Origin of the sequence: Nonomuraea sp. NPDC049269 (genome assembly GCF_043197155.1) — a bacterium.
GTDB lineage: Bacteria > Actinomycetota > Actinomycetes > Streptosporangiales > Streptosporangiaceae > Nonomuraea.
In genome coordinates this window covers 339,248-393,561 of record NZ_JBICSO010000009.1, presented here as the reverse complement: position 1 = coordinate 393,561, position 54,314 = coordinate 339,248, and the positions used below count along the sequence as shown (strand labels likewise).

General features: G+C 71.2%; 59 protein-coding genes (2 of these 59 running past the window's edge). 23 read left to right on the top strand and 36 right to left on the bottom strand.

Annotated features, from left to right (window positions below):
• The 7 genes in view from ACGFNP_RS45040 to ACGFNP_RS45010 are tightly spaced (at most 54 nt apart) and all read right to left on the bottom strand, a layout consistent with a single transcriptional unit that may run on beyond the window.
• A protein-coding gene (locus tag ACGFNP_RS45040; protein ID WP_358324291.1) for an MFS transporter crosses the window boundary here: on the bottom strand, window positions 1-640 show its beginning. 803 nt of this gene lie to the left of the window's left edge; only the first 640 of its 1,443 coding nucleotides appear in the window; its start codon is at window positions 638-640; its stop codon lies off the left edge, out of view.
• Between the two features lie 14 nt (window positions 641-654).
• Window positions 655-1,455: a glycerophosphodiester phosphodiesterase family protein gene (locus ACGFNP_RS45035; protein ID WP_358324288.1), complete on the bottom strand. Its 801-nt coding sequence runs from the start codon at window positions 1,453-1,455 to the stop codon at window positions 655-657.
• Between the two features lie 36 nt (window positions 1,456-1,491).
• Window positions 1,492-2,031 (bottom strand): TrmH family RNA methyltransferase, encoded by a 540-nt coding sequence (locus tag ACGFNP_RS45030; protein ID WP_358024687.1) that lies wholly within the window; start codon window positions 2,029-2,031, stop codon window positions 1,492-1,494.
• Complete coding sequence (locus tag ACGFNP_RS45025; protein WP_358324285.1) at window positions 2,028-2,618, bottom strand: methyltransferase; 591 nt, start codon at window positions 2,616-2,618, stop codon at window positions 2,028-2,030. The genes ACGFNP_RS45030 and ACGFNP_RS45025 overlap by 4 nt, the downstream gene beginning before the upstream one ends.
• Window positions 2,619-2,629: 11 nt before the next feature.
• Window positions 2,630-3,577, bottom strand: a complete 948-nt coding sequence (locus ACGFNP_RS45020; RefSeq protein WP_358324872.1) for a VWA domain-containing protein — start codon at window positions 3,575-3,577, stop codon at window positions 2,630-2,632.
• 54 nt (window positions 3,578-3,631) lie between these two features.
• On the bottom strand, window positions 3,632-4,567 hold the full coding sequence (locus ACGFNP_RS45015) for a DUF58 domain-containing protein (protein WP_358324282.1): 936 nt from the start codon (window positions 4,565-4,567) through the stop codon (window positions 3,632-3,634).
• 7 nt (window positions 4,568-4,574) lie between these two features.
• On the bottom strand, window positions 4,575-5,576 hold the full coding sequence (locus ACGFNP_RS45010) for an AAA family ATPase (protein WP_358324279.1): 1,002 nt from the start codon (window positions 5,574-5,576) through the stop codon (window positions 4,575-4,577).
• A gap of 54 nt (window positions 5,577-5,630) precedes the next feature.
• On the opposite strand from ACGFNP_RS45010, the gene ACGFNP_RS45005 reads away from it, so the two are divergent.
• Window positions 5,631-6,392 (top strand): hypothetical protein, encoded by a 762-nt coding sequence (locus tag ACGFNP_RS45005; RefSeq protein WP_393329143.1) that lies wholly within the window; start codon window positions 5,631-5,633, stop codon window positions 6,390-6,392.
• A 56-nt stretch (window positions 6,393-6,448) separates the two neighbouring features.
• On the top strand, window positions 6,449-7,303 hold the full coding sequence (locus ACGFNP_RS45000) for a DUF2268 domain-containing protein (protein ID WP_393329141.1): 855 nt from the start codon (window positions 6,449-6,451) through the stop codon (window positions 7,301-7,303).
• Here ACGFNP_RS45000 and ACGFNP_RS44995 read toward each other — a convergent pair.
• Window positions 7,292-7,942 (bottom strand): response regulator, encoded by a 651-nt coding sequence (locus ACGFNP_RS44995; RefSeq protein WP_393329139.1) that lies wholly within the window; start codon window positions 7,940-7,942, stop codon window positions 7,292-7,294. The genes ACGFNP_RS45000 and ACGFNP_RS44995 overlap by 12 nt on opposite strands.
• 131 nt (window positions 7,943-8,073) lie before the next feature.
• Complete coding sequence (locus ACGFNP_RS44990; protein WP_393329137.1) at window positions 8,074-9,369, bottom strand: sensor histidine kinase; 1,296 nt, start codon at window positions 9,367-9,369, stop codon at window positions 8,074-8,076.
• 137 nt (window positions 9,370-9,506) lie between these two features.
• Here ACGFNP_RS44990 and ACGFNP_RS44985 point away from each other — a divergent pair, with 137 nt between their 5' ends.
• The 3 genes from ACGFNP_RS44985 (at window position 9,507) to ACGFNP_RS44975 (ending at window position 11,672) form a co-directional block, all read left to right on the top strand.
• Window positions 9,507-10,070, top strand: a complete 564-nt coding sequence (locus ACGFNP_RS44985) for an ATP-dependent Clp protease proteolytic subunit (RefSeq protein ID WP_358324264.1) — start codon at window positions 9,507-9,509, stop codon at window positions 10,068-10,070.
• Window position 10,071: 1 nt separating this feature from the next.
• The gene (locus ACGFNP_RS44980) at window positions 10,072-10,689 is read left to right on the top strand and encodes an ATP-dependent Clp protease proteolytic subunit (RefSeq protein ID WP_358324261.1); all 618 of its coding nucleotides are present in this window, start codon (window positions 10,072-10,074) and stop codon (window positions 10,687-10,689) included.
• Window positions 10,690-10,910: 221 nt separating this feature from the next.
• Window positions 10,911-11,672 (top strand): TSUP family transporter, encoded by a 762-nt coding sequence (locus ACGFNP_RS44975; protein WP_358324258.1) that lies wholly within the window; start codon window positions 10,911-10,913, stop codon window positions 11,670-11,672.
• Window positions 11,673-11,705: 33 nt separating this feature from the next.
• Here ACGFNP_RS44975 and ACGFNP_RS44970 read toward each other — a convergent pair whose 3' ends face one another.
• Both ACGFNP_RS44970 and ACGFNP_RS44965 read right to left on the bottom strand, forming a co-directional pair.
• Window positions 11,706-12,854 (bottom strand): MFS transporter, encoded by a 1,149-nt coding sequence (locus tag ACGFNP_RS44970; protein ID WP_393329134.1) that lies wholly within the window; start codon window positions 12,852-12,854, stop codon window positions 11,706-11,708.
• Complete coding sequence (locus tag ACGFNP_RS44965; RefSeq protein WP_393329132.1) at window positions 12,851-13,612, bottom strand: DeoR/GlpR family DNA-binding transcription regulator; 762 nt, start codon at window positions 13,610-13,612, stop codon at window positions 12,851-12,853. The genes ACGFNP_RS44970 and ACGFNP_RS44965 overlap by 4 nt, the downstream gene beginning before the upstream one ends.
• Window positions 13,613-13,656: 44 nt before the next feature.
• On the opposite strand from ACGFNP_RS44965, the gene ACGFNP_RS44960 reads away from it, so the two are divergent.
• From ACGFNP_RS44960 to ACGFNP_RS44950, 3 genes are read left to right on the top strand one after another with little or no spacing between them, the layout of a single operon-like run.
• Entirely contained in the window at window positions 13,657-14,628 is a 972-nt protein-coding gene (locus ACGFNP_RS44960; protein ID WP_358324249.1) for a YafY family protein, read from the top strand.
• A 29-nt stretch (window positions 14,629-14,657) separates the two neighbouring features.
• Window positions 14,658-15,269 carry a LysE family translocator gene (locus ACGFNP_RS44955; protein WP_393329130.1) on the top strand — a complete coding sequence of 204 codons (612 nt, stop codon included), beginning with the start codon at window positions 14,658-14,660 and terminating at the stop codon, window positions 15,267-15,269.
• A gap of 25 nt (window positions 15,270-15,294) precedes the next feature.
• A complete protein-coding gene (locus tag ACGFNP_RS44950; RefSeq protein WP_219528414.1) occupies window positions 15,295-15,507 on the top strand; it encodes a hypothetical protein in 213 nt (70 codons plus the stop codon).
• 16 nt (window positions 15,508-15,523) lie between these two features.
• Here the strand turns inward: ACGFNP_RS44950 and ACGFNP_RS44945 are convergent, their stop codons facing one another.
• The 3 genes from ACGFNP_RS44945 to ACGFNP_RS44935 are packed head-to-tail and all read right to left on the bottom strand — an operon-like array spanning window position 15,524 to window position 16,807.
• Window positions 15,524-15,982, bottom strand: a complete 459-nt coding sequence (locus tag ACGFNP_RS44945) for a MarR family transcriptional regulator (RefSeq protein WP_358024641.1) — start codon at window positions 15,980-15,982, stop codon at window positions 15,524-15,526.
• 19 nt (window positions 15,983-16,001) lie between these two features.
• The gene (locus ACGFNP_RS44940; RefSeq protein ID WP_358324243.1) at window positions 16,002-16,427 is read right to left on the bottom strand and encodes an SRPBCC domain-containing protein; all 426 of its coding nucleotides are present in this window, start codon (window positions 16,425-16,427) and stop codon (window positions 16,002-16,004) included.
• Entirely contained in the window at window positions 16,424-16,807 is a 384-nt protein-coding gene (locus tag ACGFNP_RS44935) for an ArsR/SmtB family transcription factor (RefSeq protein WP_393329127.1), read from the bottom strand. The genes ACGFNP_RS44940 and ACGFNP_RS44935 overlap by 4 nt, the downstream gene beginning before the upstream one ends.
• Window positions 16,808-16,826: 19 nt before the next feature.
• Here ACGFNP_RS44935 and ACGFNP_RS44930 point away from each other — a divergent pair, with 19 nt between their 5' ends.
• Complete coding sequence (locus ACGFNP_RS44930) at window positions 16,827-17,165, top strand: VOC family protein (protein ID WP_358324237.1); 339 nt, start codon at window positions 16,827-16,829, stop codon at window positions 17,163-17,165.
• Window positions 17,166-17,207: 42 nt separating this feature from the next.
• On the opposite strand, the gene ACGFNP_RS44925 is transcribed toward ACGFNP_RS44930, so the two are convergent.
• A complete protein-coding gene (locus tag ACGFNP_RS44925; protein ID WP_393329125.1) occupies window positions 17,208-18,080 on the bottom strand; it encodes a hypothetical protein in 873 nt (290 codons plus the stop codon).
• Between the two features lie 96 nt (window positions 18,081-18,176).
• Here ACGFNP_RS44925 and ACGFNP_RS44920 point away from each other — a divergent pair, with 96 nt between their 5' ends.
• A complete protein-coding gene (locus ACGFNP_RS44920; RefSeq protein WP_393329124.1) occupies window positions 18,177-18,701 on the top strand; it encodes a CGNR zinc finger domain-containing protein in 525 nt (174 codons plus the stop codon).
• A gap of 56 nt (window positions 18,702-18,757) precedes the next feature.
• Here the strand turns inward: ACGFNP_RS44920 and ACGFNP_RS44915 are convergent, their stop codons facing one another.
• Both ACGFNP_RS44915 and ACGFNP_RS44910 read right to left on the bottom strand, forming a co-directional pair.
• Complete coding sequence (locus ACGFNP_RS44915) at window positions 18,758-19,336, bottom strand: TetR/AcrR family transcriptional regulator (protein ID WP_358324228.1); 579 nt, start codon at window positions 19,334-19,336, stop codon at window positions 18,758-18,760.
• 17 nt (window positions 19,337-19,353) lie between these two features.
• Entirely contained in the window at window positions 19,354-20,844 is a 1,491-nt protein-coding gene (locus ACGFNP_RS44910) for a serine/threonine-protein kinase (RefSeq protein ID WP_393329122.1), read from the bottom strand.
• Window positions 20,845-20,960: 116 nt separating this feature from the next.
• Between ACGFNP_RS44910 and ACGFNP_RS44905 the strand changes: the two genes are divergently transcribed.
• Together ACGFNP_RS44905 and ACGFNP_RS44900 are read left to right on the top strand one after the other, a co-directional pair.
• On the top strand, window positions 20,961-21,542 hold the full coding sequence (locus ACGFNP_RS44905) for an ArsR/SmtB family transcription factor (protein WP_393329120.1): 582 nt from the start codon (window positions 20,961-20,963) through the stop codon (window positions 21,540-21,542).
• Window positions 21,539-23,110 (top strand): MFS transporter, encoded by a 1,572-nt coding sequence (locus ACGFNP_RS44900; RefSeq protein ID WP_393329118.1) that lies wholly within the window; start codon window positions 21,539-21,541, stop codon window positions 23,108-23,110. The genes ACGFNP_RS44905 and ACGFNP_RS44900 overlap by 4 nt, the downstream gene beginning before the upstream one ends.
• On the opposite strand, the gene ACGFNP_RS44895 is transcribed toward ACGFNP_RS44900, so the two are convergent.
• A complete protein-coding gene (locus ACGFNP_RS44895; protein ID WP_358324216.1) occupies window positions 23,021-23,317 on the bottom strand; it encodes a hypothetical protein in 297 nt (98 codons plus the stop codon). The genes ACGFNP_RS44900 and ACGFNP_RS44895 overlap by 90 nt on opposite strands.
• An 80-nt stretch (window positions 23,318-23,397) precedes the next feature.
• On the opposite strand from ACGFNP_RS44895, the gene ACGFNP_RS44890 reads away from it, so the two are divergent.
• Window positions 23,398-24,012 (top strand): YigZ family protein, encoded by a 615-nt coding sequence (locus ACGFNP_RS44890; RefSeq protein WP_358324214.1) that lies wholly within the window; start codon window positions 23,398-23,400, stop codon window positions 24,010-24,012.
• A 175-nt stretch (window positions 24,013-24,187) separates the two neighbouring features.
• Here ACGFNP_RS44890 and ACGFNP_RS44885 read toward each other — a convergent pair whose 3' ends face one another.
• Window positions 24,188-25,432 carry an isochorismate synthase gene (locus tag ACGFNP_RS44885; RefSeq protein ID WP_358324211.1) on the bottom strand — a complete coding sequence of 415 codons (1,245 nt, stop codon included), beginning with the start codon at window positions 25,430-25,432 and terminating at the stop codon, window positions 24,188-24,190.
• Window positions 25,433-25,651: 219 nt separating this feature from the next.
• On the opposite strand from ACGFNP_RS44885, the gene ACGFNP_RS44880 reads away from it, so the two are divergent.
• On the top strand, window positions 25,652-26,485 hold the full coding sequence (locus ACGFNP_RS44880; protein ID WP_358324208.1) for an SGNH/GDSL hydrolase family protein: 834 nt from the start codon (window positions 25,652-25,654) through the stop codon (window positions 26,483-26,485).
• A gap of 10 nt (window positions 26,486-26,495) precedes the next feature.
• Here ACGFNP_RS44880 and ACGFNP_RS44875 read toward each other — a convergent pair whose 3' ends face one another.
• Window positions 26,496-27,209 carry an HNH endonuclease family protein gene (locus tag ACGFNP_RS44875; protein ID WP_393329115.1) on the bottom strand — a complete coding sequence of 238 codons (714 nt, stop codon included), beginning with the start codon at window positions 27,207-27,209 and terminating at the stop codon, window positions 26,496-26,498.
• Between the two features lie 101 nt (window positions 27,210-27,310).
• On the opposite strand from ACGFNP_RS44875, the gene crcB reads away from it, so the two are divergent.
• From crcB to ACGFNP_RS44860, 3 genes are all read left to right on the top strand, one after another.
• On the top strand, window positions 27,311-27,766 hold the full coding sequence (gene crcB, locus ACGFNP_RS44870; protein ID WP_358324202.1) for a fluoride efflux transporter CrcB: 456 nt from the start codon (window positions 27,311-27,313) through the stop codon (window positions 27,764-27,766).
• On the top strand, window positions 27,763-28,122 hold the full coding sequence (locus ACGFNP_RS44865; RefSeq protein ID WP_358324199.1) for a CrcB family protein: 360 nt from the start codon (window positions 27,763-27,765) through the stop codon (window positions 28,120-28,122). The genes crcB and ACGFNP_RS44865 overlap by 4 nt, the downstream gene beginning before the upstream one ends.
• Before the next feature lie 62 nt (window positions 28,123-28,184).
• Window positions 28,185-29,090: a trypsin-like peptidase domain-containing protein gene (locus tag ACGFNP_RS44860; protein ID WP_358324196.1), complete on the top strand. Its 906-nt coding sequence runs from the start codon at window positions 28,185-28,187 to the stop codon at window positions 29,088-29,090.
• A 57-nt stretch (window positions 29,091-29,147) separates the two neighbouring features.
• Here the strand turns inward: ACGFNP_RS44860 and ACGFNP_RS44855 are convergent, their stop codons facing one another.
• The 5 genes from ACGFNP_RS44855 to ACGFNP_RS44835 all read right to left on the bottom strand — a co-directional run bounded on the left by ACGFNP_RS44855 (window position 29,148) and on the right by ACGFNP_RS44835 (window position 37,276).
• The gene (locus ACGFNP_RS44855; RefSeq protein WP_358324193.1) at window positions 29,148-30,482 is read right to left on the bottom strand and encodes a glycosyltransferase family 4 protein; all 1,335 of its coding nucleotides are present in this window, start codon (window positions 30,480-30,482) and stop codon (window positions 29,148-29,150) included.
• 156 nt (window positions 30,483-30,638) lie between these two features.
• Window positions 30,639-33,746, bottom strand: a complete 3,108-nt coding sequence (locus tag ACGFNP_RS44850) for a S41 family peptidase (protein WP_393329112.1) — start codon at window positions 33,744-33,746, stop codon at window positions 30,639-30,641.
• Window positions 33,747-33,808: 62 nt separating this feature from the next.
• On the bottom strand, window positions 33,809-33,931 hold the full coding sequence (locus tag ACGFNP_RS44845; protein WP_358324187.1) for a hypothetical protein: 123 nt from the start codon (window positions 33,929-33,931) through the stop codon (window positions 33,809-33,811).
• Between the two features lie 100 nt (window positions 33,932-34,031).
• Entirely contained in the window at window positions 34,032-35,903 is a 1,872-nt protein-coding gene (locus tag ACGFNP_RS44840) for a GTP-binding protein (RefSeq protein ID WP_393329110.1), read from the bottom strand.
• Between the two features lie 284 nt (window positions 35,904-36,187).
• On the bottom strand, window positions 36,188-37,276 hold the full coding sequence (locus ACGFNP_RS44835; protein ID WP_393329109.1) for an Rv2578c family radical SAM protein: 1,089 nt from the start codon (window positions 37,274-37,276) through the stop codon (window positions 36,188-36,190).
• 133 nt (window positions 37,277-37,409) lie between these two features.
• Here ACGFNP_RS44835 and ACGFNP_RS44830 point away from each other — a divergent pair, with 133 nt between their 5' ends.
• Complete coding sequence (locus ACGFNP_RS44830) at window positions 37,410-37,691, top strand: DUF3040 domain-containing protein (RefSeq protein WP_219528394.1); 282 nt, start codon at window positions 37,410-37,412, stop codon at window positions 37,689-37,691.
• A 197-nt stretch (window positions 37,692-37,888) separates the two neighbouring features.
• Window positions 37,889-38,764 carry an alpha/beta fold hydrolase gene (locus tag ACGFNP_RS44825; RefSeq protein WP_393329107.1) on the top strand — a complete coding sequence of 292 codons (876 nt, stop codon included), beginning with the start codon at window positions 37,889-37,891 and terminating at the stop codon, window positions 38,762-38,764.
• Window positions 38,765-38,859: 95 nt separating this feature from the next.
• On the opposite strand, the gene ACGFNP_RS44820 is transcribed toward ACGFNP_RS44825, so the two are convergent.
• Complete coding sequence (locus tag ACGFNP_RS44820) at window positions 38,860-39,771, bottom strand: MerR family transcriptional regulator (protein WP_393329105.1); 912 nt, start codon at window positions 39,769-39,771, stop codon at window positions 38,860-38,862.
• Between the two features lie 125 nt (window positions 39,772-39,896).
• On the opposite strand from ACGFNP_RS44820, the gene ACGFNP_RS44815 reads away from it, so the two are divergent.
• A complete protein-coding gene (locus ACGFNP_RS44815; RefSeq protein WP_393329103.1) occupies window positions 39,897-40,652 on the top strand; it encodes a PadR family transcriptional regulator in 756 nt (251 codons plus the stop codon).
• A 96-nt stretch (window positions 40,653-40,748) separates the two neighbouring features.
• Here ACGFNP_RS44815 and ACGFNP_RS44810 read toward each other — a convergent pair whose 3' ends face one another.
• Entirely contained in the window at window positions 40,749-42,239 is a 1,491-nt protein-coding gene (locus ACGFNP_RS44810; protein ID WP_393329102.1) for an FAD-dependent monooxygenase, read from the bottom strand.
• 63 nt (window positions 42,240-42,302) lie between these two features.
• Here ACGFNP_RS44810 and ACGFNP_RS44805 point away from each other — a divergent pair, with 63 nt between their 5' ends.
• Window positions 42,303-42,827, top strand: a complete 525-nt coding sequence (locus tag ACGFNP_RS44805; protein WP_358324168.1) for a PadR family transcriptional regulator — start codon at window positions 42,303-42,305, stop codon at window positions 42,825-42,827.
• A gap of 2 nt (window positions 42,828-42,829) precedes the next feature.
• Here ACGFNP_RS44805 and ACGFNP_RS44800 read toward each other — a convergent pair whose 3' ends face one another.
• The 7 genes from ACGFNP_RS44800 to ACGFNP_RS44770 all read right to left on the bottom strand — a co-directional run bounded on the left by ACGFNP_RS44800 (window position 42,830) and on the right by ACGFNP_RS44770 (window position 49,878).
• Complete coding sequence (locus ACGFNP_RS44800; RefSeq protein ID WP_393329100.1) at window positions 42,830-44,407, bottom strand: penicillin-binding transpeptidase domain-containing protein; 1,578 nt, start codon at window positions 44,405-44,407, stop codon at window positions 42,830-42,832.
• Between the two features lie 73 nt (window positions 44,408-44,480).
• Window positions 44,481-45,140, bottom strand: a complete 660-nt coding sequence (locus ACGFNP_RS44795; RefSeq protein WP_358324163.1) for a lysophospholipid acyltransferase family protein — start codon at window positions 45,138-45,140, stop codon at window positions 44,481-44,483.
• A gap of 250 nt (window positions 45,141-45,390) precedes the next feature.
• Window positions 45,391-45,975 (bottom strand): CoA pyrophosphatase, encoded by a 585-nt coding sequence (locus ACGFNP_RS44790; protein ID WP_358324161.1) that lies wholly within the window; start codon window positions 45,973-45,975, stop codon window positions 45,391-45,393.
• 48 nt (window positions 45,976-46,023) lie between these two features.
• Window positions 46,024-46,767, bottom strand: coding sequence for a siderophore-interacting protein (locus ACGFNP_RS44785; RefSeq protein WP_393329097.1), 744 nt, complete (start codon window positions 46,765-46,767; stop codon window positions 46,024-46,026).
• A gap of 29 nt (window positions 46,768-46,796) precedes the next feature.
• Window positions 46,797-47,321 carry a PadR family transcriptional regulator gene (locus ACGFNP_RS44780; protein WP_358324156.1) on the bottom strand — a complete coding sequence of 175 codons (525 nt, stop codon included), beginning with the start codon at window positions 47,319-47,321 and terminating at the stop codon, window positions 46,797-46,799.
• A 39-nt stretch (window positions 47,322-47,360) separates the two neighbouring features.
• Window positions 47,361-49,235 (bottom strand): polysaccharide lyase family 8 super-sandwich domain-containing protein, encoded by a 1,875-nt coding sequence (locus ACGFNP_RS44775; protein ID WP_393329095.1) that lies wholly within the window; start codon window positions 49,233-49,235, stop codon window positions 47,361-47,363.
• A gap of 31 nt (window positions 49,236-49,266) precedes the next feature.
• Window positions 49,267-49,878 carry a TetR/AcrR family transcriptional regulator gene (locus ACGFNP_RS44770; RefSeq protein WP_393329093.1) on the bottom strand — a complete coding sequence of 204 codons (612 nt, stop codon included), beginning with the start codon at window positions 49,876-49,878 and terminating at the stop codon, window positions 49,267-49,269.
• Window positions 49,879-49,939: 61 nt separating this feature from the next.
• Between ACGFNP_RS44770 and ACGFNP_RS44765 the strand changes: the two genes are divergently transcribed.
• On the top strand, window positions 49,940-51,931 hold the full coding sequence (locus ACGFNP_RS44765; protein WP_358324147.1) for an AAA family ATPase: 1,992 nt from the start codon (window positions 49,940-49,942) through the stop codon (window positions 51,929-51,931).
• On the opposite strand, the gene ACGFNP_RS44760 is transcribed toward ACGFNP_RS44765, so the two are convergent.
• Both ACGFNP_RS44760 and ACGFNP_RS44755 read right to left on the bottom strand, forming a co-directional pair.
• Window positions 51,905-52,876 carry a tyrosine-type recombinase/integrase gene (locus ACGFNP_RS44760; RefSeq protein ID WP_358324144.1) on the bottom strand — a complete coding sequence of 324 codons (972 nt, stop codon included), beginning with the start codon at window positions 52,874-52,876 and terminating at the stop codon, window positions 51,905-51,907. The two genes, ACGFNP_RS44765 and ACGFNP_RS44760, sit on opposite strands and share 27 nt — an antisense overlap.
• A gap of 22 nt (window positions 52,877-52,898) precedes the next feature.
• Complete coding sequence (locus ACGFNP_RS44755; protein WP_393329091.1) at window positions 52,899-54,113, bottom strand: cysteine desulfurase-like protein; 1,215 nt, start codon at window positions 54,111-54,113, stop codon at window positions 52,899-52,901.
• Between the two features lie 9 nt (window positions 54,114-54,122).
• Between ACGFNP_RS44755 and ACGFNP_RS44750 the strand changes: the two genes are divergently transcribed.
• A protein-coding gene (locus ACGFNP_RS44750) for a winged helix DNA-binding domain-containing protein (protein ID WP_358324139.1) crosses the window boundary here: on the top strand, window positions 54,123-54,314 show its 5' portion. It continues 861 nt past the right edge of the window; the window shows 192 of its 1,053 coding nt (coding positions 1-192); its start codon is at window positions 54,123-54,125; the stop codon falls past the right edge of the window.

The window sequence follows — 54,314 nt, the reverse complement described above, 5'->3', positions numbered from 1 at the left end:
GCACCAGGTTGAGCGCCAGCAGCAGGCCGCCGCCCAGGTAGCCGATCGCCCAGCCGCGGGAGGAGACGCGGTCGCGTTCCTCGGCGGTGGAGATCTGCGGCAGGAAGGAGTCGTAGACCACGACGGACGAGCCGTAGGCCAGGTTGGCCAGGATGAACAGCACCCCGCCCAGCACGTAGCGGTCGCCTTCGAGGAAGTACAGGCCCGCGGTGGCCAGCGCGCCCAGGTAGGCGAAGGTGGCGAGCATCTCCTTCTTGCGGCCGGTGTGGTCGGCCAGCGCGCCCACGATCGGCAGGCAGACGATCTGCAGCAGCACCGACACGGTCAGCATCAGCCCGAAGAACGCGGCCGGCCTGATGTCGGCGCCGAGCACGTCGACGTAGCCGAGGCCGGGGTGGGCCTCGGCCAGCTTGTCGAAGTCGGTCGAGCAGGTGGCGGGCGCGACCGAGGGGAAGTCCTTGGCGCAGGCCGCGGTCTTGGCGACGGAGATGAGGTACGGGCTGAGGAAGACCGAGATGATCGTGGTGTAGAAGGCGGAGTTGGCCCAGTCGTAGATGTACCAGCCGCGCTGTTCGCGCCTGCGTGCGGCGGGAGAGTCGGCGGTGTCGTCGGGAGCCGCGGGGGGTGCGGGTACGGGCATGTGTCGTGTCGCTCCTATGCGGCCATGCGGCCGGGATGCCACAGGCCGCGACGCTCCAGCACGTCGCGAAGGCCGGTGACGTTGTCGGTCATGATGCCGTCGACGCCGAGGTCGAGCAGGTGTTCCATGCGGACGGGGTCGTTGATCGTCCACACGTGCACCTGCATGCCGATGGCGTGCGCCGTACGGATGAGGCGGTGGGTGGTGACCTTCAGGCCGCGGAAGCCCACCGGCACCTGCGCGCAGGGCACGCCCGAGCGCTTCAGCCGGGCCAGCAGCCGGCCGTAGCCGGAGGTGGCCGCGGCGGCGCGCAGCGCGGCGACGCCACGCGGGCCGAGCGCCGAGCAGACCTCCCCGCCGAGCGCGGCCCTGGCCAGCACCAGGCGCTCGTCGGAGAAGGAGGTCAGGCAGATCCGGTCGTAGGCCGCCGTGCGCCGGACCGCCTCGGCCAGCGGCGCGATCGCGGCGGCCTCCTTCACGTCGATGTTGAAGCGGATCTCCGGATAGCCGCCGAGCAGGTCCTCCAGCAGCGGGATCTCGTGCACACCGTCGATGCGCGCCTGCCTGACCGCGCTGTAGGGCAGCTCCGAGATGCGGCCGCGCCGGTCGGTGACCCGGTCGAGCGTGTGGTCGTGGAAGGCGAGCAGCACTCCGTCGGCGGTGGCGTGCGCGTCGGTCTCCAGGTAGCGATAGCCCAGCCTCACGGCCTGCTCGAAGGCGGCGGCGGAGTTCTCGGAGCCCTCGGCGGCGCCTCCGCGGTGCGCGAAGGCCAGTGGGCCCGGATGATCGAGAAACGCGAAGCGGCGGCTGAGCACGTCCTGAAGTATGCCTTCCGTGGATGAACAATAAGGTTACGAATCAGCGAGATTCTGCCATTCCTGGCGCCGGGCCTCGGCCAGCGCGATGGCGGCGGCCACCGAGACGTTGAACGAGCCGACCCGCCCGACCTGCGGGATGTAGCAGACCCCGTCGACGGAGTCGAGCAGGGCGGGCGAGCAGCCGTGGTCCTCGCTGCCGACCACCAGGCACACGTCGCGGGCCAGGTCGGCCCGGTGCAGGGGCTTGGCCTCGCCGGTCAGCTCGATGGCCAGCACGGTGTAGCCGTCCTCGCGGGCGGCCTTCACGGCGTCGACGGCGGGCACCGGCTCGTGCCAGGTGACCAGCCGCTCGGTGCCGAGCGCCGTCTTGCCCGCCTTGGGGTTGGTCGGCGGGGTGGCGTTGCCCGCCAGCCAGATCTGGTCGACGCCGAACGCGGCGGCGCTGCGGAAGATCGAGCCGACGTTGAACGGGCCGGTGACCGACTCGAGGATCAGCGACAGCCGGTTGGAGGTGTTCCTGCGCCAGGTGCGGTTGAGCCGCTTGACGTCGGTGGGGCGCAGCTGCCTTCTCATCGGGTTACCTTCAGGATTCGGTAGGCGGCGCGGGAGGCCGCGCGGGTGGCCTGCCAGCCCTGCTCGCCGAGCCAGCGCTGCAGCGAGTCGGAGCCGAGATGCTTCTGTACGACCAGGTAGGCGACGCCGTCGGGCGTCAGCCGGGACAGCCAGCTGGTGAGCATCTCGTGCAGGGCGGGCTTGCCAATACGGATAGCGGGATTAGACCAGATAGCCCGAAATTTCACGTCTTCGGGTACCTCGTCGACATGCAGTGACCTTACTTTGTCAAGGTGGGCGGCCTGCGCGTTGCGCGCGGTGAGTTCCACGCTGCGCCGGTTCACGTCGACGGCCCAGACGGTCGCCCCGGGCGCGCGCGAGGCCATGGTCAGCGCGATCGGTCCGTAGCCGCAGCCCAGGTCGAGCAGGTCGCCCTCCTGCGGCGGCGGCGGAACGCTCTCCAGCAACACGCGGGTGCCGAGATCGACCCGCTCGGGGGAGAACACCCCCCGGTCGGTCTCCAGCCGCAGGTGCAGGTCGGGCAGCACCAGGTCGACGGAGCCCGGCCGGCTCGCGGTCCGCGGCTGCTCGGAGAAGTAGTGGGCCACGTGGCAAAACGTTACGGGATCCGGGCACCGAACAGGACCGCGGCACCCGCCACCAGCAGCCCGGCCACGATGGCGGCCACGATGAACCACTGGGTGACCTCCTGGTCCACCAGCTTGAAGCCGAGCGAGGTGCCGATCTGCTCGTAGACGTCACGCAGCTCGCTGCCCGACTCCGCCGTGTAGGCCCGGCCGCTGGTGCCGTCGGACAGCGACTGCAGGGTCTGCTTGTTGACCGGCACGTTCACCGGCCTGCCGTCGATGGAGACGGTGCCCTCCTGCGTGCCGTACGCGATCGTGGAGACCGGCACGCGCGCCTGCTGGGCGGCGTCGATGGCCTCGTTGACGCCTCTGCCCGAGGTGTTGTCGCCGTCGGACAGCAGCACGATCGCGGCCGGTGGCGGGTCGGTGGCGGCCTGCTGGTCGAAGGAGCGTACGGAGTCGAGCGAGTTGAACACCGCCTCGCCGATCGCGGTGCCCGGCCGGGTGGTCAGGTTGCCGATCGCGGTCACAACGGCCTGGTGGTCGGTGGTGGGGGCGATGACCACGTTGGCCGAGCGGGCGAAGGAGACCACGCCGACGTTGAACCTGTCGGGCAGCTCCCTGGCGAACGACTGGGCGGCGGCTTTTGCGGCGCTGATCCTGTTGGGCTGGACGTCGTCGGCGTCCATCGACAGCGACACGTCCAGCGCGATCATGATGGTGGCGCGGTCGCGCGGCACCTTCACCTGGTCGGCCGGTTTGGCCGCGCCGATGACCAGGAGCGACATCATGGCGAGGAACAGCAGCGGCGCCACGTGCCGCCGCCAGCCGGGGCCCGCGGGCGCGACCAGGTCGAGCAGCGCGAGGTTGGTGAAGCGCACGGTGTAGCGGCGCCTGGCGAACTGTGCCGCCACGTAGCCGACCACGACCAGCGCCACCACCGCGAACAACCACAACCACGCCGGCGACAGAAAGGTCACCATGCCTCCTTCATCGGCATAGGACCATTGTCGCCCGGTTCGATTACTCCCTGACTACGCACGTGGCCTCCGATGGGCGAGGTGGGCCATGCGCCGCTGACGCAGGACGAACTGCGCCACGTCGAACACCCAGTCCCTGTCGGTCCGCAGCACCAGGTGGGCCACTCCGGCTCGGCGCAGCGCGGCCTTGGTGCCTTCGCGTTGCAGTGCGGCCGCCTCTGCGTAGTCTCGGCGTACTTTGGGGGAAAGGTGCACTTCGCGTACGTGCCCGCTCTCGGGGTCGGCGAACGCGACCCGGCCCACGTCGGGCAGTTCGAGCTCGCGCGGGTCGATGACCTCCACCGCCAGCACCTGGTGGCGGGCCGACAGCCGCCTGATCGGTCGTTCCCACGTCCGTTCGGCCTCGGGGTCGAGCTCGGGCCGGGCGTCGAGGAAGTCCGACACGATCAGCCGCATGCCGCGCCGCCTGCGGGTGGCGGACAGCACGTCGATGCCCTCCGCCAGGTCGGGCGCGTCAGGTACGGCCTGCCCGCGCGGCGCGTCCATGAGCGAGTGCAGCAGCCCGTACAGCGCGGGCCGCCCGGTGCGCGCCGGCATCCGGTGCACGAACTCGTCGTGCAGCACCAGCGCCCCGAACCGGTCGCCCATCCGGCTGGACAGGAACCCGATCGCGCCCACCGCGGCCACCACCAGATCGCGCTTGTCGGTGTCGGCGGTGCCGAAGTCCATGCTGGGCGACAGGTCCGCCAGCGCCCACGTCTCCAGCTCCCGGTCCGCGATCAGGTCACGGACGTGCGGCACGGTGGTGCGGGCGGTGACCGCCCAGTCCATCCGCCGCACGTCGTCCTCGCCGGGCACGTAGACGCGGCTGTCGCCGGCCTCGCTGCCCGTCCCCGGCAGCAGCCCCAGATGGGCGCCGTGCAGCAGCCCGTCGAGCCGCCGGGTCACCGTCAGCTCCAGGCGCCGCAGCGCCTGCTCGGCTGTGTTCACCGGCCGCTCATCGATTCTGGTTCCAGACGACGAGGGGCGGTGGTACGGCGTGCAGGATCTGCCTGACGACCTGTTCGGGATCGACGCCGTCGGCCAGCGCGTCGAAGGTGAGCATCAGCCGGTGCGCCATCACGTCGACGGCCACGTCGCGTACGTCGTCGGGCAGCAGGTAGTCGCGGCCGCGCAGCAGGGCCAGGGCGCGCCCGGCGGCGACCAGGCCGAGCGTGGCGCGCGGGCTGACGCCGACCTCGATGGTGTCGGCCAGCTCGCCCAGCCCGTACTCGGCGGGCGAGCGGGTGGACATGACCAGGCGTACGACATAGTCGGCGACGAGCTGGTGGACCGAGACCTGCTCGGCCGCCTCCTGCAGCGCCATCAGCCGGTCGGGGTCCAGCACGCGGTCGGGCGCCGGCGGGGTGACGCTCATGCGGTGCAGGATCTCCAGCTCCTCGTGCGCGCTGGGATGCGGGACCCGCACGCGGAACAGGAACCGGTCGCGTTGCACCTCGGGCAGCGGATAGACGCCTTCGGACTCGATCGGGTTCTGGGTGGCCAGCACGATGAACGGCCTGGGCAGCGGGTGCGTGATCCCGGCCAGGGTGACCTGGCGTTCGGCCATCACCTCCAGCAGCGCCGACTGGACCTTGGCGGGGGCGCGGTTGATCTCGTCGGCGAGCAGGAAGTTGACGAACACCGGACCCAGCTCGACGTCGAACTTCTCATTGGACGGATGGAAGACCCGGGTGCCGACGATGTCGCTCGGCACCAGGTCGGGCGTGAACTGGATCCGGGCGAACGTGCCGCCCACCACGGTGGCCAAGGTAGAGGCGGCGAGGGTCTTGGCGACGCCTGGCACTCCTTCCAGCAGGCAGTGACCGCGGGCCAGCAGGGCGACGATCAACCTCTCGACCATGTGATCCTGGCCGACGATGACCCGCCGGACCTCGTCAAGGGTCTGACGCAGCACGGCCGCATCGGTTTCGTCTGGCACATCTTCGGCGACGCTCATGACGCCATTCCACCAAACGTCCCGCAAACGTGCACGGTGCCGGTCTGTGCTTTCATGGCAAACGTGGCCAGTCCGCTGCAGTACGGAGATCCGCCCAACCTGGGGCCGTTCGTGGTGCAGGCCCGCCTGCACTCCGCGCCGGCCGGTTTCGTCTACCTCGGGCAGGGGCCGGACGGGCGTGCCGTCTCGCTGGCCCTCCTGACCCGCGGCGCCGCCTTCGACGCCGCCGCCCGCGAACGGTTCGTGACCGCGGTGCGCGAGGCCGCGCCCGCGCGCGGCTGGCTCGGCCGGGCCTCCAGGACGCGCGCCGCGGTGCTGGACGGCGTGCCGGAGGTGCTGTCGATGGAGACCGGCACGGCGCCCTGGGTGGCCGTGCCGTTCGTGCCGGGCCGTCCGGGGGCCGAGTGGTTCCTGGAGCCGGTGATGGTCGGGGGCACGTTCATCGGACAGGCGCACGGCCCGGACTTCGTGCCGTACTGGCTGACCGACCGCGCGCCCGCCCTGCCGGGCGCGCCGAGCGGGCGCCGGCCGCTCACCGAGACGCGCCGGCGGGTGCTGCTCGCCGCCATGGCGCTGGCCGTGCTGTTGCTGCTCGGTACGGTGATCGCGCTGCTGCTGATCATGGGCAGGGCGGACGACGAGCCGCTGCCCAGGCCGCTGCCGCCGACGAACTTCCAGCCGACCGCGCCTCCGACGCCGGCCACGCCGGAGCCGCAGCAGCCCTCGCCCACCCAGACGCCGTCGCCGAGCAGGAGCGGGCAGCTCACGCCGGGGCCGACGCCCGGTGAGGACTCGGGAGACGGCTCGCCGCTCTGATCTCCCGGTTTTTCGGCTTGAGTCTCACGTCGCGTGAGGTTCTAGCGTCCGTGGACATGAAGTTCATCGTTCACGACACGCTCACGGCCATGGCCGAGCTGCTGGAGCAGCCGCTGGAGCGGCGTCCCGATCTGCTGCGCGAGCTGCTCGCGCCCATCCGCCCGGCCATCCCGATGCCGGGCGACATCGTCGACATCCACCACCAGGGGCCCGGCTTCCGGGTGGACGCCGAGGACCCGCGTTACCTGCCCGCGATCCGCGCCATGATCGAGGCGGACGTGCTGGGGCAGGTCGAGCGGGAGCTGTACCGGGCCGCCGACCGGCTGGCCGGCCTCAAACTGCCCGGCTCACTGCAGGTGGTGTTCGTGCTGGGAAATCCCGACGACGAGCACCTGATGAAGGTCACGGGCGGCTACTACGGGATGGGCGGTTCGCCCGGCCTGCTGTACCTGCTGGGCTGGCCGACGGAGGAGACGATCGGCAGGATCGCGCACTGCGCCGTCCACGAGTTCCACCACCAGGCGCGCTACACCAACGTGCCGTGGCGTCCGACGGTGGGGGAGCACGTGGTCTCCGAGGGGCTGGCGGAGGCGTTCGTACGGGAGCTGTCGGGGGTCGAGGCCATGGGGCCGTGGTCGTCGATGGTCACCGGCGCGGAACTGGACCGGGCCTACGCGAAGATCATGGCCGACTTCGAGCTGGAGGGCATGCACCTCACGTCCGCGTACGTGCTGGGGGACACCACCGTGGCGCGGTACGGGCAAGAGCCTCGCGGCATTCCCGACATGGCGGGATATGCGGTGGGGTTGCGGCTGGTGGACGAGCACCTGGCCGCCACCGGCATGACGGTCACCGAGAGCACGACGTTGCCGGTGTCGCAGATCGTCCAGCGGGGTGTGTCAGCGAGGTGAGACGAAGCCCGACTCGTAGGCGGCGATCACGGCCTGGGTGCGGTCCCGCGCACCCAGCTTGGTCAGCACGTTGCCGACGTGCGTCTTGACGGTCTCCTGGCTGACGACCAGTTCGGCGGCGATCTCGCCGTTGGACAGCCCCCTGGTCATCAGCCGCAGCACGTCGCCCTCGCGGCCCGTCAGCCGGCCGATGCCGGGCACCTCTGAGGGCGGGGTTTCGGGCGGCCTGCGCCCGGCCAGCGTCCGGATCGCCGCCGGGAACAGCAGCGACTCCCCGGCCGCCACCAGCTTGATCGCGTGGACCAGCTCGTCGGGCCTGGTCCGCTTGAGCAGGAACCCGCTGGCGCCCGCCCGCAGCGCCTCGTAGACGTGGTCGTCGTTCTCGAACGTGGTGACCACAAGCACCTTGGGCGGCTCGTCCATGGCCACCAGCCGCCGGGTGGCCTGGATGCCGTCCACCGCGGGCATGCGTACGTCCATCAGCACCACATCGGGGCGCTCCCTGCGCACCACGGGCACCACCTCGGCGCCGTCGGCGGCCTCACCGACCACGCTCAGCCCCGGCTCGGCGTCGATGATGACGCGCAGACCGGCCCGGATGAGGCCCTCGTCGTCGGCGATCACGACCTTGAGCGTCATGCGCGCGACCGCGGGAGTGTCATGAGAGCGACCGTAGGGGATGTCATGGGACCGACCGTAGCGGGGTCAGGGACCGACCTGAGCGATGATCCAGGCCCGCCCCTGCGCCGGGCACCCTCGACCACCGCCTGTCACGGGACCGACCGGAGTGGCAGCCGGACGGAGACGCGCCAGCCGTCCGCCACCGGGCCCGCCTCCAGATCGCCGCGGAGCAGGCGAACACGCTCCCGCATACCGGTCACTCCCCTCCCGCCCACTCGGTCGCCCGGCCCCGCGCCCACTCGGTCGCCAGGCCCCGCGTTCGGCCGGTTGTTCCGTGCGCCCGATCGGTCGGTCGGTGCGTCCGACCGCGCGCCCCGCTGTGTGCCGTTCGCGCCGGTCTCGTTGGTGATCTCCAGTCTCAGGTCGTCGTCCTGCACGGCGACGGCCAGCCGTACCGGCCCCTGACCGTGTCTGAGCGCGTTGGTCAGCGCCTCCTGAACGATCCGGTAGGCCTCCCTGGAGACCACGGCGGGCACGCCGGTCAGGTCGCCCACCTCGCGCCGCACCTCGGCGCCGGAGGCGTCGGCCAGGTCGCCCAGATCGGCCAGCGTCGCCTGCGGCGGGCCGGCCTCAGGGGGCGGGTCGCCGTCGCGCAGGACGCCGAGGACGTGGTCGAGGTCGTCGAGGGCGGCGCGGGCCGACTGCTCGATGGCCGCCAGAGCGGTCCTGGCCGTCTCCGGGTCGCGGTCGAGCACCCGCCCGGCCGAGGCGGCCTGCAGGGTGACGACGCTCAGCGCGTGGCCGACGGAGTCGTGCAGCTCGCGGGCCAGCCGGTTGCGCTCGGCCAGCGTACGGGCCCGACGCTCGGCCGCGGCCAGCCGTTCGCCGGGGGTGGGGCCGAGCAGCACGGGGGCGAGCCGGGCCAGCAGCGCGCCCGCGCCGGCCGCGAACAGCACCACCGCCCCCAGCACGGCCAGCCCGATCAGCGGCCAGCGCAGCGCCGCCCAGCCCGGCTCGACGGCGATCCCCAGCATCCGCTCGGGCCCGCCGACGAACGGCACCGCGAACGTGAAGACCGTGAACGGAACCCCGGCCAGCGTGCACCCGCTCACCAGGCCGCCGACGCCCAGGTGGAGGGTGTACCAGGCGGCCGTGCGCCACCGTTCCTGCCATGACCGGCCCGCCTGCCTGGGCGGCGTCTCCACACGCGCGCCGAGCAACCCCTGGGCGGCGCTCACCTCCAGCGCCCGCACCGGCAGGAACAGCCCGGTCACCGCCACCACCGGCAGGACCGCCACGAACACCCCGAGCTGGAGGGGCAGCAGGAAATTGGCCGACTGGCCCTGGAGCAGGCCCGATGTCAGAACCCCGGTCATCATGTACGGCATCAGCAGCGCGCCGCCGAGGATCAGGCACGCCCATCGCCGGGGCAGGTTCCATCTCACATTCGTGATTGTATGTCGACGGTTATTCGCTCTCGGTGGAATGCGCCTTTAGAGAAATGCGCCCCCAGCGAAAAGGAGCTGGAATTGGCGCGGCCCGGGTCTAGCGTCGGTGAATAGCTCGAGAGAAAGGCGATTCCATGACGGAGACCCTGCGTACTGCCTGGCCTGACCAGCTCAGCCAGCGCCTGCTGAAGGAGCGCATACTTGTTCTCGGCCAGGAGGTCGACGACGAGATATGCAATCGGCTGTGCGGTGAGCTGCTTTTGCTGGCGGCCGAGGACCCGCACCGCGACATAACGCTTTACATCAATTCGCCGGGCGGGTCGGTGACCGCGGGGATGGCTCTGTACGACATGATGCAGTTCGTCCCGTGCGACGTGGCGACGGTGGCGATGGGCTTCGCCGCCTCCATGGGGCAGCTGCTGCTGTGCGCGGGCACCCCCGGCAAGCGCTACGCGCTGCCCAACGCGCGGATCGTCATGCACCAGCCGCTCGGCGGCATCGGCGGCTCGGCCAGCGACATCCAGATCCAGGCGGAGAATCTGCTCTACACCAAGCGCAGGCTGGCCGAGATCACCGCCCAGCACACCGGCCGGCCGCTGGAGCAGATCCAGGCCGACTCCGACCGCGACCGCTGGTTCACCGCGCAGGAGGCGCTCGACTACGGATTCGTCGACCACATGGCCGAGGGGATGAACTGATATGAGCGGACGTTACGTGCTGCCCTCGTTCACCGAGCGCACCTCTTACGGCATGAAGGAGATGAACCCGTACAACAAGCTGTTCGAGGACCGGGTCATCTTCCTGGGCACGCCGATCGACGACACGAGCGCCAACGACGTGATGGCGCAGCTGCTGACGCTGGAGTCGCTCGACCCCGACCAGGACATCAACATGTACATCAACTCGCCGGGCGGCTCGTTCACCTCGATGACGGCGATCTACGACACGATGCAGTTCGTCCGGCCGGAGATCCACACCGTCTGCATCGGCGAGGCGTCCTCGGCCGCCGCGGTCCTGCTGGCGGCGGGCACGCCGGGCAAGCGCGCCGCCCTGCCGCACGCCCGCGTCCTGCTGCACCAGCCCTCCACCGAGGGCGGACGGGGCCAGTCGAGCGACATGGAGATCCACGCCAGGGAGATCCTGCGGATGCGCGACCAGCAGGAGTTCATGCTGGCCAGGCACACGGGCAAGACGGAGCTGGAGATCAGGAAGGACATCGAGCGGGACCGGATCTTCACGGCCGAGCAGGCGCGCTCCTACAACCTGATCGACGACATCTACGCCTCCCGAAAGCGCACGCTGACCACCGCCCGCTAGAACCGGGCGGCGACGAAGACCTGCGGGGCGGCCGCGCCATGAGGTCGGCCGCTCCCGCAGGCCAGCGAAACGCGGTCAGTGGGCTGGGGCTTGCAGTCTGTCGGTGCAGGGCAGTGCGGCCGGGGCTGGGGTGTTGGTGGTAAGGGGCATCCCTCCTGTTTGGTTGTGATAGCGGGACATATACGCTCTTTGCGGTTCTCGGGGGAAATCGGGGGAGTGGCGTGCCGCTGGAGCATGTGGTGCTGGTGTTGGCGGCTGCCCTCTGTGCGGGCTGGGTCGACGCCGTCGTGGGTGGTGGCGGGCTGGTGCAGTTGCCCGCGGTGATGGTGACGGGCATCCCGCCCGTGCAGGCGATGGCCACCAACAAGCTCTCCTCCGTCTTCGGCACCGCCTCGGCCGCCGTGACCTACACGCGTACCACCAAGGTGGACCGGGCGGTCGCGCTGCCCGGCGTGGGGCTGGCCGTGGTCAGCGCCGGGCTGGGGGCCTTGGCCGCGGCGGCGATCTCGGCCGAGGTGCTGCGCCCGGCCGTGATGGCGGTGCTGGTGGGTGTGGCCGCGTTCGTGACGCTGCGCCCGGCGATGGGCTCGGTGCCGCAGCCCCATCTGCGGACGAACGGCCGCGTCGTCGCGGCCGTGACGATCGCGGGCGTGGGCGTCGCCTTCTACGACGGCATCATGGGCCCGGGGACGGGCACGTTCCTGATCATCGCGTTCACCACGATCCTCGGGCTCGACTTCGTGTCCGCCTCCGCCTCGGCGAAGATCATCAATACCGGGACCAACCTGGGCGCGCTGTTCGTGTTCGCCTGGCAGGGACACGTGCTGTGGGGGCTGGGCCTCGGGATGGCCGTCTGCAACGTGGCGGGCGCGCAGGTGGGCGCCCGCATGGCGCTCAAGCGCGGCACGGGCTTCGTCCGCGTCGTGCTGCTGTGCGTGGTGGTGGCCATGGTGATCAGGCTGGGCTGGCAGCAGTTCGGCTAGGACCCGATGCGGCGCCGTGCGCTCGCGCGAGCGCTAGGACCCGACCGGCTCGGCCGTACGGGGGCGCAGCGCGGTGGCGGCCAGCGCCACGAAGGCGGCCAGCAGCGCCGGTACGCCCAGCGCCCGCGGCAGCCCGGACAGCTCGGCGAGACCCCCGATGAGCACGGGCCCGGACAGGAACCCCAGATAGCCGATGCTCGCCACCCGCGCGAGGGCCCGCCCCGCGAACGCCGGATCACGATGCCCGGCGGCGGAGAACACCTGCGGCACGATGCACGACAACCCCGCCCCGAAGCACCCGAACCCGGCCACCCCCGCCACCGGATGCCCGACCGTCAGCGCCAGCCCGAGCCCGGCGGCGGCCAGCAGCCCGCACCCGCGCACCAGCGCCACCGGCCCGAAGCGGACCGCCAGCCGGTCCCCGGCCAGACGCCCGGCCGTCATCATGATGGAGAACGCCGCATAGCCCGCCGCCGCGAACCCCGCGGACGCGGCCAGGTCCTCCCGCAGGTAGACCGAGCTCCAGTCGGCCGCCGCCCCCTCGCCCACCAGGCAGCAGAACGCCAGCACACCGAGGAAGAGGATCCCCTTGGGCAGCCTCGGCCGTACCCCGGCTTCCGAGGACGCCGGCGCGGGCCGGGAGCGCAGCGCCCAGGCCGCCGCCCACGCGGCCAGCAGCGCGATCACCACCGCCACCGACAGGAACGTGGCGGCGGGCGAGAGCGCCAGGTGCGCGAACAGCCCTCCGGCGGCGGCGCCCGCGAACCCGCCGATGCTGAACACCGCGTGGAACGACGACATGATCGGCCGCCCCCACGCCCGCTCCACCTCCACCGCGTTGGCGTTCATCGAGACGTCCAGCACACCGTGGACCACGCCGAACCCGAACAGCGCGGCGGCCAGCGTGCCCAGGTTCACGGCGTAGGCGGGCAGGACGAGCACCACCCCCTGCAGCAGCGCGGCGGGGATCATGACGCGGCTGCTGCCGTAGCGGTCGACCAGGCGGCCGACCGCCTGCATGCCCGCCATCGCCCCGGCAGCGATGGCCAGCAGCGCCAGGCTCAGCCGCCCGTCGCTCAGTCCGAGGTCCTGTTTGATGGCCGGTATCCGGGCCGTCCAGGTGCCGATGGCCGCCCCGGCGAGCAAGAACAGCAGGTAGACGGCGACCCGGGCGCGGTTCACCGGGCTTCCTGGACGAGCCGGACGGTGACCCCGGCGGCGAGCAGGGCGTCGTGCTGCTCGCGCGGGATGCCGGCGTCGGTCACCACCACGTCGAGCCGCGAGATCGGGCAGACCGCGCCGAACGCCGTCCTGGCGAACTTGCCCGAGTCGCACGCCACGATCACCCGCCTGGCCGCGGCGATGGCGGACTGCTTGACGGCCACCTCCGGCAGGTCGTGGGCGGTCATCCCCTGCTCGGACGACAGGCCGCAGCAGCCGATCACCGCCGTGTCGAAGCGCAGGGCCCTGATCGAGCTCTCGGTCAGGGGGCCCTTGAAGTTCAGCTCGCCCGGCCGTACCTCTCCGCCGGGGAGCACCAGCCGTACGCGTGGCGCCGCGGCCAGCAGCGACGCGGACTGGAGCGCCAGCGGCAGGACGGTCACCCGGCGGTCCAGCAGCGCGCGCGCCACCTCGTACACGGTCGTGCCGCCGTCGAGCAGCACCGCCTCGCCGTCGGCGATCAGCCCGGCCACCTCGGCGCCGATCCGCTGCTTGGCGTCGACCGCCTCGTGCTCCCGTACTCCGAACGGCGGCTCCTCGCCGCGCAGCAGCAGCGACAGCGCGCCGCCCCTGACCCTGCGCACCACCCCCTGCTGGGCCAGTTCGTCCAGGTCGCGGCGGATGGTCATCTCCGACACGCCATGCTCGGCGGCCAGCTCGGCGACCGAGACGCTGTCGTGGGTGCGAAGGGTGTTCATGATGGACAGCACACGTTCCATGTGTTCATACAAACATGACTTATGTGCGCAATACAATGGGGGGCATGCGCGCCAGCCGTCTGCTCTCCCTGTTGCTGCTCCTGCAGGCGCGCGGCCGGATGACCGCCACCGACCTGGCCGCGGAGCTGGAGGTGTCGGTCAGGACCGTCTATCGCGACGTCGAGGCGCTGTCGGCCGCCGGCGTGCCGGTCTACGCCGACCGCGGCCCGGCGGGCGGCTACCAGCTGCTCGACGGCTACCGGACCCGGCTGACCGGGCTGACGGCCGAGGAGGCGTCGTCGCTGTTCCTGGCCGGGCTGCCGGGGCCCGCGGCCGAGCTGGGGCTGTCGGAGGTGGTGGCGAGCGCGGAGCTGAAGCTGCTGGCCGCGCTGCCGCCCGAGCCGCGCTCGCACGCCTCGCGGATGCGTGAGCGCTTCCTGCTGGACGTGCCCGGCTGGTACCGCGACGCCGACGACGTGCCGCACCTCAGCGAGGTGGCCGAGGCGGTGTGGGCGCAGCGGCGGCTGCGGATGACCTACCGGCGCTGGGGCAGGCAGGAGGTCGAGCGGGTGGTGAACCCGTACGGGCTCGTGCTCAAGGGCGGCTCGTGGTACATGGTCGCCGCCCCCGCCGGAGCGACGCCGCGTACGTACCGAGTGGCGCGCATCCTGGCGCTGGAGACCCTGCCGGGCGGCTTCGACCGGCCCGAGGGCTTCGATCTCGGCGGCTTCTGGCGCGACTATTCACGCGAGTTCCGCGAGCGCATGTACACCGCCGAGGCCGTCATCAAGGTCGCCCCCGGCACGGACAGCCTGCTCGCCTACACGATGGGCAACGACGTCGTCGCCGCCGCGCTGGCCGAGGGCGCCGAGCCCGACGCCGAGGGCTGGCGCACGCTCACCGTTCCGATCGAGTCGATCACGCACGCCCGGTGGCTGCTGCTGCGGCTCGGGGCGAGCGTCGAGGTGCTGGGACCGCCCGAGCTGCGCGCGCTGATGGTGGAGGCCGTCGCGGAGCTCGGAAAAATCTACGGCTAAATCGGGGCGATTCTGCCACGATGCCTCGCATGTATCTCATCGCATTCATTGGCGCGTGCATCCTGGTGGCGATGGTTCCCGGGGTCAGCACCGCGATCATTCTCAGACAGACGCTGCGGGCCGGGCGCGGCTCCGGCCTGGCCGCCACCCTGGGCAACGAGACAGGCATCCTGATCTGGGGACTGGCCGCCGCGTTCGGCCTGTCGGCGCTGGTGCTGGCCTCGCAGGTGGCCTATGACGTGATGCGCGTCGCGGGCGCGGTCCTGCTGGTCGTGATGGGGGCGCAGTCGCTCTGGCAGGCCCGCAAGGGTTCGGCGCCGGTCGAGGGGGTCGCGGTCAGTGGCCGGCGCCGGTCGTTCCTGGCCGGGTTCGGGACCTGTCTGGCCAACCCGAAGGCGGCGGTGTTCGCGATGTCGTTCCTGCCGCAGTTCGTGCCGCGGGGGCAGAACGTCCCGCTCACCCTCGTCACGCTCGCCGTCGTCTGGGTGCTCGTGGACCTGCTCTGGTACGGCCTGCTCATCTGGACCGTCGCCAAGGCCAAGGCGTTCCTCGGCCGCCCGGTCGTCAAGCGGCGGCTGGAGCAGATCTCCGGTGCCGTCCTCATCGGGCTCGGCCTGAGGCTCGTCCTGGACTCGCGATGAGCGGCCGCTGGACTACGTTGGGGGAATGACGAACGACCTGGCGACGCTGATGCGGCAGGCGCAGGACGAGGATCCGCTGCGAGCCCTGCAGGCGACCACCGCGTTGCGGCACGAGATCGAACGCATGGAGGCGGTCCAGGTACGCCGGGCCAGGGTGGCCGGGTTGCCGTGGGCGCAGATCGCTCATGCGATCGGGGTGAGCAAACAGGCCGTGCACAAGAAATACGGCAGGGGCTAGCGCTCGTGCTCGGCTGTCAGCGCTCGCGCCACTCGGCGAGCAGCCGGGGCAGCCCGCGCTCCACGAACGCGAAGTAGTCGCGCATCCTGGCCAGGTTGGCGCCGGCGGTGGTGTCGTCGCCGCCGACCGCCTCGACCGCGGCCGACGCCTCGTCGGTGATCTGCCGGAAGATCGGCATCTTGGCCAGCGTGAGCTCGTACCAGGCGTCGTCGGGCAGGCGGTAGACATCGCGGCGGGAGCCGGGCACCGGCTCCCGCACCACCAGGTGCATCTGCGTGAGCAGGCGCACCGCTCCGGAGATGGCGGCCGGGCTGACGCCGAGCCGCTCGCCGAGCTCGGCGGCGGTCAGCGTCCGCTCCTCGGCCGCCATCATCGTGAACAGCACGCGCGCGGCCATGGGCGGCAGCCCCCAGTCGGAGAAGATCCGCGCCATCCGCTCGACCGCGTGGCGCACGGCCTCTTCGTCACGAGTCACAGGCGGGATTCTACGGGCTTCACAAACGCGCGAAACTCTCGGCGAACCATCTCAGCGCGATCTGCCAGGAGTAGCCGCGGCGGATGCGCCCGGCCACGTCCGGCGGCAGCGTGTCGAGGCCGCGGTGCTCCAGCAGCACCTCGGTGCCGCCGTCGACCGGCGTGAACGCGACCTCGATCTCCATCTCGCCCTGGTCGTTGATCAGGTCGGCCCAGACCAGGCGGCGTGGCGGCTCCCAGACGAGGATCCGGCCGGTGTCGACGTGGCCGCCGTCGGACCACAGCTCGCGCAGGTAGCCGTCCGCGAACCGGATGCCGACCGCGCGTGACGGGTCGACCCAGCTATGGGGGCCGCGTACGTACCAGCCGTCGATCTCGTCGGTGAAGACGCGGAACGCGGTGGCCTGGTCGACGGGGACGATGACGGCGGCCTGGACGGAGTTCATGGAGTCGTGCGTTCCACGTGGTCCTTGAACGAGCCGAGCTGCTCGGCCCAGAACGCCTGCACCTGGTCGAGCCACGCCTGAAGGGCGGTGAACGGTTCCTGGCGCAGCGTGTAGAGGCGCAGCCTGGCATCCTCGCCGCCCGCCTCCGCCTGGACCAGCCCGCCGGCCCGAAGCACGCGCAGATGCCTGCTCAGCGCGGGCGCGCTCATCTGGACGGCCTGCGCCAGCTCCCCGGCGGGGCGGGGACCGGCGCGCAGCAGGTCGATCACCTTGCGCCGGGTGGGGTCGGCGAGGGCGGCCAGCGTGGCATCCAGATCGTTGCCGTTTGCGTTAATTATTGCTCGCTTTCGTTGTATGGTGATGCTTAACGATAGCGACAATTATTGCGGAGGTCTGCGCATGGCTGTAGAGCTGGGTTACTACACGCTGTCGGTCGAGGACCTGGATCGGGCCGCCGCCTTCTACGAGGCGCTGTTCGGGTGGGAGTTCCGGCGCGAGCACGAGACGTACCTGCACGTGACCAACACCGCGGTGCCGATGGGCCTCACCGCCTCCGGCCCCTCGTCGCAGCCGAACCTGTACTACAGCGTCGACGACGTCGACACCGCGATCAAGCGGGTGCGCGAGCTCGGCGGCACGACGGGGGAGATCATCGAGAGCAAATCGGGGCGGGGCTGCACCTGCACCGACGACCAGGGCACGGAGATCAGCCTCTGGCAGCCCGCACCCGGCTACTGACAGGTCCGCCCCCGCCGATGGAGGTCCGGGCGCGTTCGTGGATCAGTCGGGTGCCTTCACCGTGGCGATGCCGAGCGTGCTGGTCATCGGGAGGATTCCCGCCTCGAAGACGGCGCCCAGGACCGGCCGGATGAGCTGGGCCAGCCGGTCGGCGCGCTGCTCGCCGAGCTGTCGCCACGGCTCGGCGGCCAGTTCGTCGGTCATCCGCTCGACCTGGTCGCGCAGCGCCCGGCCCGCGTCGGTGGCCTGGCCCGCGGCATCGACCAGGCCACGCCCGGCCAGCCGATCCTGCGCGGCGGCCCAGTCGCCCTCGCTCCAGCCGCGCCCGGCGAAGTTGGCCGACGGAGCGGCGCCGATCGCGGCGAAGGAGACCAGCGACTCGCACGGGTCCAGCTCCGCCGCCTGGAGCGCCACGAGATGGCCGTCGCCGCGGTGCTCGCGCAGCACGGTGGCGGCGTGCCAGAGCGCCAGGTGCGGCTCGTCCGGCCAGGGCAGGTCCAGGTTGGCGGCGGCGAGCGGCCGTCCGGCCACCGTCACGCTCTCGGCCGTCCGCTTGGCCAGCTCGGCGGCCTCGGCGAGCTGTTCTGCCTTGTCGCCGAGCAGCGCCCGATAGGTGCGGTCGACGGCCCGGATGCGGGTCTGGAGCACCTGCTCGGGGGTGGCGGTGTCCCAGACGGCCGGAACGTGTTCGGCGATCGTCTGAGGGCTGAAGCTGTAGTAGGTGGCGAAGGCCAGGTTCGTGCCCGCGTGGCCCAGCGGCGCGGTGCGGTAGGCGAAGTAGCTCGGCCAGCGCGACTCCACGTCGTAGCCGATCGCCGCGGCTTCCTCGAAGGCCTGGGGGGAGAAGTACAGCGCCGCGTGGATCGGCTCCAACTGGTGCCACATGCGGCGGGCGACTCTGCCATCGATGGACATGCCAATTCCTCACTGTCTAGATAAGGTATGCCAGTGACTATAGACTCCTGGCGCATCACTGGTCAATCCCAAATAGACAGTTATGTTGGCCGGTGGGTGGAGCTCGCCGTCCTCCTGGTGAACGAACTGGCCGTGGGTGAGGTACGCGGGCGCGACCTCGCGCCGCCGGCCGACGGGGCCTCGCGCCGCGCCGCCGTACTGGGCGCCACGGCGCGCCTCGACCGGCCGCCCGCCGGATCTCTGACCGCCGCCGACGCCGACCGCCTGGCGGAGGTGGCCGCCGAACTGCGGCCCGTGTTCGGCGGGGGCCCCGATGCCGTCGCGTCGCTCAACGCGCTGTTGGTACGGCACGCGGCCGTCGCCAACCTGCACGGTGAGCCGCCCGTCCTGGCCTTCCACCAGCCGGACGCCTCGCTGGTCGACGCCTGGGCCGCCGACGCCGGCACCGCGCTGGCCATGGTGATCGGGGTGGGGCAGGGGGTTCGGCTCCGGTCGTGCGAGGCGGACGGGTGCGCGCTGGTCTTCTTCGACGTGACGCGGAACACCTCGCGGCGCTTCTGCGGGCTGTCGTGCCAGAACCGCGCCAAGGCCAGCGCGTACCGTGCCCGGCGGCGGGCCTGAGATCGGCGCGCCGCCCTGTCGGCGCTGCTCTGTCGGTGGTGCTCTATCTGTGTGCTCTATCGGCGGCCGAGGGCGATGGGGAGCACGATGTGGTCCACGAGCCGCCGGGCCAGTTCGTGGTCGACGGGCTCACCGCTGACCAGCGCCCGGAAGAACAGCACCGCCGGGCCCACCTGCCACAGCAGGTCGGTGTCGGCGCTGCGCGACAGCTCGCCCCTGGCCCAGGCCCGCTCGAACACCTCCAGCGTCAACCGGCGGCGGCCGGCGATGTAGTTCTGCTGCACCGCGCGGGCCAGGTCGGCGTTGTGCAGGATCTCGCCGACCAGCCCGGCGATGACGTCACCGAGCCGGGCCAGCTCGCCCACCAGCGACTCCATCAGCGCGAGCAGATCACCCCGCAGCTCGCCCGTGTCGGGGACGACCGGCCTGTCGGAGACGGCATTGACGAACGCCGCCACCACCAGCTCCGCCTTGGACGGCCAGCGCCGGTAGACGGTGTGCTTGCCCGCCTTCGCGCGTGCGGCCACCGCCTCGATGGTCAGCCTGTCGTACCCGGTTTCGCGCAGCACATCGAGCACGACGCCGAGTAACTCGGCCTCGCGCGCCGGCCCGCCTCGCAAGGGCGTAACGGACATGACTTACAGAGTAGGCGTCAACGCTGCCAGACTGTCAGGTCCATGGTGATGTAGTCACTGGCCCCTCCGGATACCTTCGTCACCTTGACGAGACCGATCGTGTTCTCGGCGAAGACGCACACCAGCCTGCCCTTGGCCTGGTCGGTGGCGTAGCTGTCCATGTACCGGGTGTTGTCGACGCACGCCTGGTAGGTGCCGGTCTGTCCGGGTTCGAGCACGGCCATCTTCTCCGCCTCGAGGCCGATGGCGCCGTACCTGACGTCCTCGTCGTTGCCCTCCCTCGGGTGAGTGGGGTCGTCGGTGAAGTTGACCGAGTAATAGATGGTCACATCGATGCCCTTGTACGTGCCGAGCAGCGTGCCCGCCTTCGCTCCGGCCACCGAGCCCTCGGTCGCCGTGCCCGCGGGGCTCGGCGTGGTCTCCTCGGTCGTACCGGCAGTGGGCCTGCTCGCGGGCGCCTGTTCGGTGACCGTGACGGTCGCGGCGGGTTGGGCGAGCGGGGTGCCGACGGCGGGACCCTGGTTCAGCAGCACGGCCGTGGCCGCGCCCGCGATCAGCGCGGCGCCCGCGGCGGCGCCGGCCACGACACCGAACCCGAACGTCCTGCGTGAGCTCGCAGGGGGAGGAGAGGGCGAGGCCGCGTAGGCGGGCAGGGAGTGCGTGAGCTCCGGGGGCAGCCACTCCGGCCCCGTCCGCGCGTACCGTTCGAGCTCGGTCACCAGGGCGCGCGGCGTCGGCCGGTGCGCCGGGTCCTTGGCCAGGCAGCGGGCGATCACCTCGCGCAACTCCGGCGGGCAGCCGTCGAGCTGAGGCTCGTCATGCACCACGCGGTAGAGCACCGCAGGGTCGGGGCCCTCACCGAACGGTGTGCGGCCGGTCGCCGCGAACAGCGCAAGACCGCCGAGCGCGAACACGTCGACCGGCGGCGCGGCCGGGTGCCCGAGCGCCTGCTCGGGAGCCATGAACAGCGGCGTGCCGATGCGGATGCCGGTGCCGGTCAGCGGGGTCGCGTCGACGGCCTTGGCGATGCCGAAGTCGATGACGCGGGGGCCGTCGGGGGACAGCAGCACGTTCGACGGTTTGAGATCGCGGTGAACCACCTGGACGGCGTGGATGGCCCGCAGCGCCTCGGCCACCCCGCAGACCAAGGTCAGCACCGTGCGGGGAGGCAGCGGGCCGTGCCGGGCGACGGCCTTGTCGAGCGAGGGCCCGGGCACGTAGGCGGTGGCCAGCCAGGGCGTCCTGGACTGGGGATCGGCGTCGACGACGGGCGCGGTGTAGAGACTCTGCACCCGCTCGACCGCGGCGACCTCCTGCTGGAACCGCCGCCGGAACTCCGGATCCCCGGTGAACTCGGCGCGGATCACCTTGATGGCCAGCCGCCTGCCGCTCTGGGTGCGGGCGAGGTAGACCTGCCCCATTCCGCCCGCCCCCAGCCGCGCCACCAGGCGATAGCCGCCGATCTCGGATGGGTCGTCAGGGGCCAGTGGTGTGAAGGGGGGATTCACTATCGCACTTTACCATGCCAATAAATCTACAATGTAAAGGCGTGCGGAGTAGATTGCCAACATCTCTTCGCGAATAACTCTTTGCGAAGAGATGTTGGCAATCTATGGTTGGGTGCATGACCTCAGTCGTCGTCCTCGATGCCAAGGGCCTGCGCGCCCTCGCCCACCCGGTGCGGGTGGAGCTCGTCCAACTGCTGCGCAAGTACGGTCCTTCGACGGCCACCCGCCTGGCCGAGCGCCTCGATGTCAACTCCGGTACGGCCAGCTACCACCTGCGCAGGCTGGCGGCGGCGGGCTTCGTCGAGGAGGACACCGAACGCGGAAACGCGCGCGAGCGGTGGTGGCGTTCCGTACACCAGGTGACCCGGCTCGCCGACAGCGAACTGGCCAGGCAGGAGCCCGAGGCTGTGCTGACCTACCTGCGGTCTGTGGCGGCCGCGCACAGCCTGCTGACCCAGCGCGCGCTGAACGAACTGCAGACCATGCCCCGGCCCTGGTACGACGAGCTGGACATCAGCCACTGGGCGCTGCGCCTCACCCCTGAGGAGGCCGGACGGCTGCACGAAGAGCTGCTGGCCGTGGTCGCCCGCTACCGGCGCGAGGACCCCGAGAGCGCGGCCGCCGAGGGCGCCGAGCGGGTGTCGCTGGTCATGCACCTGCTGCCGGAGCCGGACGTATCGGAATCGGACCTGCCATGACCGGCAGTCCTGCGACTGGGCGGTCCTTACGCCCGCTGGCCGGGGTGCTGGCGGCCCTGGCCATGTCATTGACCGGCACTCGGGTGTCGGCCATCGCGTTGCCGTGGTTCGTGCTTGTCACGACCGGCAGCGCCACCATGACCGGGCTCGTCGCGTTCTGCGAGATGGCACCGTATGTCCTGGTCAAGCTCTTCGTGGGGCCGCTGGTCGACCACCTGGGGCCGCGCCGGGTCTCGTGGGTCGCCGATGTGGTGAGCGCCGCCGGAGCCGGGGCCGTGGTTCTGCTGCACGCTTTCGGCCTGCTGGCCTTCCCGGTGTTGCTCGGGCTGGTGTCGCTGATCGGCGCGGCTCGCGGGCCCGGCGACCTGGCCAAGGAGATCATGGTGCCGGAGGCGGCCGAGCGCGGCCGGATCCCACTGGAGCGGGCCGCGGCACTGTCGGGCGTGACGGAACGCCTGGCCGCCACCGTCGGCCCGGCGACGGGCGGGGCGCTGGTGGCACTGGCGGGCCCACTGGTGGGCTTGACGGCCAGCGGAGCCTGCTTCGCACTCGGCTCCGTCGTCATCGTGTGGGCACTGCCCCGCGCCCGGGCGTCAGCCGAAGACGCAGTCCCCGCCCAGGTGCCGGCTGGTGATCTCCTTGCCGTCCAGGTGTCGGCCGAGGGCGCGGTTCCTCTTCAGACGTCAAGCCACGGCTCAGGTCGCGATTCCGAGGGTGGTGCGGGGGAGCGGGCGGGTTACTGGCGGCGTTTCGCCGGGGGGATCGCTTTTCTGCGGGGTGAGCCGATATTGCTGGCCCTCGCTCTCATGGTCGCCGTGACGAACCTGCTGGACGCGGCGTTCGCCCAGGTGCTGGTGCCGGTGTGGGCCAGGGAGTCCGGCCACGGCCCGGCCGTGATCGGGCTGAACAGCAGCGTGATGGGGCTGGCGGCGGTCGGCGGGAGTCTGGTGGCCGCCGCGGTGGCGCATCGGATGCGGCGGCGGGCGGTGTTCTTCGTGGCCTTTCTGCTCGCGGGTCCGCCGCGGTTCCTGGTTCTGGCGATGGACGCGCCGGTGTGGGCGATCGTGGTCGTGTTCGCGCTGAGCGGGCTCAGCGGAGGCCTCATCAACCCGATCCTGGGCGCGATCTACTTCGAGCGGGTGCCGCGACGGCTGCTCGGCCGGGTCAACGCGCTGGGGGACTCGCTGGCATGGGCCGGGATTCCGCTGGGCGGGCTCATCGCCGGTGCGGCGGTGGCCGCCGCCGGGTTGTCGCCGGTGCTGGCCGCGTGCGGGGCGGCCTACTTCCTCACCGTCGGACTGACCGGACTGCGCCGGGAATGGCGGGAAATGGACCAGTCGCGCGACGCGGGGCGTCCCGCAGCGGTGGCCGCAGCCGGCCGCGCAAGTGGTGCTGCGGGCGGCGGCTCAGGTGGCGCCTCGGCGGAACGTTCAAGTGGTGCTGCGAGCGGCCATTCAGGTGGCGCCGCGGCTGGCCGTTCAGGTGGTGCTGCGGGCGGGCAGCATGGCGGCGATCTCGCCGGCCAGGGTCGGATCGGCCGCGAACGCCTCGAGGATGGCCAGCCGTAACGCCAGATCGTCGCCGGAGCGGGCCGCCACCTGCTCGATCGCCCTCCTGGAGCCGGCGTCACCCCGCCCGAAGATCCGCTGCAGGATGCGGGTCCCGCGGGCGATGTTCGACCCGGCGGCGAGCTCGTTGGTCTTGGCGAGTACGGCACCGCCATAGGCGCAGATCGCCTCGGTGATGTAGGGCATGACGTCGTCCGCTATGTCCACGGATACCTCCATGGGACCTGCCGGGGGATGAAGGCGATGCTAGTCCCGAGAGGCTGTCCGGCGAGCACTAATCTGTGGACGTGTCCTCCTATCTCACCCTGAGCGCCGCCATCGAGCACGAGACGGAGGCCCGCCGCTCCCGCTTCGTCTGCGCGGTCGCCCCGGCGAGGACACCCGAGGAAGCCTCGGCCTTCATCGCCGAACGCCGCCACCTGCACCCGAACGCCTCCCACAACTGCACGGCCTACGTCATCGGCGACGACCGCAAGGGCGACGACGACGGCGAACCAGGCGGCACAGCGGGCACGCCGATGCTCCAGGCCCTGACGGGAAGAGGCTTCAACGATGTGGTGGCGGTGGTCACCCGCTACTTCGGCGGCACCCTCCTGGGCGCCGGCGGCCTGGTCCGCGCCTACAGCTCAGCGGTAACGGAAACTCTGGACCAGGCACAACCCATCAGGATGATCCCGGCAACCCTCATCGAGGTAACAGTCGCCCACGACCAGGCAGGGCGCATAGAGAATGATTTGAGGGCATCAAAACACCCGATCAAGGACGTGTCCTACGGCAGCAAGGTCGTCTTCACGGTAGCGGTGTCAGACGACGAGACGGCCACCTTCACCGACTGGCTGGCAACCCTCACGGCAGGCCGAGCCCAGGTGACTCCGGGCAACAGAATCCACGTAGCAGGCTAAGAATACGGCCGTAACGGCGCCCGGCCCCGTGCGGGCTCAGCGGCCGTGTCCCTGGAGGTCCTCAGCCACGTACGGTGACTGGGCCCTCCCGTGCTGTGCCGTAAAGCACAGAAAAGGTTTTGACCCCTCAAGCGCATGCGGCCCACGGCGGCTGGGCCCTCCCATAACGCAAAAATCATCCCTCCAGCGCATACTGCATGACGCGAAACTTCGCCTGCGCCTCGGCGAGTTCGGAGGCCGGGTCGGAGTCGCCCATGATGCCGCCGCCGGCGAAGAGGCGGGCGCGGCGGCCGCGGACGATCCCCGACCGCAGCGCGATCCCCCACTCGCCGTCCCCGTGAGCGTCGATCCATCCGACGGGCCCCGCGTACCCCGCGCGATCCATCCCCTCCAGCTCCCGGATCACCTTGATGGCGGTGTCGGTGGGTGTGCCGCCCACCGCCGCGGTCGGGTGCATGGCGGCGACCACGTCGAGCACCGACGCGCCGTCGGCCAGGCGGCCCGTGACGTGACTGGCCAGGTGCTGGACGTTGGGCAGCATGAGCAGTTCGGGCTCGTCGGGGGTCTGCAGCGACGAGCACAGCGGGGCGAGCGTCTCGCGTACGGACGCGATGGCGCACTCGTGCTCGTGCCGGTCCTTGGCCGAGGCGAACAGCGCGGCGCCGCGCGCCAGGTCGTCTTCGGGGCCGCTGCCGCGCGGCGTGGTGCCGGCCAGGACGAGCGACTCGATCTCCTGGCCGGTGCGCCGGATGAGCAGTTCGGGCGTGGCGCCGACGAAGCCGGCGACGGAGAAGGTGTAGCACTCGGGATAGCGGTGCGCCAGGCGGCTGAGCAGCAGGCGTACGTCGATGGGACGCTCGGCCGTGGCGAGCAGGTCCCGGGCCAGGACGACCTTCTCCAGCTCGCCGTCGCGGATGCGCCGGGCGGCCTGGGCGACGACGTGCTCCCATTCGGGGGCGGACAGGCTGCCGTCGCCGTAGCTGATGCGGCCCGGGTCGCGGATCGGGGTGAGGGGTTCGAGCCGCGCGTCGCCGATGGTGGTGAGCCAGGCGTGGCCGTTGCGCCGGGCGAGTACGGCCTGCGGGACGACGAGGACGGAGCCGGCGGCGTTCTCGTCGAAGGTGAAGGAGCCGAAGGCGACCGGCCCGACGCCGGGTGTGCCGGCCGGCCCGTCGAGGTAGGCGTCCATGCGGGCGTCGCCGAAGAGGTCGCCGAGCCACCGCCGGGCCCAGGCGAACCGGCCGGGACCTGCGGGAACATTCACACGGGCGGCCTCACCCCAGCCGACGAGTCCTTCGCCATGCCTGATCCAGGCATAAGGGGCGGGGGTCCGGGGCAGGGAGGCCAGCAAGTTACCGGGGTCACCTATGGGGGTGGTGCGAACCGGTAGCGGGCGGGTGGTTCCGAGCGCGACACTCACCCAAGACACTCTATGCGGGAACTGAACACGTTCGACTGGGACCCCCGTGAATGACCGGTTACGGTCAACGAACCCAGAAAAAGTGGGAACTCGCATGATATTCGGTCGTGGCCGCATCGGATCCGGCCTGTCAAGCGGCGATATGAACACGGTCCTGAGATGGCAGATGTTGCCCTAACGACATAGTCGGCCTCCTCGCTCATCCCTACTTTGGGCCGCATGATCACTCGTCTCGCGCCCGTCTGCGTCGCCGCGCTCGTTCTTCTCGGTTCCGGTACGGCCCAGGCCGCCACGGCGGAGCCTGTCCCAGAGGTCATGGCGGCGTTGGGTGATTCGGTCTCGGCCGGGTTCAACGCGTGCGGCTGGTACGTCGCCTGCACCTCCCGCTCCTGGTCGGCGGGCGACAACGCCCAGGTGACCAGCCACTACCTGCGGCTGGCCGGGCTGAGCAGGTCGATCCTGGGGCACAACCGCAACTTCGCGGTGCCCGGGTCCACGAGCGCGGACCTGCTGGGGCAGGTGAGGCAGGCGGTGGAGGCCAAAGCGAGTTATGTCACAATCCTCATCGGCGCCCAGGACGCCTGCAAGCCGGCGGAGAAGGACATGACGCCCGTGCAGGTCTACCGGCAGCGGCTGGACGCGGCTCTGGCGGAGCTGCGGGCCGGGATGCCGGGCGTGCGGGTGTTCATCGCCAGCATTCCGGACCTGCGCCGGTTGTGGCAGGTCGGCAAGGGCAACGCGCTGGCGCGCTCGTTCTGGACGCTCGGCCATATCTGCCCCACCATGCTCGCCTCCCCATCATCGATGAAGGCCGCGGACGTGGCGCGGCGGACCCGGGTGCGGGCGCGGGTGATGGCCTACAACCACGAGGCCGCCGAGGCGTGCGCGACGCTGGGTCCCGCGTGCCGTACGGACGGCGGCGCGGTGTTCGGCTACCCGTTCACGCTCGACCACATCAGCAAGTGGGACTACTTCCACCCCAACGCCGACGGGCAGCGGGTCCTGGCCGCGCTGACGTTCAAGAACGGCTTCGAGTGGATGGACGTGCGCTGAGCGGCGGCGGTCAGCGGCACTGGGCGAGCATGGTGTCCTTGTCCTCGCGGGTGACGGGCAGGTCATACTTGCGCGCGACCTGGGCGAAGCGGGTGACGTAGGCGCAGCGGATGCGGCGCTGCGGCGGCAGCCAGCCGGCCGGCCCCGAGCCGTCCTTCTGCTCGTTGGCGGCGCCGTCGACGGGCAGCAGGTTGAGCGGGTCGTTGGCGAAGTCGACGCGCTTGGCCATCGACCAGCGCGGCGTGCCCATCCGCCAGCCGTAGGCGAGCGGGATGACGTGGTCGACCTGGATCTCGTCGGCGTGCTCCTTGCGCCAGTCGATGGTCCTGCCGGTGTAAGGGTCGGTCAGCCGCAGGGAGACGATCTCGCAGCGGGAGCCCTGGCGATACTTGACGTCATGGCCGTCACGGGCGAGCAGGTCGTCGCGGGTACGGCAGCCGTTGCGGGCGTACGGGACGTCGGTGGCGGTGTCGGCCCAGTTGTCGCCGTACCTGGTGCGCTCGTAGCCCGTCTTGGGGCCGCGGCCCTTCACCCGGAGTCCCTTGATGAGGGCGCGGGCGCTGGCTTTGTCGGCATCTTTGGTGATGGGGGCGAGTCCTGGCAGGGTTCCGCTGGTGTTGCTCAGGGGGCTGGCCGCGGTGGCCGGGCTGCTCTTGCTGCCGCCGATGAGGGAGACGACCAGTACACCCCCGGCCAGGAGGGCGACCGTATCCTTTGTGCTCAAGTACGCCTCCGAGATCTTGGGCACAGGTTCTCTAGAGATCAATTCCCGACATTGTGGTGTTTGACACGGTGAGAGGTTTGAGACGGCAGAGGGAGGGATCTATGACGCACGGTGCTGTTGATCCGGATGTGGATCTCCACGTTCCCGGGCAGCGGGCGGAGCTGTCCTGGGGCGTGCTCGCGGTCATCGCGGCCGGGGGTGCGCTAGGGGCGCTGGCCCGGTACGGGGTGCAGAGCGCGCTGCCCACCTCACCTGCCGGGTTCCCGTGGGCGACGTTCTGGGTGAACGTCTCCGGATGCCTGCTGATCGGGGTGCTCATGGTGGTGATCACCGAAGTACGGCAGGCGCATCGGCTGGTGCGGCCGTTCCTCGGAGTCGGGATTCTGGGCGGGTTCACCACGTTCTCCACTTACGTGGTGGATGTGCAGCGATTGGTGGCATGGGGGGCGCCGGTCGCCGGGCTGGTCTATCTGGCGGCCACGATGGTCGCGGCCGTGGTGGCGGTGTGGTGCGGGATGCGGGTGACGCGGCGGCTGGCGCGGGTGGCGGCCCGATGACGATCGTCCTGATCGTGGTGGGCGCGGCGCTGGGCGCTCCGCTGCGGTATCTGGCGGACCGGGCGGTGCAGGCCGGGCACGACACGGTGTTCCCCTGGGGGACGCTGGCGGTGAACGTGGCCGGGTCGGCGGTGCTGGGGTTCCTGGCGGCGCTGCCTGCCGGGAGCGGAGTGATGGCGTTCGCGGGCACCGGGTTCTGCGGGGCGCTGACCACGTACTCGACCCTGGGGTACGAGACCGTGCGGCTGGCCGAGGAGGGCGCCCGCTTCCACTCGGTGGCCAACGCGGCGGCGAGCGTCGTGGCCGGGCTGGGGGCGGCCTACTGCGGCGCCGCCCTGGCGCAGGCGGTGAGCTGAAAAAGTTGGTGCCGTTTTCTCAGTTGCGGAGTAATGATGTAAGCAACTGAGAAGAGGTCGTCATGGATGATTACTCCCGTGTCGTCTCAACGGTGGCGGCCGAGCTGCTGCCGAAGGTGGCCAGCGTGCGGGTGGACCGGGGCAGCGGATCGGCGGTGGTCTTCACAGCCGATGGATTCCTGCTGACGAACGCGCACGTGGTGGGCTCGTCGAGGGCGGGCACGGTGGCGTTCTCCGACGGGGCGTCGGGTGAGTTCCTGGTGGTGGGGCGGGATCCGCTGTCGGATCTCGCGGTGATCAGGGCGCAGGTGCCCACGCCCGGGCCCGTCGTCCTGGGCGACAGCGACGAGCTGGTGGTGGGGCAGCTCGTGGTGGCGGTCGGCAGCCCGCTGGGGCTGGCCGGTTCGGTGACGGCCGGCGTGGTGTCGGGGCTGGGACGGTCCTTACCGGCCCGCAGCGGCCAGGCCGTACGCCTCATCGAGGACGTGATCCAGACGGACGCGGCGCTGAACCCCGGCAACTCGGGCGGCGCGCTGGCCGACTCGCAGGGGCGGGTGGTGGGCGTCAACACCGCCGTGGCCGGTGTCGGGGTGGGGCTGGCCGTGCCGGTCAACAGCACGACCCGGGCGATCATCGCCACGCTGATCAAGGACGGCCGGGTACGACGGGCGTACCTGGGGCTGGTGACCTCGCCGGCGCCGCTGGCCGAGCCGCTACGGCGGCGGACCGGCCAGGACACCGCGCTGCGGGTGGTGGAGGTGATGCCCGGATCGCCCGCCGACCGGGCCGGCCTGCGGGCGGGGGATCTGGTGCTGAGCGCCGACCGCCATCCGGTGGGGGACGCGCAGAGCCTGCAGCGGTTGATGTTCGCCGACGCGATCGGGCGGCCCCTGCCCATCACGGTGCACCGCAACGGGGCACTGGTGGACGTCATCGCGGAGCCGGTCGAGCTGACGAGCCGCACCTGAGCGAGCGGATCGTCCGCTTGGTGACGCCCGCCCGGATCGAGAGCGGGGGCGCGGGCGTCAGGCGTGCGGCGGGGCCTGCGCGGGGTCGGCCGGTGCCGGCTCGATCTGTGCCGGTGCCTGCGCGGGCGGGGTCGGACGGACGTAGGTGCCGTTGCGGCGGGCCAGGAGCTCCGCGAAGAGGGCGTCCCACTGGGCGCCGATGGCGTCGACGTCGTACGTGCGCGCGGTCTCCAGCGCCCCGGCCGCCAGGTGACGGCGCAGCTGCTCGTCCTCGATGACGCGCAGGAGCGAGGTGGCGAGGTTGGCGTTGGTACGCGGCTTGACCAGCAACCCGTCGACCTCGTCGGTGATCATCTCCTTGGGCCCGTGCGGGCTGTTGAAGCTGACGATGGCCAGTCCCTTGGCCATGGCCTCCAGGATGGTCATCGGGAAGCCCTCGTGGCGCGAGCTGAGCACGAAGACGGACGCCTTCTCCAGCTCGGCGCCGACGTCGGTGGTGGCGCCGGGCAGTTCGACCTTGCCTTCGAGGCCGGCGTCGATCACCTGCTGGCGCAGGTTCTCCTCCTGGGGACCGGCGCCGAAGATGCGCAGCGTCCAGTCGGGGTGGGTCTTGGCGACCTCTTCCCAGGCGACGATGAGCCGGTGGAAGCCCTTGAGGCGGGTCAGCCTGCCGACGGCGATGACGACCTTGGCGTCGAGCTTGGCCACGTCGCCGGTCATGGGCGGCACCGCGTTGGGGATGCGGATGAGCCGCTTGGGCTTCTTGGGCAGGGCGGCGCGATAGTCGCGCAGGTCCGCCTTGGTGAGGGTGGCGAGGGCGTCGAAGCGCCGGTAGCGCCACTTGATGAGCTCCTGCACCGCCTCCGGCTGGGTGCGCAGGGCGACGTGCTCCTGGCCGATGGTGATGAGGCTGGGCAGCGCTAACTGGGCCATCGCCAGGTTGAGGCCGGGCCTGGTGGAGATGAGGATCCCGGTGTCGAGCGAGCGGATGTAGCGGGCCAGCTTGAGGTCGGTCCAGAGGTTGAAGCGGTGGTAGGCCGACTCCTCCGCCGGGATGAGCTTGCTCGGCATCTTCGACAGCATCGCGCGCACCGGGTCCGGGCTGGGGTTCAGCCGGTCGTCCAGGAAACGGAACTTCACCCGTGGATCGATGGGGAAGAAGGGCTCCTCGGCCTCTTTCAGAATGCTGACGATCTCGACGTCGTGGTGCTTGGCCAGATAGCTGGCCAGGTTGAACACCGTCCTGATCGTGCCGCCCATGCCGTACGCGTGCAGGATCAGAATGCTGACCTTGTCCGTCGACGGCGGTGGCGCCTTGCGCACCTTGCGGCGGTTGTAGCCCCTGTACAGCCGGACCATCGCCGACTTGCCCTTGCGTGCCAGTGCGCGCACCTGAGAAGTCCCCCTTGGACTGAGAGTGTCACTACACAAGTGGCCGTTAGCGATACGTACCCGTTCGCCACCGGCTTATTGTCCCGCTTCGGCGGAGTGTCCCGTCCATCCCCGAGGACCAACCCCACGCATGATCTATAGACGCTGTAAATCGTCTTATGGTTGCATCCGTGGCCGATGTGCTGGATCCGGGGTGTGCGGGGGGTGTTCGGCCAGCAGGCCGAGTATCACGTCGATGGCCTTCTCGAGCTGGGTGTCCGTGCCCGCCGCGTAGTCCTGCGGGGTGATGTCGATCTCCAGGTCGGGGTCCGTGCCGTAGTTCTCGACCCGCCAGCCCACGTCGTCGAAGGCGAAGGAGAACTCTGGCTGCGTGGTTAGGGTGCCGTCGGCCAATCGGTGCCGCGGCCAGATGCCGATGACGCCGCCCCAGGTTCGCTTGCCGATGAGGGGGCCGAGGCCCAGCAGTTTGAAGGTGTGGCTGAAGATGTCGCCGTCGGAGCCGGTCCATTCGTTGGTGAGGGCGACCAGCGGGCCGCGCGGCGACTCCGGCGGATAGGGCGCGGGGTCGCCCCAGCGGGGGTAGTCGTAGCCGAGGCGGCGGCGGGCCAGCTTCTCCAGCAGCAGCGCCGAGACGTTGCCGCCGCCGTTGAAGCGGACGTCGACGATGAGGGCGTCGCGGTCGTACTCGGCCAGGAAGCCGCGGTGGAACTCGGCGAACCCTTCCGTGCCCATGTCGGGAACGTGCAGGTAGCCGACGCGGCCGTCCGAACGCTGGTGGCAGCGGGCGCGGTTGAGGTTGACCCAGTCGCGGTAGCGGGCGGGCCGCTCGTCGGCGATGGCGCGGACCGTGGCGGTGAAGAGGCGCTCGCCGCGGCGCAGCGTGAGCTCGACCTCCTCGTCGGCCAGGTTGACCAGGCGTTCGTTCGGGGTGGCGGTCTCGCCGATGGGAGCGCCGTTGATGGCCAGGACCGCGTCGCCGGGCCGTACGTCGAGGCCGAGCCGGTTGAGGGGTGAGGTGGCCTCGGGGTTCCACAGGTCGCCGGTGACGATCGCGCCGATGTGGTAGACGCCGTCGCGGTGGTCCCAGTCGACGCCGAGCTTGCCCTGCGTGTATTCGGGGCCCGGCCGGTACTCACCGCCGCTCTCGAAGGCGTGGCTCGTGGCCAGCTCGCCGTGGAGCTCCCACAGCAGGTCGGAGAACTCGCCCCGGGTGCTGACGCGCTCCACGAGCGGCAGGTAGCGCTCGTACACCTCGGCCCAGTCGACGCCGGCCATGTCCTCGGTCCAGAAGTTCTCGCGCTGCAGGCGCCACGCCTCGCGGAACATCTGCCGCCACTCCGCGGCCGGGCAGACCGACACCTTGATCCGCGACAGGTCGATCCACCCGCTCTCGCGGCCCGGGGTGTCGTCGTCGTTGTCGGGTGTCTCGGTGGCCTTCAGCACACGCAGCCGGTCGCCCGCCCGGTACAGGAGCGTCTTGTGGTCGCGGCCCAGCTCGAAGTCGGTGACGCCGCGGGCGAACGTCTCGCTCTCGCCCTTGGCGAAGTCGTACAGGTCCAGGACGCCGTCACCCTGCAGCGGGCTGCTGAGGATGAGGGCCTTGCCGGGCAGCCCGGCGATGCGCTCGTAGCGGCCTTCAGGCAGCGGGAACGCGGTGACGCGGCGGACCAGCCCGTCGAGGTCCACGCGCAGCGGCTCGGGCTCCTCCTCTTCCTCGTCGTCCTCGTCCTTGGCCCCGAGGGGACGCGGCTGCGGGACGAACGGGTCGGGGACGTCCCGGCGCAGCGCGATGGCGTAGGGGCGGGTGCCGAGGGGGAAGCCGAGGTCGAACTGGAGCTGGTCGTAGACGGGGGAGAAGACGCGCTGGCCGATGAAGTACAGGTAGCGGCCGCGCGGGTCGAAGGCGGGACGGGAGTCTTCGAGAAGGGGTTCGGTGGCGGGCACGGTCTGGCCGGTCGCGGGGTGATGCAGCATGATCGCGGTGGTGTGGGCGTTCAGCGGGCTGGCGTACGCGAGCCACTGGCCGTCGTGCGACCAGGCGGGGTCCGCGGGCGGCCCGTGCGGATTGGCCTCGACGAGTACGGCCTGCCCGGTGGCCAGCTCGACGAGATGCAGCTCGTCGCGGTGGTTGGTGACGGCGACGCGGTCATGGACGGGGTCGGGCGCCAGCGCGGTGATCCGCCCGAGCCGGGCGATGCTCAGGGCGGTCGCGTCGCCGAGGATGACCAGCTGTTCCTCATCACTGTCGTCACTGGCGGCGGCGATGAGGCGGCGGCCGTCGTTGAGACAGGTCAGGAAGCGGTAACGGACGCCGTCCGGCTCGCCGTGCTGCCGGACCGGCCCCTCCCAACCGGCCATGGCGTACGCCTTGCCGCGCGCGGTGACCGCCAGGGAGCTGCCGTCGGGACTGAGCGTGGCGCTGTCGAGGTAGTCGTCGGCGTCCACGAACCTGCGGTTGCGCTGGGTCCTGGAGCTGGCCAGCCGCACGTCGATCCGGTGCGGCGCGTCCCCCGGATCGAGCAGGTAGAGGTCGGCGCCCGCGTGGTAGACGAGGCGGTGGCCGTCGCCGGACAGGTTGCGGGCGTAGTAGTCCTCGTGATGGGTGTGCTTGCGCAGGTCGTCGCCGTCGGGAGTGCAGGAGTACACGTTGCCGACGCCTTCGTGGTCGGACAGGAAGCAGACGCGGTCGCCGCTCCAGCAGGGGGAGGCCAGATTGCCGGGCAGGCGGATGAGCCGGCGGAAGTGGCCTTCGCCGTCGGGATCGATCCACAGGTCGCCGACGGTGCCGCCGCGGTACCGCTTCCAGCGTGCCGGGTCGGCGGTGTTGCGCCCCAGGACGATCATGCCGTCCGGGCCGTGGGCGATGGAGTTCGCGGGGCCGTACGGCAGGCGTTGCGGCACGCCACCCGGCGCGACGCGGTGCAGCCACTTGCGGCCCTCGAAGGGCTGGCACTCGTCGCTGGCGTACAGGATGCGGCCCTCAGGGTCCCAGCCGGTGACGGCGCAGCGAGCCCCGTGGTAGGTGACCCGCCGGGCCGCGCCCCCGTCGGCGGGCATGACGTACACCTCTTCCTGGCCTTCCTCGCGTCCGACGAAGGCGAGCTGGTCGCCGCGCGGAGAGATGCGCGGGTATCCGGCCTCGGCGACCCCGGCGGTCAGGCGGAAGGCGCGCCCGCCGAGGGCGGAGACCATCCACAGGTCGTCCTCGGCGGCGAAGACGACGACGTCCTGGAAGACGGCGGGGAAGCGGAGGTAGGCCGTCATGGATCGCTCCCGTGGTCAGGCAGCCGGGACTCCGGCCGCGGCTGCCTGATCATTTCACCGGGTCACGCCACGTCGGGCTTCTTGGGCTCCTTCTTGGCGTCCTTGGACTCCTTGACCTGGCGGCTGGACTTGATCGCCTGTTTTTTGGATTTGCCGGTCTTGGCAGCCGGCTTCTTGTTCACCATGGTTCCCCCCGAACGGATGATGGTGGATTGGTACATCAACGCACTTAGTACCCATTTCGGGCATGGCGGTCACTATGGGCGGGTTAATGGTGACATATCGTTACCTGCGAGCAGGGCGGTCGCCGAAGGGCTGCGACCACCACACACCCTCGCCGTGCGACAGCCCGGGCAGCGCCAGCTCGAACTCATGCACCGCCACGGCCGGGATCTCGCCGCTGACCAGCCACACCGCCTCCCGCCGCACGGCATCGGCCACCACGGCACCCAGCGCCGCCAGCCGTACGGTCACCGCGCTCAGCGACTCCGGCGGCACCTCCAGCTCGAAGCGGTGGCACGGCTCGTACACCCGTGTGCCCGCCCGGCGCAGTGCCCGCCGCAGCACGATCGCGGTCCGCCCGCGGAAGTCGGCCGCCGTGCTGACCGGACTGTCGTAACCGCTCCTGGTCAGCGTGACCAGGCAGTCGGTGACCGGCCAGCCGTGCGGTCCCTCGGCCAGCGTGTCGCGCACGGTGTCCTCGATGGCCCGATGGAAGGCCAGCGGCAGCGACCCCAGATCCACGCCCAGCCGGTATCCGACCCCGGATCCGATGGCGGCGGGCTCCACCCGCAGGCCGACGGTGGCGACGAAGTCGTTACGACCGTGACGCGTGATCTCCTCGACGACCTCCGCCCGGCGCGCGGGCCGTTCGAGATAGACGGGCCTGGTCGGCTCGAACACCGCCGCCACCCCGAAGTCGGCGGCCAGCGTCTCGGCGATGACCTCCTTCTGCACCTCCCCGTAGAGGAGTACCGACGTCTGACCGCCCGGCAGGGCGCGGGTGCCGATCAGCGGATCCTGCTCGGCCAGGGTGGCCAGCGCGGCATGCAGCCGCCCCTCCTGACCCGGCACCCGCGGCCTGACCACCGTCTCCAGGCTGGGCGGCAGGAAATACCCGGCCCGGCCGCTGTCTCGGGCGTCCGCTTCCGGCGGGGTTCCGAGGTGGTCGCCGACCCGGATCTCGGGGACGCCGCGCACTGTCACGATGTCCCCGGCCACCGCCTCCGTCTCGGCGGACCCGGCCACCCGCACCGCGGTCGGCCGCCCGACATACTCCTCGACCGTCCCGTCCCGGCCGCGGCGATAGAGCGACACCCGCTGCCGCGCCCGCAGCACGCCGGAACGCATCCGCAGATAGGCGATCTTCTCCCCGGCGGCACCACGCTCGATCGCGAACACCGTCGCCCCGGCCGCCCCGCCACCCGATGCGACGGTGGCCGGGAGCAGATGGAACCCGTCGAGCAGCTCATCCACCCCCCGCCCGGTCATCGCCGACCCGAACAGCACCGGATGCAGCACCCCGTCGGCACACTGCCGGGCCATCGCCGCCCACAGCTCCTTGCCGGTCGGCACCCGCCCCTCGACGAGCGACTCCAGGATGCCGTCGTCATGCTCGGCCAGCACCTCGGCGTCCGGGCCGGGAGTGCGTACCGTGTGGGCGTCCGGGCCGCCGAGCCGCCGGACGGTGTTCAGAGGGGCGCAGTGCGGCGAGAGCCACCGCCGGATGTCGTCCAGTAGCTCCCGCTCCCGGGCCCCGGCCCGGTCGATCTTGTTGACGAAGATCAGCGTAGGCACCCGCAGCCTGCGCAGCGTCTTCATCAGGACGCGCGAGTGCGGCTGAACCCCTTCGACGGCCGACAGCACCAGCACGGCGCCGTCGAGCACACCGAGCGCTCGTTCGACCTCCGCCACGAAGTCGGCGTGGCCGGGCGTGTCGATGAGGTTGACCCGCAGGTCGCCCACGGTGAAGGAGGCGACGGCGGTACGGATGGTGATGCCGCGGCGCCGTTCGATGGCGCCGCTGTCGGTCTGTGTGCTGCCGTCGTCGACGCTGCCCAGCCGGTCGATCACGCCGGTCCGGAACAGCAGCCGCTCGGTCAGGCTGGTCTTACCGGCGTCTACATGCGCGAGGATGCCGATGTTGAGGATGTGCATGTGTGGTCGAAGCCTCGAGAACTCTCGTGCCAATAGGGCGCTGGGAGACTCGAAGGCACCGCATCACACGCTCCTGCCGGTAGACGTCAGAGACGGCCCCATAGTGGCAGCGGGGTGATCCGCGCCGCCAACCATTATTCGTCGCTCACGACCGTCCGGCCGGACGAGGGCTGCTGCGGCCAAGGACCGGCGCCGAAGCGCACCTCGTGAACGCCGCGCCTACCCCCTCTCGAAGGCTTGCCGCCGGCCGAAGTGGTGACCGGTGGCCGACTTCGGTGAAGGGCTCACTCGTCCGGGAGTTCGGACAGGCCGGGGAGGCTGAGCTGCAGCGCCGCCGGGCCGGGCCGGGCTCCGGCCTCTGGGCCGTGCGGGGCTCCGGCCTGGGGGCGTGGCGGAAGGCGGCGCGCCGAAGCCGCGGTCGCGCGGCCGACGCCGTACTGGCGGGCCAGCGCCTTGACCTGGTCCGTGATGCGCTGCTGGTACGCCTGCGGCGCGTAGGCCCCCCTTCCGTACAGCTCCAGATAGCGCGGCACAAGCCGGGGATGCTCGCGGGACAGCCACCCCAGCCACCACTCGCGCGCCCCGGGCCGCAGGTGCAGGACGATGGGGGCGAGGTGCGTGGCGCCCGACTGGGCGATCTCCTTGACCGTACGTTCGAGCTGGCCGGGGGAGTCCGTGAGATAGGGGAGGATCGGCGCCATCAGCACGCCACAGGGGATGGCGTTGTCGTTGAGCGTGGCGCAGGTCTCCAGCCGGCGGCGCGGGTCGGGGGTGCCGGGCTCGACGGAGCGCCACAGGTCGGGGTCGACGAAGCCGACCGACACGCTGGCGCTCACCTGGGTGACCTCGGCCGCCTCGGTCAGCAGGTCGAGGTCGCGCAGGATGAGTGTGCCCTTGGTGAGGATCGAGAACGGGTTCGCGGCGTCGCGCAGGGCGGACAGGATGCCGCGCATCAGCTGATAACGGCCCTCGGCGCGCTGGTAGCAGTCGACGTTCGTGCCCATGGCGATGGCATGACCCGGCCAGCGCGGCGCGGCCAGCTCCTTGCGGACCAGCTCGGCGGCGTTGACCTTGACCACGATCTTCGAGTCGAAGTCGGCACCGGCATCGAGGTCGAGGTATTGGTGCGTCTTGCGGGCGAAGCAGTAGACGCAGCGGTGGCCGCAGCCCCGATAGGGGTTGATGGTGTGGTCGAACGGGACCCGGCTGGCCGCCGGCACCCGGTTGATGATCGAACGGGCGTGGATCTCGAAGAAGGTCATCCCCTTGAACTCGGGCGTGTCGAACGTGCGGGTGACCGCGCCGCGGGCGAACAGCGGCGCGGCCGGATCGTCCCGGCCGGAATCGGCCAGACGCAGGTTGTCCCAGCGCATCCCATGATTAGAACAAAGGTTCGATGATGATCGCAAATGGAAAGAGGTGGCAATTACCTGCTTGGGCGGGGGCTAATGATCTTCATGGTTGGGCAGAAACCCGGCACAGAGCTTGCGTTCCGGAGGTGCACCCATGGCCTGGTCGCAGGACGAGGAGCGGATGCTGGCACAGATCGAGCAGCACCTCGTCGATGACGATCCGCGACTTGTGGCGCGGCTGGAGTCATTCAACGAGCGGGCCCGGCGCAGCGAGGAGAAGGCCGACGGGGGGTCCGGCGGGCGGCGTAAGCCGCGCCGTTCGACGGTCATCATCCTCATCAGCTGGCTGCTGATCGCCACCCTGGTCGCCACGCTGCTGATCATGGTCCTGCGCCACGAGGCCGCCGCGGCCCTCGCACTGGCCGCCTCGCTCTGACGCTCTGCCGGACATTTCCGGCGTTTTGTGATGTCCGGGTTGGCGATTCTGGATGGCATTGACGTGCCCTGTCGCCAGATCGCCTTGCGCTGTCGGGCGGGTGTTGACCAAATCCAGGGCCGGTGGCTCCCCGGTCAGGGGTACGAGATCATTTATGTTGCTGATGCATGAGATCTCTGATCTGAAAGGCATTAGCCATGACGTTTCCCCTGGTCGCCCGGACCGTGCATCGCCATCTCGAGGTCGACGGCGTCCGGGTCTTCTACCGCGAGTCGCTTCCCGACCGGCCCGACGCGCCCGTGCTGCTGCTCCTGCACGGCTTCCCCTCGGCCTCCCACCAGTTCCGCCGCCTGATCGACGTCCTGGGCGGCCGCTACCGGCTGATCGCCCCCGACTTCCCCGGCTTCGGGCACACCGAGACCCCCGAAGGCTTCGCCTACTCCTTCGACCGGCTCGCCGACATCGTCGAGGGCTTCGTCGTGGGGCTCGGCCTGACCCGCTTCGTGATGTACGTCTTCGACTACGGCGCGCCGGTCGGCTTCCGGCTCGCCACGCGCCACCCCGAGTGGATCGCCGGGCTGATCGTCCAGAACGGCAACGCCTACGTCGAAGGGCTTTCCCCGCTCGCCCGCGACCTCCTCGGGCTGCGGCCGGAGACCGAAGGCGCCGAAGAGCGGATCCGCGAGCTGCTCACCCTGGCCGGCACCCGCGGCCAGTACGAGAGCGGCACCGGCGACCCCGAGCTGGTGTCACCGGACGGCTGGACGCTCGACCAGCACTTCCTCGACCTCCCGGGCCGCAAGGAGGCCCAGATCGCCCTCACCTTCGACTACCACTCCAACATCGAGCACTACGACGCCTGGCAGGCCTGGCTGCGCGCGCACACCCCGCCCACGCTCATCGTCTGGGGCGCCAACGACCCGTTCTTCCCCGAACCCGGCGCCCGCGCCTACCTGCGCGACCTGCCCAACGCCGAACTTCATCTCTTCGACACCGGTCACTTCGCCCTTGAGGAGAACCTGCCGGAAATCGCGCCCCTCATCGCCGCCTTCCTCGACCACACCGCCACCTGACGGATCGCTCGCACCCGCTCACCACCCGGCTCACCGCGCCGTCGGCACCGCCCGGCTCGCCGCGCTGCTGGCGCCGCACCCAGGGGCCTTCCTGATCAGGTACCTTCCCGACGGCCCGAAACCTCGGCAGGTCGGCTGTGGGCGCGCAGGGCGGCGATCAGCCACTGGAGTGCGGGCACCGCGGGAGGCGCGGTCTCGCGGCCGTTGAGCGTGGCGATCAACTCCCAGTAGCGTTCGACCCGGGCGTCGGCGACGGTCTCCAGCCAGGCGAGCAGCTCGGGCCCCCGCTGTGGGCCGTCGACGATCCGGTCGAGGATCCGCAGGCCCTCGGCCGACTCCGGTGCCACCTGGTCGGCCAGTGCCGGCCGTACGTGCTCCAGGGCCGCCGCTCGTAGATCGCGGCCCGGCGCGGGCTGCGGGCCCGCCAGCGCGATCTCCCTCAACCGGCGGCGGAAGGCGGCGTCGGTGGTCAGCCCGGCGAGCTCCACCCAGGCGTCCACCCGGCCGGGCTCATCGGGCAGTTCCCGCATCCACTCGGCCACGATCCCGGCGTCGCCGTCCAGGTCGAGCCCCGCGAACGTGCCCTCGACGAACTCGTCGACGATCTGCTGCCGCTGCGCGGCGGACAGTCTGGCCAGTTCGTGCATCATCAGTGTCTCCTCGGTCGTGCCACCCTGTTCGGCGATCACGCTCAGCACGGCCCGGCGCATCCGCAGCGCCCGGATCTCGGCGTCGACGGCCCGCAGGTGCACCCGCGCCACCTCGGCCACCGTGACCTGCCGGGACAGGACGTCTTGAACAGCCGCCAGGCCGATGCCGAGGTCGCGCAGCATGCGGACCAGTTCGAGGCGGGCCGCCGCGGCCTCGTCGTACAGGCGGTAGCCGCCCGCCGTGCGGCCGGTGGGCGGCAGGATGCCGCTGTCGGACCAGAACCGGATCGTCCGCACCGGCAGCCCGGTGCGGCGGGCCAGCTCGCCGATCGTGTACAGCTCCACGTGATCGCTCACGGCACCAACCTGCACCTTCCACCCACTGGAGACGCAAGCGGTATTGCCATGGCAATACTCGTGCCCGTATATTCGTCCGCGAATATTCGTCTACAAGGACGGTGTGGGTGGCGCAACGACGCAGAGTGGCCAATCTGTTGGCCCTCTCCGTGCTCACGGTGGTCGCGGAACGGCCGATGCATCCGTACGAGATGGCATCCGTCCTGCGGGCTCGTGGCAAGGATCGGGAGGCCCCCATCAAGTGGGGTTCCTTCTACACGGTGGTACGCAATCTGGAGAAACACGGTTTGATCGCGGCCATAGAGAGCACCCGGCAAGGGGCCCGGCCCGAGCGGACCGTCTACCGCATCACCCAAGACGGCCGCGACGAGGCCGAGGACTGGACGCGCGAGCTGCTGGGGACACCCGAGCGGGAGCACACGGGGTTCGAGGCCGGGTTGTCGGTGATGGGCGGGCTCGACCCCGACGAGGTCACCGCGTTGCTCCGGCGGCGGCTCGCCCTGCTCCGCGACCGGATCGCCGTCCAGCGGTCGAACCTCGAGGTCGAGCGTGGTGAGATCCCGCGGTTGTTCCTCATCGAGTCTGAATACGCCCTGGCCATGAGCATGGCGGAGGAGGCGTGGACCGGGGCGCTGCTGGCGGAGCTGACGATCGGCACGTTCCCCGGCCTCGCCCAATGGCAGGGCTACCACCAGCCGAACCAGCCCCCGCCGACCACAGCGGACCCGACGGCAAGAGACCTCGCGCCAGGAGACCTCACGGTAAGAGACCTCGCGCCAAGAGGCTTCGCGACAGGAGACTTCGCGACGGGAGATTTCGCGCCGGAGAGCGGCCGCCCAGACGGAGGCGCCATGGGGGAGCGGGGCGGCCTGGCGGGCTGACCCCCGGAGAGCCGGCCTTCCTGGGACGGACCGCTGTGGAGCCCGCTGTGACCAGGCCGAGCCTACGGGTGGCAGTCACGCCGCACGCACCGGGGCTCAGAGCCGCTCAAGATAGTCCGCCAGCGCGGTCGGGGAGTCGGCCATGAGCCCGATGTAGCCGTCGGGGCGGATCAACACGGTCGTGCCCTCGCGTCCGCCGTACACGCGGTGCAGGTGCCCGCTCGTGTCGGCCAGTCCGGCCCGGCCCCGGCGGACGACGGTGTAGGCGCGGACCCGGGGATCGGCGAGGTCCGGGGCGACGCCGAAGGCCAGGGCGGTGAAGTGCGGTCCGCGGAGCAGCTCGGACAGGCGGTGTTCGCTCCCGTCGAGCATGACGGGGGCGTCGGGGGCCACGTCGCCGGCCCGGACCCGGCCGTGGCTGCTGGTGAGGTGCCGGGTCAGCGGGCCGGTGCGGTAGACGGGGTGGTCGTGGCGCGTACGGCGCTGCTGGCGGGCCATGACGGACTTCAAGATCAGCCGCACCAGCGGGCGGACGACGCGCGGCGGGACCATGCCCTTCATCCGGCGGTCGCTGTCGGCCAGGATCTCCCGCGCGACCGGCAGCCGCTCGGCCTCGTAGCTGTCCAGCAGTTCGGGCCTGGCCGCGCCCTGGATGACCAGGGCGAGCTTCCAGCCCAGGTTGTAGGCGTCCTGGATGCCGGTGTTCATGCCGTGGCCGCCGAAGGGGCTGTGCACGTGGGCGGCGTCTCCGGCCAGCAGCACCCGGCCGACCCGGTAGCGTTCGACCATCCGCAGGTTGTAGCGCCAGGTCGACAGCCAGGCCGGGTCGTACGCCTGAAGGTCGGCACGGCCGGTCCTGGTCGTGAGCGCGTGGCGCAGGGTGCCGAGGTCGCCCTCGTCGCCGGGCTCCAGTGAGGTGACCACCTGCCAGGTGTCGGCGTGGGGGATGGGGCGGGCGACCAGCATGTGGCCGTCGGCGCTCACCCAGAGGTGCGTGCCGCTGCCGCGGTCCAAGCCGTCGATGCGCACGTCGGCGATGAGCGCGCGCGTGTCCTCGGCCGTGGAGCCGGAGAAGGGCAGGCCGAGGGTGCGCCGGACCAGGCTGCGACCGCCGTCGGCGGCCACCAGATAGCGCGCGTGGAGCCGCTCGCCGTCCTCCAGCGTCGCGGTCACGCCCTCGTCGCCGGCGTCGAATCCGGTCAGCCGCCGCCCGAACTCCACCTTCCCGCCGAACTCGGCGAGCCGGTCGCGCAGGATCGACTCCGTGCGCCACTGGGGCAGCGCCACGGTGTTCGGGTACGGGCGCGAGGGGTCGGCGGGGGCGGGCGGCAGGCGCAGGTCGAAGAGGGGTTCGGTGCCGAGGTGGAAGCGGAGCCAGCCGCGGACGTCGCCCGCCGCCAGGATGCGGTCGGCGACGCCGAGATCGTCCAGCGCCTCCAGGGAACGCGGCTTGAGCGTGAAGCCGCGTGAGCCGGCCGCGGGCGTGGCGGCCTGCTCGATGATGCGGCAGGCGACCCCTCGGCGGGTCAGGTCACAGGCGAGGGTCAGGCCGGTCGGTCCGGCGCCCACGATCAGTACATCCGTCATGACCCCCACATTAGGACCTGTCCAGTTGTATACGTCAAGATAGGAGCATGCCAAGATAGGGACATGTCACTGCGTTACGCCTTGCTCGGCTTGCTGGAGGACGGGCCCGCCAGCGGCTACGCCCTCAACGTCCGTTTCGAGCGCTCACTGCAGCGCTACACCTGGACGGCGCGGCAGAGCCACATCTACCCCGAGCTCAAGCGCCTGGCGGACGAGGGCCTCGTCGTCATCGCCGAAGAGGGGGCCCGAGGCAGCCGGAGCTATGCGATCACCGACGCGGGCCGTGAGGAGCTGCGCGCCTGGCTGCTGTCACCGCCCAAGCCGCGCGCCGTCCGCGACGAGCACGGCCTGCGCATGTGCCTGCTGTCCGCCCTGGACCCACCGGAGGCGAGCGAGCTCGTACGGGGACATCTGGAGACGGCCGAGCAGATGGTGGCCGAGCTCAAGGCCATCGCCGAGGCCGCCGACGCGGGCGAGCACCCGCGCGGCGGCCTGCGCTTCGGCCGGCTCGCGCTGCAGTACGGGATCTCCCAGTACGAGGCGCAGCGCGAGTGGGCCAGATGGGCTCTGCGGCAGTTGGAAAGCTGAGGTCACAGACGGCGCAGGAACGTGGCCGCCACCGGGGCCGCGACCTTGCCCCCGGTGCCGCCTCCCTCCACCACCACGGCGAAGGCCACATCTTCCTTGAACCCCATGAACCAGGCATGGGTCTGCAGCTTGTCTCCGGTGCCGTACTCGGCGGTGCCCGTCTTGCCGTGCGTGCCCGCGGGCAGCCCGGACGCCTTGGCGGTGCCCTTGGTGACGACGGCCGCCATCATGGCGTGCAGGTTGGTCTTGACGCCCTCGGGCAGCGGCTGCTCGCTCGCCTTCTGCTTCAGGTCGGGCACCAGCGTGGGCGGCCGCCAGGTGCCGTCGGCGATGGCCGCGGCGACCGAGGCGATCGACAGCGGGCTGGCGGTGATCCGGGCCTGCCCGAACGCCTCGGCGGCCAGTTCGGCGTCCGACTCCGGCTTGGGGAAGCTGGCCTTGGTGGCCGGCACCCCGATGTTCAGGGGCTGGTTGAACCCGACCTCCTCGGCCGTCTTCAGCAGTTTGTCGGCGCCCAGCCGCTTCTCGGCCAGCGGCGCGAACGTGGTGTTGCACGAGTGGGCGAAGGAGTCGAGGAACGACAGCGACCCGAACTCCTCCTTCTCCGAGTTGCGGATCTTCAGCCCGCCCACGTTCGCGTACATCGGGCAGGACACCTTATCCTCCGGCGTCATCCCGGCCGCGAGCAGCCCGATCGCGGTGACGGCCTTGAACGTCGAGCCCGGCGGGTAGCGGCCGTCCAGCGCCCGGTTGAAGCCGCCCTGGTTGTTGACCACGGCCAGGATCTCGCCCGTGCTCGGCTTGATCGCGACCATCGAGGTGGGCTTCTTCACGTCCTTGACCGCGGCCACCGCGGCGGCCTGCGCGCGCGGGTCGAGCGTCGTCTTCAGGTCCTCGCCGTCCTTGCCCTCGATCGTCTGCAGCGTCTTGTCGCCGACCTTGATCTCGGTCGCCGGGGTGCCGGCCAGTTGCTCCTGGAACGTCTCCTGCAGCCCGCCCCTGCCGATGGCCTGGCCGACCTGGTAGGAGGAGCCGAGCTTGGCCACGTCCTTCTTGGTCGCCTTGTCGAGGTAGCCGACGAGCTGCTGCACCGACCCGCCGACGTCGCCGGTGTCGATGCGGTCGCCGTCGGAGTCGGTGATCTCGGCCCGGTCGGGCCAGCGCGTCTTCAGCGCGAACGTGGCGCCGGCGGTCAGCGACGGATGCAGGGTCTTGGGCGTCCAGTCGACCTTCCAGGCGCGATCGGCCACCTTCAGGTCGATCTGTCCCTGGTAGGTCCAGTCGCCGATGTTCTTCAGCGTCAGGGTCGTGGTGTACGGCACCTTGGCCCGGTCGTCGCCGGACTCGGTGACGGCGCCGAGCTTGACCGAGGTGGCCTCGACCGCCAGGCCGGTGCGCATCTGGTCGTACGGCGTCAGCTGCTGCGGTGTGGCCAGCACGGCGGTCATGGCCGCCTTGTCACCCGACTGCCAGGCGGCGGCGAAGAGCCGCGCCGCCTCGGCGGGTGTGCCTCTGGTGTGAAGCACGTAGTACGCGCCACCCGCGGCGGCCCCCGCCGCCAGCACGGTGACGCAGGACACGATCGCGATGGTGCGGCCACGCGCCACTGGTCAGCCCCCTGATCATCGACGGATTGCCGAGCTTAGCGACAAATTAGGACATACCGCTTGCGGCTTTGAAACTTGACGCATAGGTCGGCACGTATTCCTGGCCGGACAACTCCCGGATCGCGGCCATGATCTCGTCGGTCACCCGGCGGCGGTCGCGGGCCTTGGTGTGGTCGCCCTCGAACCGCATCGGCGCGCCGATCGTGATGCCGATCTTGGCCGGGCGCGGCACTTTGGAGCCGACCGGCAGCACGCGTTCGGTGCCGCTGAGCGCCACCGGCAGGACGGGCGCGCCCGTCTTGAGCGCCAGCCAGGCCACGCCGATCTTGCCGCGATAGAGGCGGCCGTCAGGGGAGCGGGTGCCCTCGGGGTGGATGCCGAACAGCTCACCGCGCTCCAGCAGGTCGGCGGCGGCGTCGAGCATCTCCTGCGCGGCGTGCGCGCTGTCGCGGTCGGTGGGCAGGCTGCCGCCCAGGCGCATGAACCAGCCGGAGACCGGGTTGCCGGAGAAGTATTCCTTCTTGGCGGCGAACGTCACGTGCCGCGGCAGCAGCGCGGGCAGCAGGTAGGAATCGAGCACCGACAAGTGGTTGGCGGCCAGAATGGCCGGTCCCGTCCTCGGCACGTGCACCGCACCGGAGATGTGCGGGCGGCACATCGCATGGGCGATCGGCGCAGCGGCGAACTTGACCACTTCATATAGCAACGGGCTCTCCTGGATGATCGGCGGTCCGGGCCACCCCACCCTAGAGCAGGCGCCCCGGCCGGGACCGGGGCGCCTGAAAAGCCTAAGGCCGATGTGGCGGTCGCCTCCTCGGCGAGATGCACAACACGGCTCCAGCCGAACGGTATTCCGTGAAGGCGGTAATTTGCGGCCCGGGGGACACAGACCACATCGGCCATTCGATGCTAACGGACATCCGGCGGCACGTATTCCACCGGCCCAAAAGAATCGGTCAGGTTCTGGTCCAGTGTGGTTGTGCTACATCGAAGACCCGCAGCTCACGGCCACGCAGGGCCACCTCCGCGAACTGCCACAAAATCGCTCCGGTCGGCGCGTGGACCACGATCGAGGGCCCCAGCGGCATCTGCAGCAGCCCGCCGCGCCAGCGCGGCACCTCCGGCGCCAGGAACCGCTCCAGCGGCACCGCGTGCACCGAGGCCACCTCGTGCCCGTCGGCGACCGGCTGCTGGCCGTCGCCGAAGGCCACCACCGGCGTGATGACGAACCCCGAGTCGGTGACGAAGTCGTCGAGCAGCCCCGCCACCACGACGCCCGTGACGGCCGTCTCCTCGGCCAGCTCCCGCAGCGCCGCCTCGACCGGCTGCTCGCCGTCGTCGAGCCGCCCGCCTGGCAGTGCCCACTGCCCGGGGTTGCGCCCGCGCGGGGCCCGCCTGATGAGGATCGTGTACGGCAGGCCGGCGGTGTCCCTGAGCACGCACACCGTCACGGCGGCCCGGCGAACCCCCTCGGCCGGCGGCGCCTCCCGGCGGTCGAAGGCGGTCAGGCGGGTGGTGACCAGCTCACGGAGCTCGTCCATCGGAGGAAGCACCAGCCCAGGATCTCACGCCCGCCAAATGCGCATTTATCAGTCGAGTCCCCGCTTGCCAGGCGTCCAGAAGGGCTTCGTCCGAACGTTCTGGCGCTGCCAGCCCCGCTCGCGCACCAGATGCGCGCGGACGGCCTGGATCGTCCGGGCCTCCCCCGCCAGGTAGGCCACGCCGGGCTCGTCCGGCAAGGCGAGCTTCCTGACGGCCGCCACCAGCAGCTCCGAGCTCGCGGCGGAGGCTCCCTCGCGGCAGACCTGGGTGAGGTCGCGCGGCAGGTCCAGATGGTCGCCGGGCCCGTCGGCCTCCACGGCCCCGAACACCACCTCGCCCTCGGGCAGCGCGCGCAGCATCGCGCCGAACGCGACCGACGCCGTCTCCTCCCCGGCGAACAGGTGGTACGGAGCGGGCCGTACGACGAGGCTGCCTTCCGGCTTGGTGAAGGCGATCTCCTGGCCGGGCCGGGCGTTCCTGATCCAGCTCGTGCCGGGGCCGTCGCCGCCGTGGTCGAAGCCGATCAGCTCGATGGTGTGCCAGGTGGGGTCGTGGTGCCAGATCGAGTACGTACGCAGGGCGTTGGCGATCTCGCCCCGTAACCACGCACGCGCCGTGAAGATGTCTTTGACCGCCAGGCGGACGTGCTGCCCCGGCGTCCACTTCAGTCCTGCCAGGGCCTCGCCGCCGATTCTGATCTTCCGCATGCGCGGCGTCACCTGTTCGGTCTCCAAGACCTCGCCGACGACGAACAGCCGGTCGCGCAGCGCGTGGGTGATGGTCGTCTTCACGTCAACAGCACTCCTCATGAATAAGGCGGTCAGTGGCGGCGGGGGTCCAGCTGCTCGATCCGGCGGCGGGCCTCGATGAAGATCGTTTGGATCTCGTCGACGACCCGGGGGTCGCCGTGCGCGTGGGCGAGTGTCTTGACCGCGGCCTTGACCAGGCGCAGGGCAGGGCCGATGATCTCGGCCGCCTCGGGCTCGCGGAACATCCCCCACTCACTCCGGCTGGCCGCCCGCGCCCAGAGCCGGTCGATCTCCTCGGCCTGCTCGCCGACCACGCCCAGGCCCGCCTCGGTGATGTGGTGCACCTTGCGGCCCTCGGCCGCTTCGATCCGGACGAGGCCCTCGTCCTCCAGCAACTGCAGCGTCGGGTAGATGGAGCCCGCGCTGGGCTCGTACGTCCCGTTGAACCGGTCGGCAAGGCGGTTCATCACCTGGTAGCCGTGGCCGGGCTGCTCGGCGAGCAGGGCGAGGATGGCCAGGCGCAGCTCCCCCGGCCCGAAGAACCGCCCAGTAGGCCCGACACCGCCTCCGCCGGGCGCGCGGCGTGCGTTCATCATGGCTCGGATGCTATATCGAACGATATAGCGAAGTAAACATCAACTCTCGGCGGCGAAGACGAGCCCGTGCTCGTCGTGGCGGGCGGTGAGGGTGACACCGGTGCGGTCGCAGCGGACCGCCTGCAGCAGGGGAGTGTTGGACAGCACGGTGACACCGGGGTCCGCCCGGCGCGCGGCCGTGGCCGCCGCGTCGGCGCCGGGCAGGACCAGGCACGCGTACGTGGCGCCGTCCGGCCGCGGGCCGTGGTCGAAGCCGACGGCGAACAGCCTGGCGGTCAGCGGCTCGGTGGACCCGGTCGCGGTGATGTCCGACCAGCTACCGGTGCGGCGCTCCACCCGCGTCCACATCGGTTCCCGATCGGACAGCGGCACGTAACCGATCCGCCCGTGGTGCGCATAACGGCCCGTCGTCACCGGGCCGGACACCAGGCGCTGGTCGATCGTCGTCACCACCGGGTACGCCGCCGACGGCGCGGTGATCCCGGCGCCGAGCGCGACGAACACGTCGTCGAAGCAGAACCACGCCTTCCACCCGTCCGCGATCCGGTCGGTCCCCGCCAGGCGCATCACGGCGATGCCGTGGCGCCCGTCCGTCCAGCCGCCGACGTCCGGTGAGGCGCCGTGCCGGTCGTTGGGGCGGGGGAGGAGCGCCGCCGTGCCGGGCGGCTGCTCGGCGGTCACGCCCGGCAGCCGCGCCCAGTCCCACAACGGGATGACCGCCCGGTAGCCGTCCTGCGGCCCGTCGCCGATCCGGATGGGGGCGACGCCGTCGCCGAGGTGACGGCCACGCAGGTTCTCGCCGTTCATGCTCTCGGTGGGCGCGGTACGGCTCGACGACATGCGCACCGACACCGACCAGCCGGGTCGCCGATGCACGAGATAGTCCGAACGCGGGTAATAGCGACAGCCGACGGGTCCGGCGGCGGGCCGTCCGGCTTCGGCCTCGGCCAGGTGCCGTTCGAAGGCGGCCAGTTCGTCCTGGCGAGGCGCACCGGCCGCGCGCAGGCGGCGGATCGCGGTCCGCAGGTCGGCGGCGGGCCGGTGGGCGTCCGCGCGGGTGATGTTGCGGCCCATGGTGGTGAAGTCGAAGACGCCTCCGTGCATCGCCCACCGCAGGCCGTCCAGCAGGAAATCGGTGAAGAAACCCACCTCGGCCGTACCGAACGCCCACGGCGTGCCGTACACCACATGGATCCACAGACCCAGGTCGGCGGCCAGCGCGAAGCCGTAGCCGCCGGAGTAGAGCTGGGCGCCGTGCTGGTGGAAGCTGAAGTCGTCCTGGATCCCCTCGCCACGGGTCGCCCGCAGGGTCGTCGACATGCGCGCGACCGCCGAGGAGACCAGGCCGGCGTCGTCCACCAGCAGGCCGTGACGCAGTACGACCGCCTGGGTCCAGACGAGGTTCTGGCCGGTCATCTCGCCGGGGCCCGCGCAGCCGGCGAGCCAGGCGCCCCAGGCCGCCCGTTCGGCGGGGCCGAGCCGGTCGGCGAGCAGTAGGAGGGCGTCACCGGCCAGTTGCGGTGCGGCGATCTCGTTGTACCACCAGTTGGCGCTGCGCGGGGCGTGGCGGCGCCAGGCGTCGAGGGCGGGGAGCGCGGTGGGCCGGTGCTGTTCGGAGAGTGCCAGGGTGAGGGTCCTGGACAGGTGTTCCAGCGGCGCCCAGTTCCGGCCGTCGCCCCGGTCGGCGTAGTCGAGGTCCGGCCACGTGCCGTCGGCGCCGGGCCCGTCCGCCAGGGGACCGGGCCCGGCCAGGCCGGAGGCCGCGCCGATGGCGGTGGTGCCGGAGGCGGAGTCCAGCAGCTCGCGCAGCAGCCGGGCTCTGGCCGTCGCGAGGGCCGTCGCGACGGCCGGTTCGAGGGCCGTTTCGCGGGCTGGTTCGGGAGCCGTTCCGGGGGCCGTTCCAGGGTCGGGCATGTCGCTCCTCAGAGGTCGGGCAGGTCGCTGCTCAAGCGTGGCGCAGCAGGGCGAAGGCGCGGTCGGCGCGGTGCAGGGCCTCCGGCTCGACCTCCGCCAGCGTGCGCCCGTCGGCCAGGGCCTGCCAGTTGTGCTTGGCCAGCACCCGGTGCGCGGCCAGCACCTGCGCCGCCAGCAGCGAGGCGGTGAGGGCGTCGGGGATCTCCGGAGCCTCCGCGAACGCGGCGGTCAGGGCGTCCTCGTCCAGCGACATGAAGTGCAGCAGGCGGGCGGCCACACTGGGCGTGCCGAAGGCCAGGCGGCGAAAGGCCATCACCTCCGGCTGGTCGTTCAGCCCGGTGACCGGGTCGTGCCTGGCCAGGGCTTCGAGAAAGTGCCGGTGCAGCGCCGCCAGCGGATGCTCGCCCGCGGCGCGCTGCCGCACCACCCGCGCGAACTCGCCCTGATGGTCGCTGATGCGGTGCAGGACGAGGTCCTCCTTGGCCGGGAAGTACTTGAACAGCGTCGGCTTCGACACCCGCGCGGCGGCGGCGATCTCGGCGACCGGAACCTCGTCGAAACCACGCGCCAGGAAGAGCGAGATGGCCGCCGCGGAGATGGCATCGCGCACCTGTTCCCTGTGCAACTGCCGGAGTCCTGTCATGAGTCCACTCTAACAAAGTGTTAACCTGGTAAAAGTATTAACCGAGTTAACTGGAGGTCGGATGGCCACGCTCGACGAGGAGAGACGATACGTCGAACAGTGCGGAGCCGGGCTGCGCAGGATGCTCGACGCGGCCCGGGACAACGTGATCGTCGGCGAGAGCGTGGCGGGCGACCGCTACAGCGCCGAACGGCTCGGCCGTCACCTCAAGAGCCTGGCCAAGGAGCTGAGCGAGGAGCCGGAAGGCCCGCCGTTCTTCGGACGGCTCGACTTCGGTGGCGACTCCGCCGAACACCAGGGGCGCAGTTACCACATCGGCCGGCGGCACATCACGGGCGAACACGGCGGCCCGCCGGTCGTCATCGACTGGCGGGCGCCCGTCTCGCGGGCCTTCTACCGGGCCAGCGCCCGCGACCCCTTAGGCGTCGAGGTGCGCCGCCGATTCGGCTGGGCCGGCACCACACTGACCTCTTTCGAGGACGAACGGCTCGCCCAAGGCGAGCAGACCGAGAGCCGGATCCTGGCCGCCGAGATCGAACGGCCCCGCGTCGGCCCGATGCGCGACATCGTCGCCACCATCCAGCCCGAGCAGGACGACCTGGTCCGGGCCGGGCTGGAGGAGTCGATCTGCGTGCAGGGCGCACCCGGCACCGGCAAGACGGCCGTCGGCCTGCACCGGGCGGCGTTCCTGCTGTACGCGCACCGGCAGCGGCTGGAGCGCTCGGGGGTGCTGGTGCTGGGCCCCAACCGGGCCTTCCTCGGCTACATCTCGGCCGTGCTGCCCGCGCTGGGCGAGGTCGACGTCGAGCAGACCACGCTGGAGCGGCTGCTGGGCACGGTCGCGGTCACGGCCACCGACAGCCCGGCCGCCGCGCTGGTCAAGCATGACGCGCGGATGGCCGAGGTGCTGCGCACGGTCCTGTACGGGCGCATAGGCAAGCCGGTCGAGCCTGTCTCCGTCGCGGACGGCTCCTTCCGGTGGCGGGTCGGTGCGGACGAGCTGCGCCGCATCGTCGACGACACGCGGCGCGACGGCATGCCGTACGCGATCGGGCGTGAACGGGTGCGCGCCAGGATCACCGAGCTGATGCGGCGCCAGGCCGAGCTGCGCGGCCGCACGGGCAACGCCGTCTGGACCCGCAAGATCGGCAAGGCGCTCACGCCGTTCCTGGACGAGATCTGGCCGGCCGTACGCCCGGAGGAGCTCCTGTGCGCCCTGCTGAGCGACCCGGGACCGGCCGCCCCGATCCTGACGGCCGAGGAGCGGGCGGCCATCACCTGGGCCCGGCCGCCGCGCGGCTACAAGAGCGCCAAGTGGTCCGCGGCCGACCTGGTGCTGCTCGACGAGATCGCCGGGCTGCTGGAACGGCCGAGCGGCTACGGCCACGTCATCGTGGACGAGGCGCAGGACCTGTCGCCGATGCAGTGCAGGGCGGTGGCCAGACGCAGCGAGCACGGCTCGATCACCGTGCTCGGCGATCTGGCTCAGGGCACCACGCCATGGGCGGCCGCGTCCTGGCCGCGGCACCTGGAACTGCTCGGCAAGCCGGAGGCCGGCGTCATCGCGCTCACGACGGGGTTCCGGGTGCCCGCCGTGGTGGTCGGCCCGGCCAACCGGCTGCTGGCGGCGCTCGACGTGGACGTGCCCGCCACCACGTCGTACCGCGCCGACGGCAGGCTGCTCGTCACCCGGGTGACCGAGCTGGACAAGGGGGTCGTCGCGGCCGCCCGTGAGGCGCTGACCTTCGAGGGGTCGATCGGCGTGATCGCGGCCGACGCCGACGCCGGCACGCTGACCGACGCCCTGTGGAACGGCGGCCTCGACCTCGGCGAGCGGCTGAGCGTGGTGCCCGCCTCGATGGCCAAGGGCCTGGAATACGACCACGTGGTGCTGGCCGAGCCCGCCGCCATCGTCGAGGCCGAGGCCCGCGGCCTCAACCGCTTGTACGTCGCGCTCACCCGCGCGGTCTCCCGGCTGGACGTGGTGCACTCCCGGCCGCTGCCGCTCGATGTCTTCGGTACGAGCTCAGGCGAGGGGACGGGCGGCCGGTAGGCGGATGCGGTCGACGGCCTCGCGGCGGGTCTTCTCCGGGCGGCGGTCATAGCGGGCCGTGGTGGCCGGAGACGAGTGGCCGACCAGGGCCTGGGCGGTGGCCAGGTCGACGCCCGCGTCCAGCAGCTCGCCGATGAAGGTGCGGCGGAAGTCGTGCGCCGTACGCCGGGACGCCCCGGCCTCACCCAGCCGCCTGGTCAGGATGTCGGCGATGCCCTGCCCGGTCAGCCCGACCGGCCGGCCGTCGCGCAGGCGTACCCGGCCCATCCTGCTGATCGGGCTGAACAGCGCGCCCGCCTCGCCGCCGCGCACCGCCAGCCACCGCTCGACCAGCCCGATCGCGTCGGTCGTCAGGTAGACCAGCCGCTCCTTGTCGCGCTTGCCGCGGACCCGGAGCGAGCGGGCGCCCGGGTCGTAGTCGGACAGAGACAGCCCGCCGATCTCGGCGCGGCGGCAGCCGGTGGAGTAGAGCACCGCGATCAGCGCCGCGTCGCGGATCCCGGCGGGCGAGTCGTCGCAGGCCGACAAGGCCGCTCCCACGACCTCCGGCGGCACGTGGTGGCCGGTGGGCAGGCGGCTCTGGCGTACCGGGGCCAGGTCGGAGGCGCGCGCGTAGTCCTCCGCGCTGCTCTGCCCGAGCCGCCACGCCTCCTTCAGCACCCGGCGCAGCGCGACCAGGTGCTTGTTGACGTAGGCCGCAGACCAGCCCTGATCGGTCAGCAACGTGCGGATGCGCACCGTGTGCTCGTAGCGCAGCAGATGCCACGGCTGTCCAGCGCCGCTGGCCGTCTGGTCGCCGGTGAGCAGCCGGGCCAGCCGGTCGAGGCAGCCGCGCATCGTACGGCGCGACTCGGGGCTGGTCAGCGAGTCGAGGTAGACGTGGTAGGGGTCGCGGGCCGGCTCGACGAGCGTGGTCGGCAGGCCCGGTAGGGCGGGCAGGCTCACCCGGCGATCTTAGCTTCCGGGGTCACTCCTGGAGGCGGGCCACTCCCTGCAGCAGCCGGTCGACGTCCGAAGGGTCGTTGTAGTGCACCAGCCCGGCGCGGACCGCGCTGCCGGAGTCGCGGATGCCCAGCGCGCCGGTGAGCTCCCAGGCGTAGTTGTGGCCGTTCCACACGTTCACGCCGCGCGCGGCCAGCGCCTCCGCCACCTGGCGAGGGGTACGCCCGGCGACGGTGAAGTAGGCGGTCGCGGTGCGCCGGGCGGGCTTGCCGTACAGGGTGACGTGCGGCATCGACTCCAGGCCCTCGAGCAGCACGGCGAACAGCTCCAGCTCGTACGACTCGGCGGCCGACATCGAGGTCACCAGCCGCTCCCTGCGGGTGCCCGTGCCCGGGACCATCTTGGCCAGGTGGTTCACAGCGGCCGTCACCCCGGCCAGATCGGCGAAGGCGGACGTGCCCGTCTCGAACCGCTCGGGCACCGTGTCGAGGGAGGAGGCCAGCTTGTCCGGTCTGATCGTCTCCAGCAGCGCCGGGTCGGCGACGACCGCGCCGATGTGCGGGCCCGCCCACTTGTAGGCGCTGGTGGCGTAGAAGTCGGCGCCCAGCTCCACCATGTCCACGGGGCCGTGCGCGGTGGCGTGCACCCCGTCCACGTAGGTCAGCGCTTCCGCCTCGTGCGCCAGCGCGGCGATCGCGGCCACGTCCGGACGGGTGCCCAGCACGTTGCTGGCGGCGCTCACCGCCACCAGCCGGGTGCGCTCGCCGATCAGGTCCGCGTACTGCTCCACCGGCAGTTCCCCAGTCGCCAGGTCCACCTCGGCCCAGCGGACCGTCGCCCCGGCCCGCGTCGCGACCTGTATCCAGGGCCGGACGTTGGCGTCGTGGTCCAGCCGCGACACCACGACCTCGTCGCCCGGACCCCAGCCCTTGGCCAGCGCCCCGGCCAAGCGATAGGTGAGCGTCGTCATGTTCGGCCCCAGGATCACCCCGTCCGGACGACCGCCGACCAGGTCGGCCACGGCCGCACGACAGGCCGCCACGATCTCGTCGGAGCGGTGGCTGGCCGCGAAGGCGCCACCCACGTTGCCGATGCCCGTGCGGTAGGCGGTCACGATGGCGTCGATCACCGACTGGGGCGTCTGGGTGCCCGCCGCGCCGTCGAGGTAGGCGTGGCCGTCGTCCAGCGCGGGGTAGGTCGCGCGCACCGATTGAACAGGAAATTTAGTATCAAAGGGCATGATGTGTTCATGCTCACCCTGAGGGAACTCAACCGGGCCACCCTGGCCCGGCAGCATCTTTTGCGGCGCCACCAGGGCGGCGTGACCAGCGTCGCGCATCGCCTCGCCGGCCTGCAGGCGCAGGAGCCCCGCCCCCCGTACCTGGGAATGTGGACCCGGCTGGACGGGTTCGCCCGCGACGACCTGCACGCGGCGCTGCGG

Coding starts and splice junctions, on each gene's coding strand:
- ACGFNP_RS45030 (WP_358024687.1), bottom strand. CDS start 2,031: ATGAGAAGGCAGCTGCGCCCCACCGACGTCAAGCGGCTCAACCGCACC.
- ACGFNP_RS45010 (WP_358324279.1), bottom strand. CDS start 5,576: ATGAGCGTCGCCGAAGATGTGCCAGACGAAACCGATGCGGCCGTGCTG.
- ACGFNP_RS45005 (WP_393329143.1), top strand. CDS start 5,631: ATGGCAAACGTGGCCAGTCCGCTGCAGTACGGAGATCCGCCCAACCTG.
- ACGFNP_RS45000 (WP_393329141.1), top strand. CDS start 6,449: ATGAAGTTCATCGTTCACGACACGCTCACGGCCATGGCCGAGCTGCTG.
- ACGFNP_RS44995 (WP_393329139.1), bottom strand. CDS start 7,942: ATGACGCTCAAGGTCGTGATCGCCGACGACGAGGGCCTCATCCGGGCC.
- ACGFNP_RS44985 (WP_358324264.1), top strand. CDS start 9,507: ATGACGGAGACCCTGCGTACTGCCTGGCCTGACCAGCTCAGCCAGCGC.
- ACGFNP_RS44980 (WP_358324261.1), top strand. CDS start 10,072: ATGAGCGGACGTTACGTGCTGCCCTCGTTCACCGAGCGCACCTCTTAC.
- ACGFNP_RS44965 (WP_393329132.1), bottom strand. CDS start 13,612: ATGGAACGTGTGCTGTCCATCATGAACACCCTTCGCACCCACGACAGC.
- ACGFNP_RS44960 (WP_358324249.1), top strand. CDS start 13,657: ATGCGCGCCAGCCGTCTGCTCTCCCTGTTGCTGCTCCTGCAGGCGCGC.
- ACGFNP_RS44955 (WP_393329130.1), top strand. CDS start 14,658: ATGTATCTCATCGCATTCATTGGCGCGTGCATCCTGGTGGCGATGGTT.
- ACGFNP_RS44950 (WP_219528414.1), top strand. CDS start 15,295: ATGACGAACGACCTGGCGACGCTGATGCGGCAGGCGCAGGACGAGGAT.
- ACGFNP_RS44940 (WP_358324243.1), bottom strand. CDS start 16,427: ATGAACTCCGTCCAGGCCGCCGTCATCGTCCCCGTCGACCAGGCCACC.
- ACGFNP_RS44930 (WP_358324237.1), top strand. CDS start 16,827: ATGGCTGTAGAGCTGGGTTACTACACGCTGTCGGTCGAGGACCTGGAT.
- ACGFNP_RS44925 (WP_393329125.1), bottom strand. CDS start 18,080: ATGTCCATCGATGGCAGAGTCGCCCGCCGCATGTGGCACCAGTTGGAG.
- ACGFNP_RS44915 (WP_358324228.1), bottom strand. CDS start 19,336: ATGTCCGTTACGCCCTTGCGAGGCGGGCCGGCGCGCGAGGCCGAGTTA.
- ACGFNP_RS44905 (WP_393329120.1), top strand. CDS start 20,961: ATGACCTCAGTCGTCGTCCTCGATGCCAAGGGCCTGCGCGCCCTCGCC.
- ACGFNP_RS44900 (WP_393329118.1), top strand. CDS start 21,539: ATGACCGGCAGTCCTGCGACTGGGCGGTCCTTACGCCCGCTGGCCGGG.
- ACGFNP_RS44880 (WP_358324208.1), top strand. CDS start 25,652: ATGATCACTCGTCTCGCGCCCGTCTGCGTCGCCGCGCTCGTTCTTCTC.
- crcB (WP_358324202.1), top strand. CDS start 27,311: ATGACGCACGGTGCTGTTGATCCGGATGTGGATCTCCACGTTCCCGGG.
- ACGFNP_RS44865 (WP_358324199.1), top strand. CDS start 27,763: ATGACGATCGTCCTGATCGTGGTGGGCGCGGCGCTGGGCGCTCCGCTG.
- ACGFNP_RS44860 (WP_358324196.1), top strand. CDS start 28,185: ATGGATGATTACTCCCGTGTCGTCTCAACGGTGGCGGCCGAGCTGCTG.
- ACGFNP_RS44850 (WP_393329112.1), bottom strand. CDS start 33,746: ATGACGGCCTACCTCCGCTTCCCCGCCGTCTTCCAGGACGTCGTCGTC.
- ACGFNP_RS44845 (WP_358324187.1), bottom strand. CDS start 33,931: ATGGTGAACAAGAAGCCGGCTGCCAAGACCGGCAAATCCAAAAAACAG.
- ACGFNP_RS44840 (WP_393329110.1), bottom strand. CDS start 35,903: ATGCACATCCTCAACATCGGCATCCTCGCGCATGTAGACGCCGGTAAG.
- ACGFNP_RS44835 (WP_393329109.1), bottom strand. CDS start 37,276: ATGCGCTGGGACAACCTGCGTCTGGCCGATTCCGGCCGGGACGATCCG.
- ACGFNP_RS44830 (WP_219528394.1), top strand. CDS start 37,410: ATGGCCTGGTCGCAGGACGAGGAGCGGATGCTGGCACAGATCGAGCAG.
- ACGFNP_RS44825 (WP_393329107.1), top strand. CDS start 37,889: ATGACGTTTCCCCTGGTCGCCCGGACCGTGCATCGCCATCTCGAGGTC.
- ACGFNP_RS44810 (WP_393329102.1), bottom strand. CDS start 42,239: ATGACGGATGTACTGATCGTGGGCGCCGGACCGACCGGCCTGACCCTC.
- ACGFNP_RS44805 (WP_358324168.1), top strand. CDS start 42,303: ATGTCACTGCGTTACGCCTTGCTCGGCTTGCTGGAGGACGGGCCCGCC.
- ACGFNP_RS44790 (WP_358324161.1), bottom strand. CDS start 45,975: ATGGACGAGCTCCGTGAGCTGGTCACCACCCGCCTGACCGCCTTCGAC.
- ACGFNP_RS44780 (WP_358324156.1), bottom strand. CDS start 47,321: ATGATGAACGCACGCCGCGCGCCCGGCGGAGGCGGTGTCGGGCCTACT.
- ACGFNP_RS44775 (WP_393329095.1), bottom strand. CDS start 49,235: ATGCCCGACCCTGGAACGGCCCCCGGAACGGCTCCCGAACCAGCCCGC.
- ACGFNP_RS44770 (WP_393329093.1), bottom strand. CDS start 49,878: ATGACAGGACTCCGGCAGTTGCACAGGGAACAGGTGCGCGATGCCATC.
- ACGFNP_RS44765 (WP_358324147.1), top strand. CDS start 49,940: ATGGCCACGCTCGACGAGGAGAGACGATACGTCGAACAGTGCGGAGCC.
- ACGFNP_RS44755 (WP_393329091.1), bottom strand. CDS start 54,113: ATGCCCTTTGATACTAAATTTCCTGTTCAATCGGTGCGCGCGACCTAC.